Annotated in this window: 32 protein-coding genes; 7 read left to right on the top strand and 25 right to left on the bottom strand. The window is 51.9% G+C overall.

What is annotated here, in order from left to right; genetic code table 11:
• Positions 1–490 precede the first annotated feature (490 nt).
• The 8 genes from NGM66_RS11480 to ykzS form a co-directional block, all read right to left on the bottom strand.
• Complete coding sequence (locus NGM66_RS11480) at positions 491–2,548, bottom strand: LTA synthase family protein (protein ID WP_208909290.1); 2,058 nt, start codon at positions 2,546–2,548, stop codon at positions 491–493.
• Positions 2,549–2,812: 264 nt separating this feature from the next.
• On the bottom strand, positions 2,813–3,049 hold the full coding sequence (locus NGM66_RS11475; protein ID WP_125574787.1) for a YkuJ family protein: 237 nt from the start codon (positions 3,047–3,049) through the stop codon (positions 2,813–2,815).
• 76 nt (positions 3,050–3,125) lie between these two features.
• On the bottom strand, positions 3,126–4,172 hold the full coding sequence (locus tag NGM66_RS11470; RefSeq protein WP_258115686.1) for a lysylphosphatidylglycerol synthase transmembrane domain-containing protein: 1,047 nt from the start codon (positions 4,170–4,172) through the stop codon (positions 3,126–3,128).
• A 3-nt stretch (positions 4,173–4,175) separates the two neighbouring features.
• Complete coding sequence (locus tag NGM66_RS11465) at positions 4,176–5,198, bottom strand: glycosyltransferase family 4 protein (RefSeq protein WP_208909288.1); 1,023 nt, start codon at positions 5,196–5,198, stop codon at positions 4,176–4,178.
• A gap of 12 nt (positions 5,199–5,210) precedes the next feature.
• The gene (locus NGM66_RS11460) at positions 5,211–6,389 is read right to left on the bottom strand and encodes a glycosyltransferase family 4 protein (RefSeq protein ID WP_208909287.1); all 1,179 of its coding nucleotides are present in this window, start codon (positions 6,387–6,389) and stop codon (positions 5,211–5,213) included.
• A gap of 1,127 nt (positions 6,390–7,516) precedes the next feature.
• The gene (gene ptsP, locus NGM66_RS11455; protein ID WP_208909286.1) at positions 7,517–9,250 is read right to left on the bottom strand and encodes a phosphoenolpyruvate--protein phosphotransferase; all 1,734 of its coding nucleotides are present in this window, start codon (positions 9,248–9,250) and stop codon (positions 7,517–7,519) included.
• A complete protein-coding gene (locus NGM66_RS11450) occupies positions 9,250–9,516 on the bottom strand; it encodes a phosphocarrier protein HPr (protein ID WP_125574792.1) in 267 nt (88 codons plus the stop codon). The genes ptsP and NGM66_RS11450 overlap by 1 nt, the downstream gene beginning before the upstream one ends.
• A gap of 165 nt (positions 9,517–9,681) precedes the next feature.
• The gene (ykzS, locus tag NGM66_RS11445; protein ID WP_208909285.1) at positions 9,682–9,885 is read right to left on the bottom strand and encodes a protein YkzS; all 204 of its coding nucleotides are present in this window, start codon (positions 9,883–9,885) and stop codon (positions 9,682–9,684) included.
• 529 nt (positions 9,886–10,414) lie between these two features.
• Here ykzS and NGM66_RS11440 point away from each other — a divergent pair.
• A complete protein-coding gene (locus NGM66_RS11440) occupies positions 10,415–12,661 on the top strand; it encodes an ATP-dependent Clp protease ATP-binding subunit (RefSeq protein WP_258115685.1) in 2,247 nt (748 codons plus the stop codon).
• A gap of 515 nt (positions 12,662–13,176) precedes the next feature.
• Entirely contained in the window at positions 13,177–14,277 is a 1,101-nt protein-coding gene (locus NGM66_RS11435; RefSeq protein ID WP_208909283.1) for a MucBP domain-containing protein, read from the top strand.
• 738 nt (positions 14,278–15,015) lie between these two features.
• On the opposite strand, the gene NGM66_RS11430 is transcribed toward NGM66_RS11435, so the two are convergent.
• Both NGM66_RS11430 and NGM66_RS11425 read right to left on the bottom strand, forming a co-directional pair.
• Positions 15,016–17,622 carry a cation-translocating P-type ATPase gene (locus NGM66_RS11430; protein WP_208909282.1) on the bottom strand — a complete coding sequence of 869 codons (2,607 nt, stop codon included), beginning with the start codon at positions 17,620–17,622 and terminating at the stop codon, positions 15,016–15,018.
• A gap of 821 nt (positions 17,623–18,443) precedes the next feature.
• Positions 18,444–19,877 carry a C69 family dipeptidase gene (locus NGM66_RS11425; RefSeq protein ID WP_208909281.1) on the bottom strand — a complete coding sequence of 478 codons (1,434 nt, stop codon included), beginning with the start codon at positions 19,875–19,877 and terminating at the stop codon, positions 18,444–18,446.
• A gap of 230 nt (positions 19,878–20,107) precedes the next feature.
• Between NGM66_RS11425 and NGM66_RS11420 the strand changes: the two genes are divergently transcribed.
• Positions 20,108–21,463, top strand: coding sequence for an FAD-dependent oxidoreductase (locus NGM66_RS11420; RefSeq protein ID WP_208909280.1), 1,356 nt, complete (start codon positions 20,108–20,110; stop codon positions 21,461–21,463).
• An 82-nt stretch (positions 21,464–21,545) separates the two neighbouring features.
• Here the strand turns inward: NGM66_RS11420 and NGM66_RS11415 are convergent, their stop codons facing one another.
• Both NGM66_RS11415 and NGM66_RS11410 read right to left on the bottom strand, forming a co-directional pair.
• Positions 21,546–23,672 (bottom strand): L-type lectin family protein, encoded by a 2,127-nt coding sequence (locus NGM66_RS11415; protein ID WP_208909279.1) that lies wholly within the window; start codon positions 23,670–23,672, stop codon positions 21,546–21,548.
• 766 nt (positions 23,673–24,438) lie between these two features.
• Positions 24,439–26,016: a peptide chain release factor 3 gene (locus tag NGM66_RS11410; RefSeq protein WP_208909278.1), complete on the bottom strand. Its 1,578-nt coding sequence runs from the start codon at positions 26,014–26,016 to the stop codon at positions 24,439–24,441.
• A gap of 247 nt (positions 26,017–26,263) precedes the next feature.
• On the opposite strand from NGM66_RS11410, the gene NGM66_RS11405 reads away from it, so the two are divergent.
• Positions 26,264–26,845 carry a hypothetical protein gene (locus NGM66_RS11405; protein WP_245155228.1) on the top strand — a complete coding sequence of 194 codons (582 nt, stop codon included), beginning with the start codon at positions 26,264–26,266 and terminating at the stop codon, positions 26,843–26,845.
• Between the two features lie 674 nt (positions 26,846–27,519).
• Here the strand turns inward: NGM66_RS11405 and NGM66_RS11400 are convergent.
• From NGM66_RS11400 to ntdP, 5 genes are all read right to left on the bottom strand, one after another.
• Entirely contained in the window at positions 27,520–29,544 is a 2,025-nt protein-coding gene (locus NGM66_RS11400) for a CDP-glycerol glycerophosphotransferase family protein (protein WP_208909277.1), read from the bottom strand.
• Between the two features lie 14 nt (positions 29,545–29,558).
• Positions 29,559–30,443, bottom strand: coding sequence for a hypothetical protein (locus NGM66_RS11395; protein ID WP_208909276.1), 885 nt, complete (start codon positions 30,441–30,443; stop codon positions 29,559–29,561).
• A gap of 68 nt (positions 30,444–30,511) precedes the next feature.
• Positions 30,512–30,928 (bottom strand): glycerol-3-phosphate cytidylyltransferase, encoded by a 417-nt coding sequence (tagD, locus tag NGM66_RS11390; RefSeq protein ID WP_208909275.1) that lies wholly within the window; start codon positions 30,926–30,928, stop codon positions 30,512–30,514.
• A 152-nt stretch (positions 30,929–31,080) separates the two neighbouring features.
• Positions 31,081–32,193, bottom strand: coding sequence for an AI-2E family transporter (locus NGM66_RS11385; RefSeq protein WP_208909274.1), 1,113 nt, complete (start codon positions 32,191–32,193; stop codon positions 31,081–31,083).
• A 105-nt stretch (positions 32,194–32,298) separates the two neighbouring features.
• Positions 32,299–32,856, bottom strand: a complete 558-nt coding sequence (gene ntdP, locus NGM66_RS11380) for a nucleoside tri-diphosphate phosphatase (protein ID WP_125574805.1) — start codon at positions 32,854–32,856, stop codon at positions 32,299–32,301.
• 606 nt (positions 32,857–33,462) lie between these two features.
• Between ntdP and NGM66_RS11375 the strand changes: the two genes are divergently transcribed.
• The gene (locus NGM66_RS11375; protein WP_208909273.1) at positions 33,463–33,708 is read left to right on the top strand and encodes a YdeI/OmpD-associated family protein; all 246 of its coding nucleotides are present in this window, start codon (positions 33,463–33,465) and stop codon (positions 33,706–33,708) included.
• 736 nt (positions 33,709–34,444) lie between these two features.
• On the opposite strand, the gene NGM66_RS11370 is transcribed toward NGM66_RS11375, so the two are convergent.
• Both NGM66_RS11370 and recX read right to left on the bottom strand, forming a co-directional pair.
• Complete coding sequence (locus NGM66_RS11370; protein WP_208909272.1) at positions 34,445–35,629, bottom strand: serine hydrolase domain-containing protein; 1,185 nt, start codon at positions 35,627–35,629, stop codon at positions 34,445–34,447.
• Between the two features lie 29 nt (positions 35,630–35,658).
• The gene (recX, locus tag NGM66_RS11365; protein WP_208909271.1) at positions 35,659–36,462 is read right to left on the bottom strand and encodes a recombination regulator RecX; all 804 of its coding nucleotides are present in this window, start codon (positions 36,460–36,462) and stop codon (positions 35,659–35,661) included.
• Positions 36,463–36,683: 221 nt separating this feature from the next.
• On the opposite strand from recX, the gene NGM66_RS11360 reads away from it, so the two are divergent.
• Positions 36,684–37,142, top strand: coding sequence for a flavodoxin (locus NGM66_RS11360; protein WP_208909270.1), 459 nt, complete (start codon positions 36,684–36,686; stop codon positions 37,140–37,142).
• A gap of 57 nt (positions 37,143–37,199) precedes the next feature.
• On the opposite strand, the gene NGM66_RS11355 is transcribed toward NGM66_RS11360, so the two are convergent.
• The 3 genes from NGM66_RS11355 to wecB form a co-directional block, all read right to left on the bottom strand.
• The gene (locus tag NGM66_RS11355; protein ID WP_208909269.1) at positions 37,200–38,123 is read right to left on the bottom strand and encodes a YihY/virulence factor BrkB family protein; all 924 of its coding nucleotides are present in this window, start codon (positions 38,121–38,123) and stop codon (positions 37,200–37,202) included.
• Positions 38,124–38,561: 438 nt separating this feature from the next.
• Complete coding sequence (locus NGM66_RS11350) at positions 38,562–39,413, bottom strand: nuclease-related domain-containing protein (RefSeq protein WP_208909268.1); 852 nt, start codon at positions 39,411–39,413, stop codon at positions 38,562–38,564.
• A complete protein-coding gene (wecB, locus tag NGM66_RS11345; protein ID WP_308707570.1) occupies positions 39,406–40,539 on the bottom strand; it encodes a non-hydrolyzing UDP-N-acetylglucosamine 2-epimerase in 1,134 nt (377 codons plus the stop codon). The genes NGM66_RS11350 and wecB overlap by 8 nt, the downstream gene beginning before the upstream one ends.
• Positions 40,540–40,794: 255 nt before the next feature.
• Between wecB and NGM66_RS11340 the strand changes: the two genes are divergently transcribed.
• Positions 40,795–41,736 (top strand): glycosyltransferase family 2 protein, encoded by a 942-nt coding sequence (locus NGM66_RS11340; RefSeq protein WP_208909267.1) that lies wholly within the window; start codon positions 40,795–40,797, stop codon positions 41,734–41,736.
• Between the two features lie 721 nt (positions 41,737–42,457).
• On the opposite strand, the gene NGM66_RS11335 is transcribed toward NGM66_RS11340, so the two are convergent.
• The 3 genes from NGM66_RS11335 to NGM66_RS11325 all read right to left on the bottom strand — a co-directional run bounded on the left by NGM66_RS11335 (position 42,458) and on the right by NGM66_RS11325 (position 45,356).
• Positions 42,458–43,813: a gluconate:H+ symporter gene (locus NGM66_RS11335; RefSeq protein WP_258115683.1), complete on the bottom strand. Its 1,356-nt coding sequence runs from the start codon at positions 43,811–43,813 to the stop codon at positions 42,458–42,460.
• 161 nt (positions 43,814–43,974) lie between these two features.
• On the bottom strand, positions 43,975–44,427 hold the full coding sequence (locus NGM66_RS11330) for a universal stress protein (RefSeq protein ID WP_208909265.1): 453 nt from the start codon (positions 44,425–44,427) through the stop codon (positions 43,975–43,977).
• Between the two features lie 254 nt (positions 44,428–44,681).
• On the bottom strand, positions 44,682–45,356 hold the full coding sequence (locus NGM66_RS11325; RefSeq protein WP_258115682.1) for an Abi family protein: 675 nt from the start codon (positions 45,354–45,356) through the stop codon (positions 44,682–44,684).
• Positions 45,357–45,420: the final 64 nt, after the last annotated feature.

Here is a 45,420-nt window from a genome sequence, read left to right as displayed (position 1 = left end):
TGTTCAGTTTTCAAAGGTCTACCAAGTTATCAGAGAAGCAATTGCTCCGTGACAACTTTTAAAGTATATCATGCTGTCAAAATCATGTCAACTAATTTTTAAACATCTTTTTGAATAAATATTGATGTTTACTGCAACTAATTGAATAAATATTCTCAACAACGATTACTACTATATCAAGAATTGCTAAGACCGTCAAGCCTTTTTTTCAATTACTTGAATCTCGATTCGTCGTTGTCGTCACAACGCTTGTTTGCGTAATTGACAACAAAAAATAGTTTACCAATATCCGCCGCTCTGGTCAAGGGGAAAATGAATATTTACTGAAATTATTTTCAGCCGCCGTCTCTACTGACTGAACCAAATGCAACCCGATCCCGTAAAACCGCCCACTAAGCGGTCTACCTCTGCTCCCCTCCCGCTTGACCCCGCAGACAGCAAAAGACCCCAATCGCACCTTTTACCGGGCGACCGGGGTCTTTGCATTTCATTACTTCAGTTCTGGCGCATCTGTCTTGTACGTCGTCGTCTTGTTATGGTTCTTCACCAAAGCACTGGTCTTTTCTTCCTTTTCGGCCTCAGCGAGTTTTTCCATCGCTGGCTTGTACTTATAGGTAAAGGCAGCCTTGTCGACCTTCTTGAAGCCCTTTGGCTTGTAGAAGCGTAACAAGTCCCCATAAATCACCCGATCGGACAATGACAGTTCAGTCGTCACGTGGTTTTGTAACTGCGCGACGGTCTTCTTTTGGGCCGCCGTCAGTGTTAAGACTTTCCCCGTCTTGGTATCGTAGACGGTTCCGCCAATCTTGGTGTACTTCGGTGAAACAAAATTCCCGTTTCTAAACGCCACCGTCTGATTACGGTTCTTCGCCAGCAGGTCTTGACCAAACTGAACGGTGTCCGTGTTCTTGACCCCTAACAGGTCCAGCAGCGTCGGCAGAACATCGATCTCGCCCCCATAGGTGTGGCTAATGCCCCCCTTGAGTCCCGTGGCGTGAATCATGAATGGGACCTTTTGGAACTGGGCCAGGTCAAAGTTGGTAACCTTGCTCTTACCCAGCAATTGGGCAATCGCTGGTCGGTGGTTATTGGAAATCCCGTAGTGGTCCCCGTAAGCGACGATGACACTGTTCTTGTACAGACCGACCTTCTTCAGGTAAGTCAGGAATTCCGCAAAGGACTGATCCAGGTAATGGGCCGTTTGCACGTATGGATCAACGGTCTTGTCCCCTGTCTTGGTAGCGGGGAAGTCCGTGTTCTTCTTATCTAACTCATAGGGGTAGTGGTTCGTCAACGTAATCAATTTGGCATAGAACGGTTGTGGTAACTGCTCGATGTACTTCGCTGACTGTTCAAAGAAGATTTTGTCTTTCAGCCCATACCCCACACTGTACCCTGGCTTCTCGTGGTAGTAGCTGGAGCTAAAGAAGTACTGGTAACCCCATGACTTATAGGTGTTATCCCGGTTCCAGAAACTCGGCACATCCCCATGAAAGGCCGCCGTGGTGTATCCCGCCTCTTGGCTCAGGATTGCTGGTGCCGCCTGGAAGGTGTTTTGCGTCCCATAGGTGGTCATCGCCGACCCCTGAGGTAAGCCAAACAGTGAGTTTTCGAGCATCATTTCCGCGTCAGACGTCTTCCCTTGCGCAACTTGATTGTAGAAGTTGGCAAACGACAACGTGTTTTGGTTATGGTAGAACTTGTTAAGCGTTGGGGTCACTTCCTTGCCGTCGACCTTATAGTCGATCAGGAACTGCTGGAAGCTTTCCAGGTGAATGATAAAGACGTTCTTACCCTTCTCCTTACCGTAGTAAGACACATTCGGACTCACCCGATTTTGCTTCAGGTATTTCAGCACACTCTTCATATCACTGGCGTTGGCACTGGCCCGTGTCGCACTTTCCTTTTGCGTCTGATACGCGTTGAAGGCCGCATATTCATTCAGCCCCATGTATTTGACGATGTAGTTATTGTCAAATGTCCGCGTCAATAAGCCTGAGCGGTCCGCGTTGGCCATGCCAAACTCGGCAAACATCAGTCCAAACGACAGGACGGTGATGGAAAAGGCGTACCGGCGTTTAAAGGGCCGCGGGTCGATGCGAATCACGTGGGTGACCAACAGGATGATCAAAATCACGATATCGATATAAACAAAAAAATCATAGACGTGGGTGATTTGTGCCAGGCTCTTGCCCAGATTATTGCCCACGTCGCTTGAGCCCTTCATGATCCCGAAGGACAAGAAGTCTGAAAATTCACGATAGTACAAGACGTTCGCGAAGATCCAGGTCGATTCCAAGACGTTGATAATCATCATCAACCAGTAAGCGAGCCGACCACGGAAGTATAGCGCAATCCCAAATATCAGCAGTGCTGCTGGTACCGGGTTGATGAACAGTAGAAACTGCTGCACACTCCCCTTGGCTCCTAAAGTAAATTCAGTTTGATAGGCAATGTAAGTCTTTGCCCAGAAGAGAACAATGGTTAACAGGAAAAAGCCCATGCGGGTGTTGATCCAGTTCATGTTCCGTTTAAAAAAGTTCGCCATGAGACAGCCTCCACAAAATAATTAACATCACTACAGTATAGCGGATATTAGTGGGTAATCAATCTGATTACAGAACCTTTGAAAAAATTCAAGTTTTAATCACACAAACGCCACACCTGACAAACGCCCTTCCGCGGAAGAATCGGTCCAAACGTGGGGTGCCGATCACGGCTCGTCGACCGCAGCGACTGCTCTTAAGCTGCCTGATGTCGCTCACCATTTTTTCTAAAAAAAAACAAAACTATGGCACCCATAGTTTTGTGATTAGTTATCCGTCAGTAAATCAAATAATTCGATAGCCACTAAATCAATGTTATCAAACTCAAAGGTCGTTTCCGGATTGTGTTCAGTTAACGTGTAAGTGTGGGTCAATTGGTTAAATACGACCGTTGCTTGTTCCACGCCTTCTTTTTCAAAACGACGGGGTTGTGGCTCGTCGGTAGCATCCTCTTGCATCGCCTTCAAGCGATTAATGATGCCAATCAGTTGAGATTCTTCCATGGTTGGTCCCCTTTCTAGCTTTCACTATGATTTTACCAAACTTAGGCCTCTATGGCACGCCCTAATCCAGAAAATCTCAATCATTTCTGGAATTCTGTCGTTTGCCCGGGGTCTCGTGGACCTTATCGGGACGAATCACCATGGCAACCAAGCCCGCCAGCATCCCCAAGTAATAGGTCAGCAGCCGCCATAAGATCATGGCCAGCACCAATTTACTATTGGATGAGATGTAGCTCTTAAAGATCATTTCAAAACTGTACTCCGCTCCCCCGGAACCGCCGGGAATGGGAAAGAGTGAAATCACCATCACGATTAAGATGTGGAGACTCGTGACCATGACGATGTTGGCCGTGGTGTATCCCAGTGCCAACATAATAAAGTAGGGGATCAGGTAGTAGAACATCAGCTGGAAGAAGGTAATCACAAAAACCCGCAGCATTAATTTCCACTGACCACTGATCCGCACACTCTCCGCGTAAAAGGAATCGATCTTGCCATTGATATTGGCTTCCATGCGGTTGAACCGTTCCGCCTTCATGAACCACTTCATGGGCGTCATGATGACCCCGACCAGCTTCTTGGTAAAGGCGTGCCAAAACATCACCATTAGGAGACCGATAATCACGGCCAGGTGAATCGTGAAGCCAAACACCACCAGCCAAGCCAACGCGTGCAGCTTGTCCTGAATGCTGTGAAAACCAATCACTAGGGCAAATAAGAAGTTGATGACGATCATGGACTGATAGACCACGAACTTCATCAGCAAGACGGAGCTGGCCTTACCGGCATCGACCCCCGTCTGCATCAACGCAATCAACTGGGCGGGTTGCCCCCCGGAAGAAAATGGCGTGATGCCATTGAATAGCTGTTCAACCATCGGGATACGCAAGGCATCCTTAAACGTAAAGCCTTCGATTCGATCAGAGATGAACACCTTGACGATCCACGCTTCTAGGCCCAGGTAAATGGCCATACACAAAATCGCCACCCCGAACCACCAGAAGTTGATATTCACAAAATCATTGACTAAGACAGAAAATTTAATGTCACGCAGGGAAAACGCAAAGATGGCGATTCCCAACAGAAACATTAAGGCTAAAACCCATTTATTTCGTCGTGACATCCCTTACCCCTCTTTTGCTTGTTGCGTGTAGAACGCCCGCCAAATAGTCGTGAGGTGTTCTTCGGAGTAACGGTCAGCCGCGGCCAGGCTCTTTTGCCGCAAATCGGCCAGTGCAGCGGGATCATGCGGTAAACGCTGCAGTTGCGCGTTCATTTCCGCATAATCCTTCGCCGGTTGGTAGTCGCCCGCGATAATCGCCTGGTACAAGTCGAGGTCCCGTAACAAGACCGGTGTCCCGGTACTGAAGGCCTCAAGCACAGACATGGGGAACAACTCGTTAAATGACGGCAGTAAAAACAGGTCCGCCAGATCATAATAGTCCACCAACTTATCGCGGTCCACGATGCCCGGGAAGCTCAAATTAGCCGGCGGATCATCGACGACCTTCTTGAGCTCAGCATACCCATCCGTCATCCGACCAAAAGAGAAGCCCCCGGCCCAAATAAATTGCAGGTCCGGGTTATTACGGGCTAATTTGATGAAGTCAAACAACCCCTTGCGCTCCTGAATCTGACCGATGCCCAAAATGGTGAAGCGTTGCGGATCGTAGTGATACTGCTGGCGCAACGCTAGTTTTTGGTCGGCATCGACCGGATAGAACTCCTGGCGGCTCACGAAGTTCGGGATATACGTGACCTTGTCTTCCGGAATGCCCGCCGCCACTAATTTGGGAATAAAGGTCGGGTTGACCACCACGATGTGATCCATTCGCTTATAAAAGGCAATGACGTACTTGTAAAAAATAGCCCGGAACGGTTGCGGAATCTTCAGACTCCCCTCCAAGGTCTCCGGTAAAAAGTGGACGTAACCAATCTTGCGGCCACGATGGGGCAAGAACGTTGACAGGTAATAGGAAAAGTTGATCGTATGGTAATGGGTCAAGTCGACCCGGCGATAACTGTTCACGGACACGTCAAATTCTTGGTCCAACCGCGTGGCCAACAGATTCATGAGTTCGTTGTAGGCACTCCCCACGCCCTGACCCTTCACGGAATCAGCCGCAGAAAACATGTTGATTTTTAGCATCCAATAACTCCTCTAATCACTAAAGTCTGGGGTATCCTCGTGCGACTGTTCGTAGCTCGCTTGGGCATCCTGATAAAATTCAATGATGTGCCGGCCAAAGGTATCCGCGGAAATCTCCGCGAGCTTTTGGGCCAGTAAATCAGGATCCTGCTCTTCATCCCCATGGAGCAGGTAGTCCACGACGTTGGTCACCATTTCATCTTGGGTCGTGAACGTGACCCCCAGCGTCCGGCTCGACAGTAATTCGTCGGTATACGGACTGGTCATGACCACGATCTTCGTACCGGCCGCCATCGCTTCGATGTAGGTCAGCCCCTGCGACTCGGAATCCGAAGACGACAGAAAGACGTTGGCCATGTGGTAGTAGCGGAACACGTCATCGTTGTTCACTTCACCGGTAAAGGTAATGTGATCGTTGTACCCCGAAGCCTGGGCTTGCGCTTCCAGGTCTTCTTTGGCCGGCCCATCTCCCACGATCAGCAGTTGGGCGTTCGGCACCTGTTCCAAAATGCGGCCCAGGCCCGTGATGCTGGCCTTGATATTTTTCTCATAAGCCAAGCGACTCAGCGACAAGATGACTGGTGTATCCGGCGCATAACCCAATTGCCGGCGTAAATTAGCCGTGTCGGGCTGCTCGTATTGATGCAGGTTGACCCCGGTCGGAATCACGCGGATCGGCGCCTTGACACCGTAATCCGTCAAGGTCGTCAAGACCCGGTCACTGGGTGCCACGACACCCGTTAGGTGGTAACAAAACGCCAGTGTTCCCTGTTTAACGTGAACGGGCTTCAGAATCTTCCCATTAGCCACGTAATGCAAATAATCTTCATACATCGTGTGGTACGTATGTAGACACGGAATCTCCAGATTGCGCGCCACAAATTTGCCGATCCAGCCCATCGAAAATTCCGTCTGGGTATGGACTACGTCAAGATTCAGTTCCTTTGCAATCTGATAAGCCTGAAACAACCCCCGAACCGCGATTCGACGGTCCGTAAACGATACGAACGGAATACTTGAGAAGCGAAAGACATTGCGCTCGTACACGTTCTTCTCCACGTGTGGATCAGTGGTCGTGAAAATGTAGACTTGGTGCCCCTGTTTTTCCAATTGATCTCGCAACGTCTTAATGGAAGTCGCAACCCCACTCACTTGAGGGAAATAGGTATCCGTAAATATGCCAATGTTCATTGCCAATCCCCCTTGCGTCTTGTGTTTTGGCTAAATAGTTAGGTACTACGCATTTTACAATCATCATAATTATATGGGTTTGCCTAGGTGATTGCAAACGTCAGCGGTAGTTGCTGTCAAATTAATTCTTGCACATTACAGCCACGGTTGATGGTGCTGGCCGCCTTGCCGTTCGCCAAATTTGGACCGTGACGCTGTGGGAAGGACCGGTCGAAGCCAAAGTGCGGTCTTCAACCTCGCTTCGAGCCGAAAGCCACGTCTCGAAGACGCCCGTTTCCAAGTAGATCACTTGAAAACGCCCACGGCTGAGTCCAAATTTAGCTCACTCACGGCTACGTGACAGGTTGTCCACTAATGTGGATGAACGTTGCCATTTCAGCGATTTTTCTGTTAATTTTGTGGTTAACCACCGACGTAACCGGAGGCAGTCAGAGGTGTAGGTTGCTGTGACGCCGGCGAATCGCTCCATAGGCCGCCGACGTTTCCCATAGCTACCGGAATCTCTGACAGCCGCAGGTGGTGGGCGTGGACTAATTTCATGTTCACAATCCTTGTCAGCTGAGTATTATCAAGTGCTTTTGTACTTGCAACCTTTAGTTACGATCCGGCCCGCCTAACGTTTGCCAAATATGGACTGGAATGCGGTGGGCGGACCGGACCGAGCCTGAGAAGCGGTCTCGGCCTCGCTTTGAGCCGAAAAATCACGTCTCAAAGACGCCAGTTCCCTAAACGGTAAAACCCCACCGTTAAGGGAACTCCCACGGCTGAATCCATATTTGACGAACTCTCGGCTACGATGGTGGTTATCAGCAGCAATTGGCCACTCACATCTGCCCACTGTAGTTATGTCAGTTTAACACACTGGCACTGTCCAGACTTTGTTTTGTCACAATCAGCCAAATCGTCGTGCGACTCAAAGACATCCTCCCCTGGAACTATCACATAAACACGATGATTCCTGCATACGCACTGGTTCTCTCGACTAATGGAACCCTAGCTTAACCAGACGTCCCTTTCCTAGCCACTAAAAAATGAGTTTGGGATAAAGCACCCAAACTCATTGGTATTTCCGAACTTATATTGCCGAAACCTGGGCCAAAAGGCACTGGTTCCACTCTTCATTCATCTCAATCTGTTTGATTCAATACATCAGGCACCGCCGCTTGGACCATCGTGACGACCTCCTGGCTGGTGCTGGCTGAGTTTAAGACCGTCTCGACTAAGGATTGGAGCTCCTTGGCGTCCAACTGACTGATCAGCTGGCGCGTCTTTAAGATCGACCCCGCACCCATTGAAAACTCGTCTAGCCCCATCCCCAATAACAGGGGTACCGCAATGGGATCGCCGGCCATCTCGCCACACATCGCCACGGGAATGCCCGCCGCGTGGCCCGCCGTCACGATCCGGTCCACCAACCGCAAAATTGCGGGATGGTATGGCTGGTACAGGTAGGCCACGTCTTGGTTCGTCCGGTCTGCCGCCATGGTGTAGCCGATCAGGTCGTTGGTCCCAATGCTCATGAAGTCGACCTCCTGAGCAAAGCGATCCGCGAGCATGGCCGCTGCCGGAACCTCGACCATCATGCCGACCTGGACCTTGCCCATCGGCACCTTGGCCGTGGTCAGCCGGGAGCGTTCGTCATCATAGATGGCCTTGGCCTGCCGCAACTCGTCTAGCGTGGCAATCATGGGAAACATGATCCGCAAATTACCGTAGGCCGAGGCCCGCAGCAGTGCACGCAACTGGCTCCGAAAGACGTTTTGATGCGCCAAGCTCTGCCGAATCGCCCGTGCCCCTAAGAAGGGGTTGGCTTCTGGCTTTTGCTTCAGATACGGCAACGGCTTGTCGCCACCGATATCGAGCGTCCGAATCACAACCGGCCGCGGGGCCAAGGCCTGGACGACCTGGCGATAGGCCAGAAATTGTTCATCTTCCGTGGGGAGCTGTTCGCTGTCCATGTACAGAAATTCCGTGCGCATGAGCCCGATTGCTTCAGCCCCGTTCTTTAACACGTTCGGGATATCGTTAGCGGTACCGACATTGGCCGCCAGCAGCACGCCGACGCCATCTTGGCTGGTCGTCGTGTGGTGGCGTAACGTCGCGAGTCGTTGCATGTTTGCCGCGCGGTCCTGCATGGCCTGTTTAGCCGTTGCCAGTTCCGGCTTAGTCGGCTCACTAATGACACTGCCCCGCGTCCCATTGACGATGACCATGGTGCCATCCGTCAGATCAGCCGTCGCCGATTGCGTCCCCACGACTGCAGGAATGTTCAGTGACCGCGCCAAGATGGACGAATGCGAGGTACGCCCGCCTAAGTCCGTCACGAAGCCCAGGATGTACTTGGCATCCACTGAGACCGTGTCACTGGGAATCAGATCATGCGTGACCACGACGACGGGTTCCTTGAGCAATGCCAGATCCGGCAACTTCACGCCCAGCAAATGTGCCGTGACCCGCTTGGTAATGTCATGGAGGTCACTGACCCGCTCTTGCATGTACGCGTTTTGTTCCTTCAACCGGCCTTCGTAAATGTTGGCCACGCTCGCCAAGGCAACTTCGGCATTGATCCGCTCGGTTTTGATCTGTGTCTCAACGGCACCAATGAATTCTGGGTCCTGGAGCATCTCAATGTGGGCACTAAAAACCTGGGCACTATCAGCGCCCAGGTTTTTAGTTGCACGAGTTTTAATCGTCTCGACTTCTGAGACGGCTGCTTCAAGGGCCTGATGGAATCGATTTAATTCGTAATCAAGATTAGTGATTGACCGTCTTTTTGTGCGAAGGTCTGGTTCAACAAACCGGTATACCCGGCCGCAAGCCACCCCATCACTGGCGGCAATTCCCTTGAGCATCGCTCTCATTAGTCAGATAAACCCTCTTTTTTCAACGTTTCAGCCACTGCCTTCATGGCATCTGCTTCGTCGTCGCCGTCAGTCGTGATGGTGATGCTGGCGTTTTGGCCAACACCTAAGGACATAACGCCCATGATGGACTTCAAGTTAACGGACTTGTCTTGGTACTGCAAGCTAACTTCTGAGTTGAACTTGCTAGCAGCTTGAACTAATAACGTCGCTGGACGGGCGTGGATACCAGTTTCTGCAGTGACACGAAATTCGCGTTTTTCCATAATTGATCGATCTCCTTTAAGCTTAGGTTGATTTCTTAATCTAACGTGACTCACCCTGACCTTGCGCATGGGCCAAACAACCATTTGGTGAGTTACGCCTACCTTCTAAGAATATCAATCTCGCCTGCAAATTACAAGCATTCATGAACCGCTTACATCAAATAATCATGATTCAGCCTCATTTTGGGCATCGTCGTCATAACGATAGATGAGCTTACCACCCTTGTGGGCCTGACCCACCACCCGTTTCCGTGTTTCAAAGGCCATGAACGCTTTTTGAAACGCTGGAAATTCTTCTGGTGTGACTTCAAATTCATCTAATTTCTTATCTTTCAGCTGATTCATCAGATCAGTAAAATCTTTTGCCAAAGTTTTATTCCTCCTCTTTAAGGTGAGTTGTTTGGGGGGTATCCCAACAGGTGCTCACCAGGCTGAGACTAACAGTATACCCGGAATTGCCGGGACACACCACTTTTTTATCTGTTGCCGAAACGCCGTTAGTAAGGTCGCCAACCCTTAAACCATTCAGCACCAACGCTAATCATTTTCGAATCTTAGCATGGTGCTGAAGGCTTGGTCAGACGCGATTTCCCCCCTACCATTCTAGTCTAGCACGCACTCTACCATCCAGGTAGTCAACGCCTCAGAATATACCCCGTTTTTAAAGATTTGGCCGTTTTCAAGTAGTGATTTTAGCATTCTACCTAGGAGAGTGCTAGAATGAAAATGTTCGCTGGAGATACCCCATTTTGCACCGCTTGTGCCCCGAAACAAATTACTTGCACGGGGACGTGAACGCGGTATAATGTGGTCAATGGTCAAGAAAGGTCAAACCCTTTTGAACGGACCTGCGTGGGTGTTTCCCACGAGAATTCCAGGCAAGAAAGGAGACGACAAGATGCTATGTCAAAATTGCCACCGCAATGAAGCAACGATTCACCTGTACATGAGTGTGAACGGGCAGCGGCAACAAGTTGACCTATGCCAAAATTGTTACCAACTGCTTAAGCAGCAACAAAACGATTCTGGAAATGGAGGTGGCCGTATGGCACAAGATCCATTCGGCTTTGGCAACCTGGATGATATTTTCCGGGCAATGCAAGGCGGCAACAGCAACGATCAAGCTGACTACCGGCAATCCGGTGCCCAATCTGGTCAACCGACCCAACCGACCGGCAACAACGGGGGTAAGGGCAATGGCCTACTCAGTCAGTACGGCTTGAACCTGACCCAGCTGGCGAAGGATGGTAAGGTTGATCCCGTCATTGGTCGGGACAAGGAGACGGCTCAAGTCATCGAAATTCTCAATCGCCGGACCAAGAACAACCCCGTGTTGATCGGGGAAGCCGGTGTTGGGAAGACGGCCGTCATCGAAGGCCTTGCGGAACGCATTGTTGAAGGCAACGTTCCTGAAAAATTAGCCAATAAGCAAATCATTCGGTTGGACGTGGTGTCACTGGTTCAAGGAACCGGGATCCGCGGTCAATTTGAACAACGGATGCAACAATTGATGAAGGAAGTCCAGAGCAATCCGGACATCATCCTCTTTATTGACGAAATCCATGAAATCATGGGTGCCGGCAACGCTGAAGGTGGCATGGACGCGGGTAACGTCTTGAAACCAGCCTTGGCACGGGGAGACTTCCAACTCATCGGGGCTACGACTTTAAATGAATACAGAGATATTGAAAAGGACCAAGCCCTGGCACGGCGGTTCCAACCCGTTACGGTCAACGAACCGAGTGCTGATGAAGCCGTCAAGATTTTACAAGGCATCCAAAAGAAGTATGAAGATTACCACCACGTTCACTACACGGACGATGCCATTGAGGCTGCCGTTCGCCTGTCTGACCGTTACATCCAAGACCGCTTCTTACCCGACAAGGCCATTGACCTGTTGGATGAAGCCGGTTCACGGAAGAACTTAACGATCAACGTGGCTGACCCGAAGGCCATTGACGAAAAGATCAAGGGTGCTGAGGAGCAGAAGCAGGCCGCTTTGAAGCAGGAAGACTACGAAAAAGCCGCCTACTACCGTGATCAGGTCAACAAGTTAGAAAAGTCCAAGGAGACCGCCATGAACGCCGAACAAGATCAATCGGCCACGGTCACCGTTAAGGACATGCAAGACATCGTTGAAGAAAAGACGTCGATTCCAGTTGGCGAGCTGGCAGCTAAGGAACAACATCAGCTGCAAAGCCTCCCCGCTGATTTGGAAAAGCACGTCATCGGCCAAAACGAAGCCGTCGACAAGGTTGCGCGGGCCATTCGCCGGAACCGTATCGGGTTGAACGGCACGGGTCGGCCAATCGGGTCCTTCCTCTTCGTGGGACCAACTGGTGTTGGGAAGACGGAATTAGCCAAGCAATTGGCCAATGAACTCTTCGGCTCCCAAGAGGCCATGATTCGCTTTGACATGTCAGAATACATGGAACCACATTCCATTTCTAAGTTGATCGGGTCACCACCTGGCTACGTCGGCTATGAAGAAGCTGGCCAATTGACGGAACAAGTCCGTCGCCACCCGTACACCTTGATTCTGCTGGACGAAATTGAAAAGGCCCACCCCGACGTCATGAACATGTTCTTACAAATTCTTGACGACGGTCGCTTGACCGATTCTCAAGGCCGGACAGTTTCCTTCAAGGATACCCTGATCATCATGACCAGTAACGCCGGGACCGGTGACGCTGAAGCCAATGTTGGGTTCGGTGCTGCCGCTGAAGGCAAGACCCACTCTGTTCTGGGCAACCTGACCAACTACTTCAAGCCAGAATTTTTGAACCGGTTTGACGATATCATCGAGTTCAATTCCTTGAGCAAGGAAAACTTGATGCACATCGTTGACTTAATGATTGGTGACGTCAACAATATGTTGGCTGGTCAAGGCCTGCACATTCACGTCACTGAACCAGTTGAGGAACAGCTTGTGACTAAAGGGTATAACCCAGCTATGGGTGCTCGTCCATTGCGGCGAGTCATCCAAGAAGAAATTGAAGATCGGATTGCGGACTTCTACCTTGATCACGCGGACGTTAAGAACCTCGTGGCCAAGATTGAAGACGGCAAGATCGTCTTAGCTGCCGACACCGAAGCCAACAAGGCTGACACGGCGGAATCTAAGGCTGATACCGATAAGCAGTAACTTGATTAAACGACAGTTGCCTCCGGGTGGCTGTCGTTTTTTTGGTTTGACCGCAACATTGGACGGTTCTGGCCGCCTTACCGTCCGTTAGATATGAGTCGGAACGCGGTGGGCGGGCGGACGGACCGAGCCAAGGAACGGTCTCGGCCCTCGCCTTTGAGCCGAAGAACGCATCTCAAAGACGCCAGGATTCTAAGTGGCATCAGGTCATGCCGCTTAGAATCCTCCCACGGCTGAACTCATATCTAACGAACTCTCGGCTACGATGGTTTTTACAGACGATACTCGGTCCTACCTATCCAACCATTTCCACTCGCTTAATCTATCGCAATCAGCCGTACTTGACTAACTTACCGGTACGTTTGGTCAAGCGGTGATTAGGCCCCTCACGTCATGTAGAGACCTGTTTTCCGGATTTTTTAACGCGTTATGGAAGCGTTTTGCAATTAGGGTCTGCAATCCAGTCGGAGAATGCGGTATACTGGTTTTAACGAAACTTCTGGAGGTGAACGGACATGGCTTTTTTTGACTGGTTACGGCGGGCAATCGCGCCGACCCGACCGCCTAAACGGCGACCACGACACGCACAACACCGGCTCACCCCCACCCCCGCGGTGCCTGAGCCAGTGACCCCAGCCGTCTCCACACCGGCCACGCCCCTGCCGCCTGCACAACCGGCGCTCCCGTTACCACAGGCTACGACGGCTCAGACTAGTGAAACGCAGCCGACCGCCACGCTAGTCGTTCGGCTGGTCGATACGCAAAATCGGCCGCTTCAGCCCGCCTTGGTGCTGACCGGGCGGTTACATCACTCGGTCAATTTCCGCTTCCCAGAAATTGCGGGCTACGCCTTACAGGACGTTCACGGCTTCACCCAGACGTACCTCAGCGAATACGGTCTGACCACATTGGTCTATGTCCGGCACTGGGGACAGCCCATCATCAGCTATTTGGTCGACTACGATACGGGGCGCCTCTTACAGTTGCCAGGGATTCTACGCGGCCGCTTGGGAACGCCCTTTTCCCTGACGCCCCCGACTGTTCCCAACTACCATATTTTCCAGGCACAGGGTAATCAACGCGGCCGTTTTGCCGAACAACCCGGGCAAGTGGTCTACTACTACCGGCGTGATTCCTGGCAAACGGTTCAGCGGGTTCATCAATTTGTCTTCTTACAGGCCGATCATCAGGTCTACGATGAGCCCAACGGTCAGGCTTACGGCTACCAATTTCCAACAGACTCGCTGTGGCGGCTCTTCATGATCATCACTTTGACCAGCGGTGAAGTCTGGTACAATCTCGGTGGCGAACAGTGGCTTCGCGCCCAGGATACCGTCCGTCGCGACCACCAGTTCATCGACCTTCATCTGCCTGCGCCGGACAAATGGCACCCGCAGAAATTTGAACGCATGGGGACCGTTGATTACGTGCCGGGTGAGGCCGTATCCATTTACCACGAGCCATACGGTGAAACGGCCGGTCAACTCCGGCACGGTGAGGCGCTGGACATTCGCGGTCGCGTGGTCGATGATCAACAGCTGGTCTGGTACCAAATCGGCCCAGACGCCTATATCAACGCGCGCTACGTCCGGCTTGCTAAAATTGAGTATGCTTAGGTGAAAATCGGTTAGAACCTGTTAAGATTAGTCGTTTACAGCTTCATAGTGGGAAATGGCCGCCTACCGTCCACCAAATATGGGTTGGAACGCTGTGGGCGGACCGGACCGAGCCTGAGAAGCGGTCTCGGCCTCGCTTTGAGCCGAAAAACACGTCTCAAAGACGCCAGTTTCCTAAGCGGCATGAACCGCGCCGCTAAGGAAACTCCCACGGCTGAACCCATATTTGACGGACTCTCGGCTACATGAGTGATTAACTACCAATTGCCAACTTAGCCCCTGGCAGCAGTTAACCTATCGACTAACTCCCAGCCAATACAATGTCATTGACAGACGTCAACTTGCCGGAGGCAGCCAGGGTGGAGCCAGCTGTGTCGACGGTGTTGGCTGAGGTTTTTTCTCAGCCTACAGCGTGGGACGACTTGGAAGACTGGTGGGCTTGGCCAGACTTCCAAGCGAACCGGAAGACCGCTTCTCAGGCTGGAGGTGTTCCCCAGAGCAGGCGGAACCCTGGCTGCCGCAGGCTCCTATTTTCACCAATCTCATGGACAAAACATTGTCGGTCCGGGAATCAACTCGCTAAATCTACTTTCAAACTTTATTTATGCCCAAGCAAAACCGGGTATCAGCAACGAATCAGTCGCTGATACCCGGTTTTTTCGTGGTTATTTGCTGGCGGTACTACTGTCATCATGCATGAATTTCGCCAGCTTCATTTTTTCCGTACAGGTCGCTGCCCTAGTCAATTTCAGCTACCCAAGTTGTCTTGCCTCGCCGTTGCCAGCGTTTGGCAATTTCCAAGACCAGCGTTGGCACGAACATCGCTGGAATCACGATCAGCCAAGCCACAAGTGGCAGGCTCACGAGGCCGAACATCCCCTGCAGGCCAGGAACCGTCGCGATGGCGATCACCAAGGCAATAGCCAAGAGCATGGCCCCGTTTAACACCGGATTGCGGCGTAGGCTCTGGCGCGTCACCGGCTGGCGGTCCTTGATGGCGTAGATGTCGATCATCGACCCCACTGCTAGAACCAAGAAGACCATCGTCATCCCCAGCGTTGCTTGTCCAGCGGATAGGCCAAAGCGACTAATCGCGTAGATGCCCAGCGTAAGGAAGGTAAACGTCACGGCTCGCGTCGCCATTCGGCTACCCAGCCCCCGGGCAAACAGACTCTCGTCGTTGGCCACCGGTGGCTGTTCCATCGCTTCCTTTTCGCCCGGCTCACGGGAAATGTAGAAGCCAGGAATCCCATCGGCCAATACGTTGATCAACAGGAGCTGCTCCGCCAGTAACGGGGCGCCCCAGCCCATCAGAACGGCGCCAACCATCAGGAAGATCTGGGCGAAGTTGACCCCCACCAGAAATTCCACGGCCTTCAGGATGTTTTGGTACACGGTCCGGCCTTCTCTGACTGCCGCGATGATCGTCGCAAAATTGTCATCCGTCAAGACCATGTCCGCCGCACCTTTGGAGACCTCCGTCCCCGTGATTCCCATCGCGATGCCGACGTCGGCCGCTTTCAGCGCGGGGGCATCATTGACCCCATCACCCGTCATGGCCACCGTCTTGCCAGCCCGTTGCCAGGCCTGAACGATGCGAATCTTATCGGTCGGTGAGACCCGCGCGTAAACGGCAATGTCGGCGATCTGTGCGTCCAGCTCGGCGTCCGTTAGCGTTTGGAGTTCGTTACCGGACATCACCAGTTGCCCAGGCGTCAGTAACCCAATTTCTTTGGCAATGGCCTCGGCCGTCACCATGTGGTCCCCCGTGATCATCACGGGTTTGATACCGGCCCGCTTCGCTTCACGAATCGCCGGAATCACTTCTGGCCGCGGTGGATCGATAATACCGACCAGCCCGGCAAACGTCAGACCCTGCGTCAGTTCTGCCCAGTCATGCGTCTGTGTCGCCGGCATTACCCGGTATCCCACGGACAAGACCCGTAGCGCCTGCTGCCCAAAACTGTCATGCATGGCCTGCGCCTGAGCCAGTTGGCCAGGTTGCCAGGCAATCGGTAGGCGGTCAAAGGCCCCCTTGACGATGACCAACTGCTGGCCATCCGCCAAACGATGAATCGTTGCCATCGTTTTCTTCGTGGAGTCAAATGGGTCTTCGGCGAGTCGGGGCGCGCGTTTTTCAAATTGTTGCCGGCTCCGGTCATGCCGTGCTAACCAGCGAACGATAGCCAGTTCCGTAGGGTCGCCCATCGTTTCTTCTTGCCCGTTGACCGTCTGGATCTCTGCGTTCGTGGCCAAGCCCAGGTACCGCATCAATTTTTCACCAGCCGGCGACAGGTCTTCTGCCGCCAGCGCGTTTTGCGTGTTGGGCGTCCAGTAGCGGGTAATGGTCATCTGATTTTGCGTCAGCGTCCCCGTCTTGTCGGAGGCGATCACGTCGACGCCACCAATCGTTTCGACGGCGTTGACCCGCCGCATGATGGCGTTGCGTTTGGCCATACGCTTGACTCCGTGCGCCAGGCTGATCGTCACGATAATCGGTAACGTTTCCGGCACGGCCGCCACCGCCAGGGAAATCCCAATCATCAAGCTATCCGCCAAGCCTTGATTTTGCATCCAAATGCTGAGGGCAAAGATCACCAGGCCGCCTAGTACGGCAAAGGCTGTCAACCAGCCCGATAGCCGGTTCAGCCGGCCTTGAAGTGGCGTGGCCCGTTTCTTAGTCTTGTTCAACAAGCCCGCAATCTGGCCCAGCTCCGTCGCCATCCCGGTCGTGACGACCTGAACGATGGCCGTCCCCGCCGTGACCGCTGTCCCGGAGAAGACTTGTTGGGCTTCTGTCGCCGCAGTGGGATCCGTCAATTTCTCCTTAGCAACGGGCACACTTTCTCCCGTCAATACGGCTTCGTCGACGGCTAAATTGGTGCTCTGGAGCACGACACCATCGGCCGGTACTTGGTCCCCAGCTTTTAAGAGCACCAGGTCCCCCGGCACCACATCTTTGGCCTGTAGGGTCTGGGCGATGTCGTCACGGCGCACGGTCGTGGTCGGTAGACTCATGGACTGCAGGGCCGCCAACGCCTTTTCCGCGGAGGCTTCTTGGTACAACCCAATTAGGACATTGATAATCAAAATGGACCCGATCACGATTGTCTTGGTCCAACCGCCACCTTGGAACAGGGCCATGTAACTGGCCAGTCCCACCGCAAATAGTAAGACCAATGAGGACACATCACTCAAGTGGCGAGCAACTTGTCGCCACAATGCGGGTTTCTTCGCGGCCACCAGTTGGTTCGGGCCAGTCTGTGCCAGCCGTTCTTGTGCCTGAGCCGCTGTCAGCCCCTGTTGGGCCGTTAACTGAATTTTCGTCATCTCTTTTCTCTTCATAATTTAATCCTCCGTTATATAAATGAATCATCGTGTTGATTACTATAATCTTATTATTACGAAAAGTTTTGTGCAGACTTAGGCCAATTTGTGAAGATTTCTGGAGACTTCAGGTTGCCCTAAATCTGTCCAAACTGAAGATTGCAAGACAAAAGCCGGCCAGAGTCGTCGTCACCATGCAGTTCATGACGTTAAAATTAGTCATTTACAGCTTCGTAGTAGAAACTGGCCGCCTACCGTCCGCCAAATATGGGTCGGAACGCGGTGGGCGGACCGACAGACCTCTTCCCAAGCTGGCAATATTCCTCAGAACAGTTGGAACCTTGGCTGACGCAGGCTCCTGATTTCACTAATTTTAGTGGACAGAACACTGTCGTTCTGGGAATCAACGCGTTAAGTCTACTTTCAATCTTTAGCTGACCAAATCAAAAAGCGCTACCGATCAGCCTTGCTGGCTACGGTAGCGCTAAATCTTTATTTACGACTGATTGTGCTGGCCACCTTACCGTTACGAGTTTCAGGTTGCTAACATATACAAGAGTATCCCAATAGCAGTCCCAGCAGCACGACTGACTTCATCATGGGGCCAACATGTTGTCTGGCCAACCACCACCGTAGCCGTGAGTTCGCTAGATATGAGTTCAGCCGTGGGAGTTTTCTTAGCGGTGGGCTTTACCGGTTAGAAAACTGACAACTCGGAGACGCGGGTTACCGGCTCCGAGTTGAGGGGCGAGACCGCTTTTTGGCTCGACCCGGCGCCCACAGCGTTCCGACTCATATCTAGCGAACGGTAAGGCGGACAGCCCCTCACCAGTTTAAGACTACAGGTTCTTATCCATGTTGAAGGTCAGGTGCGACAGCGTCAGGCCCTTTTCAATCAGGTCGTTGGTCAGCTGCGTGGTGACCTTGCGCATGTCAGCGGCGACCTGGTGGTTTTGCGCCGTCAAGAAGGCCGTCAGTTCATCGCCTGACAATGACTTAGCTTGTTCCAAGGTCGTTGCCACGTGCGCGCGCAGACTCTGCTTAGCGGCCGTGATGTAGTCCGTATCCTGTTCAATGAACTGAACGTAGTGAGATTCCACGATCATCGACAGCTTGCGGTACATCCAGTAAGCACTGACGTCGTCCAAATGAACCGGCGTTTGGCTGTACGATGGGTCCGTATCCGTGGCGTTGGCAAAGAATGGCACGTAAGGACTGAAGGCCGGGACCCCGAAGTTCAACCAGAAAATGGCAGAACTTTCGGCGGGCACGTCGTTGCGTAATTGCAGGACGTGAGAATTTTGCGTCCGGTTCATGGCAATCGGCCGGAATTTAAACTTATCTTCGTCATCCCCAGGGCCCAGCGGATCGTACTTGGTCTCGTTATAGTGGGAACTCAAAATATATTCGACGTCTTCCACGCTGATCTTGTGACTGGTCCGGCAAATGAATGGCAGGTCGCTGGATTGCGGGTCCTGTTCGATTTCCGGGTTGAGCACGTGCTGACCAAACCAGACCCGTGGCGTGTTGTAGTGCCGGTCTTTTTCGTTGTCGGTCCCAAAGATGTGGCGGAAGTTCCAGCCGTCTTGGTCAGGGTTCAAATGGTTATCGGCCACGAAGGCTTGAATCCCCTCGGAATACATGAAGTTGTCGGGATCATCGAAGCTGACCTGTTGGATGGCCACTTGGTTAGCGGTCACCGCGTAGGCGTCATCGGGAATGCGCTGTGCGACCCAGTGATGGCCGGTCACGATTTCCATGTACCAGACCTCATCGTGATCGGAGAAGAGCACGCCGTTACCTTCTGGTGAACCGTATTGCTTGATCAAATTGCCCAGGTAGCGCACGCCATCACGAGCCGAGTTGATGTACGGTAAAACCATGGTCTGCAGTGAATCTTCCGCTAACCCATTTTCAACCAACGGGTCCAAGGCCAGTGGTGCGGGGTTACCGTAAACACTTTCGGTGGCACTCATTGCCACGTTCTTTTCGTTAAAGCCGCTTTCGGCGTAGACCCCTTCCTTGTCGACTTCCACGTTAGGCGTTGCTAAGTAGCGGTAGCCATCGCTCGGAATTGGCGCCGTGAAGCCGTTTTGGTTGGAGACCCAAGTACGCTTAGGTTGATCATGCTCAGCTGGGTGCACGTAAAAGCGTTGCGGAGTCAGCGGTAAGAAGGTGTCATCGTTTCTGGCGATGAGCGTGGAGCCATCGACCGTGGCGTCCTTGCCGACTAAAACGGACGTACAAGCCGAGAGATGCTTTGCGAATTTCATAATTAGTGGTCACTCCTTATTTTTTCTACGAATCATATTTTACCGCTTTTCCCAGCGCAAGACTAGCTTCGGCCTTAACCCGTGATAATGACAAAATGGTAACACTTTCAAAAAAGTGTTGACATTTAGAACAGATTGTCTAAAATAGAGTTGTATTCAATTGATAGGGATTTCACATAGACTAGCTTGTGAAGTACCCTTCAAAAAATCTTGTTTTGGGAGGCACCATCATGAAAGTCACAGTTGTTGGTTGTACACACGCAGGCACCTTTGCCATTAAGCAGATCTTAGCAGAACATCCAGACGCAGAAGTCACCGTTTACGAGAAGAACGATAACATCTCCTTCCTGTCATGTGGAATTGCTTTGTACCTCGGTGGAAAGGTTGCGGACCCCCAAGGTTTATTCTATTCCAGTCCTGAAGAACTCAAGAGTCTCGGCGCCAATGTTCAAATGAACCACAACGTGTTGAATATCGACCCTGACCAAAAGACAGTGACCGTTGAGAATATGAACACCCATGAACAAACAACGGCCGACTACGACAAGCTGGTCATGACCTCTGGTTCTTGGCCAATCGTACCCAAGATTCCGGGCATTGACGGCGACCACGTCAAGCTTTGCAAGAACTGGAACCACGCGCAAACGTTGATTGAAGACGCCAAATCAGCTAAGCACATCACCGTTATTGGTGCTGGCTATATTGGTGCCGAACTGGCTGAAGCCTACTCCACGACCGGCCATGATGTCACGCTGATCGACGCCATGGACCGCGTGATGCCCAAGTACTTTGATTCAGAATTCACGGACGTGATCGAACAAGACTACCGCGACAACAATGTCCAATTGGCCTTGGGCGAAACGGTTCAAAGCTTTACTGACACCGGTGATGGCGTAACCATCAAGACGGACAAGGGTAGTTACGACACGAATCTGGCCATCTTGTGCATTGGCTTCCGGCCAAACACGGGTCTCTTAAAGGGCAAGGTCGATATGGCCAAGAACGGCGCCATCATTACCGATGACTACATGCGTTCTTCTAACCCAGACATCTTCGCTGCCGGCGATAGTGCTGCGGTTCACTACAACCCAACGCACCAAAACGCCTACATTCCTTTGGCCACTAACGCGGTTCGCCAAGGCATCCTGGTCGGCAAGAACCTGGTCAAGCCAACCGTTAAGTACATGGGGACACAATCTTCTTCTGGCTTAGCCCTGTACGACCGGACCATCGTTTCCACCGGGTTGACGTTAGCTGCTGCCAAACAACAAGGCATCAACGCCGAACAAGTTATCGTCAAGGACAACTACCGGCCAGAATTCATGCCAACGACGGAACCCGTCTTGATGTCTCTGGTCTTTGACCCAGACAGTCGGCGGATCTTGGGTGGCGCCTTGATGAGTCGCTACGACGTCTCCCAATCAGCCAACACCCTTTCCGTTTGCATCCAAAACGAAAACACCATCGATGACTTGGCAATGGTCGACATGCTCTTCCAGCCAAACTTCGACCGGCCATTCAACTACCTGAACATCTTGGCACAAGCCGCTCAAGAAAAAGTGGCTAAGTTCCAACCCGCTGAGTAAGCCAATCATCAGTTAACTTAATCAACACCAAAAAGGTTGTGCGCATTCATTTGAGAACGCTGCACAACCTTTTTATCTGCACTCACGGGACATCGTTCAACAGCCACGTCACCGTACTGGCATACTTGCCGGACAGGGCCGCACTATTGACTTCGAGCAGTAAGCCGCTCTCTTCATCCCAGTCATCGACCACATTGGTGACCACGTCGGCGTCCGCGGCCTCCCCCTGGCTGATGGTGATGGGCGTGGTGCCAATCGGCGTGCGGTCGTCACCGTCATAATAACTCAGTGTCCCCGCCAGCGCCTGACCGTCTTGATTGATAAACGGCGTGCTGGTGACCTGCAGCGACCATTTGGCCCCGGCCTCACGGGTATCCAAAATGTCGACCTGCCAGTCCAGCGTGCGTTTGACCCGCTGGTGCGTGCCGGTCAGGGTCGTATCCGCAAAGGAGCTCTTATCCGCAACCGTCTGGAACACCAGTTGCCGGCTGACCGTAATGGTAAATTTCACCGTGTTAGACACGTTGCCGTACGGGTCTGAGACGGTGGTCAGCAATGTGTTCTGGCCGCTCTGCAAGTCACCCGCCGCCACGGTCACGTTGAAGCGACCACTGGACGGGTCATCGCCGGCGGTCATTTGTACGTCCGGACGCTTTTTTCCGTTCAGCGTGGTGTGGACCGTCATGTCCGGGTTGGTCAGGTCAACGCCCTCGGGCACCACGACCAGACCCTTCATGACCGCGTCTTCGTTGGCTTCAATCTGAACGCTACTCCCCGACAAGGAGGCCGCGTACAATTCCAGCGTCGGGTTCAGGGTGAACGCCGGCGTATCCGTTGTCACGACCCCGTTGACGGCACTGAAGGTACTGGCTACCGAGGCCACGGTGACCGGCGCCTTCAAATTGTTCGCCGTCCCCGTCAGACTGATGGTCGCGGTAGCATTGTCAGCGGACAGCGCCTGCGCGAGCTTGATTGTCACCTGGTTGTTCGTCAGCCCAGTCAGGTCGACGGTCGTCGTGGTGCCATCCGCAGCGGTAATCTTTCCCGCGTCAATCGTCAGCTGATCCGGAATCTGTAACTGGGCCTGCACCTCTTGCCAGTCTTGCTTGCCACTCAAGTATGCCAGGTCGTAATCCAATTGAATCGCATCCTGTCCCTTGATGCTGTCGCCATCGTGCACAACTTTGCCCATGGTGGTATCGGTCAGCGTCGCGGTCGCCTGCGCATCGACTAATCCTGGCACCTCTTCGACGACGACCAGGTTATTTTCGTAGCTGTCCCCGGTCGCTCCCGTGAAGCCCCATCGAACCTGACCCGTATGCTGCGGATCAATCTCGTCGAGGTCGAGCTTGGCCGTTTCTCGCAGACCCGTCTGCGCAGTCCCGGAAACCGGGTCCTTGTCATCAAAGGTGTACGTCATCTCCCGGGTATCCGCGTGCCAATCCAGGCTTAAATGGTGCCACGCCCCGTTGGCCAGCAACGTGTAGTCACCCTTCAACAGGCCAGCATGGGTCTGCGTCGCGTAGTAGCCAACACTGTAGAGCGGTAGCAGCGTGGTCGTCTTCACCATTTGGTAGCTACTCACCGCGGCCGGATAATTGTTGGCAATGTGTGGCCCAGCAATGCCGACGTCGAAGGAATCCGCGTCCCCAGCGTTGCCGTAGTTCGTCGAGGTGTTCAAATGCGTGTCAAATTCCAGCGCCCAACTATTTTGAATCGCCGTCGTCGCTAGCTTGTCGGGCGTTGTTTGCTTCTTATCCGTATCGACGCCCCAGACACCCAAGGTCTCGCCGGACACGTTCTTACCAAATTTTGGTGTGGCTGCTAAACCGCTTTCATCATTGTGCATCACAAATGCCATGCCGTCCGCGGCCTTCTTACCGGTGTTGCCGAAATACAACCACATTGAGGCCGACTGATCTTTCGTCAAATCAAAGACGTTATCTTCCGTCGACCACAGCGCACCGAATTGCTTCTTGCCGTTGTTCACCTTGGCCGCCTGCGTTCCCGTAATGGCGGGATTCGTGGTGCCGACCACCGCTGCCTGATTATTACTCGTGGTTCCCGGCACAAAAATGTTATCAAGGGAAATACCCTGCGGCGCTGTCTTCAACGCTTGATCATAATCCGCATCCGCCTGCCCCACGGCGCTGCCAGTAAGCAACAGTCCCAGACCAATCAACCACCCTAACCAATTCTTTTGCTTCATCGCAACCGCTCCTCTCCGTCCCCAAACGGTTGTGGGACTTAATCTCTGTCTGCCATAGTCATTTCGTTTACAGTGTAACAGAAATCTTTTTTTGCCGATTGCCCGACGCAAATTTCGAAGCCTTCCCTTCGAAATCTGACTTCACGGGTTGTGTCTTGGAGGTTAGATGGCGTATCCTGGCCGCCTTACCGTCCACTCCCATTACTTTTGCCAAACCAGTGCCTACGGCTGCCAGGGGTTCCACCTGCTATGGGGGACGGCTCCAGCCCAGGCGCGGGCTTCCACCTCGCTTTGAAGCCTTGCACAACCCGCAAGTCTCCAAAGGCGCCCCACGCTGTAGGCTGAGAAAAGACCTCAGCCAACACCGTCGACACAGCTGGCTACACCCCTGGCCTCCTCCGGCAGTATTGATCACTCAGTTGTCATTGGTATAACCGGGGCCAATACCCGCGGTAACACACCGCGTGGGCTGGATCAGTGGACTTGACCAGCATCACCGTAGCCGAGAGTCCGCTAGATATGAGTTCAGCCGTGGGAGTTCCCTTAGCGGCACGGGTCACGCCGGTTAGGGAACTGGTAACTCGGAGACGCGGGCTGCCGGCTCCGAGTTAAGGGGCGAGACCGCTTCTTGGCTCGCCTCGGCACCCACCGCGTTCCAACTCATATCTAGTGGACGGTAAGGCGGCCAAGTTGGCACAATACCCACGACAAAAAACCGCCGCAACGGCTGTCTCTGGAGAGGCGCGTTGCGGCGGTTGGGTTGCGATTAAAGTTTAGCGGTCAGTTCAACATCAGGGTACTTGTCCTTGAACCAGCGTTCGGCGAAGTGGTTTTCAAACAAGAACAGTGGCTCGCCATGGTTGTCTTTGACCAGTAGGTTCCGGGATGAGGACATCCGTTCGTCCAGTTGGTCCGGGTTGATCCAGCGAGCAGTCTTCTTGCCCATAGGTTCCATGACAACTTCTGAGTTGTATTCGTTTTGCATCCGGAATTGGAAGACTTCGAACTGCAACTGACCCACAGCTCCTAAGATGTAGTCCCCCGTCGAATACGACGTGTACAGCTGAACGGCCCCTTCTTGGACCAGCTGATTGATGCCCTTGTGGAAGGACTTTTGCTTCATCACGTTTTTCGCCGAAACCCGGACAAAGAGTTCTGGCGTAAATTGTGGGAGCTTTTCAAATTTAATCTTGTTCTTTCCGGTATAAATGGCATCCCCGATTTGGAAATTCCCCGTATCATAGAGCCCGATAATGTCACCGGCCACGGCCGTTTCGACATTTTCTCGGGTATCGGCCATGAACTCCGTCACGTTGGACAGCCGCAGCTTCTTGCCCGTCCGTTCCTGCGTGACATCCATGCCCCGGTCAAATTCACCCGAACAGATTCGCACAAACGCGATCCGGTCCCGGTGATGTGGGTTCATGTTGGCTTGAATCTTGAAGACAAAACCAGAGAATTCTGGATCGGTCGGTGCCACGTCCGTATCTTCTTCGGTGTGGTGACTGGCTGGCTTCGGCGCGTACTCCAGGTACGTTTCCAAGAACGTTTTAACCCCAAAGTCGGCCAAGGCAGAGCCGAAGAAGACCGGCGTTTGATCCCCGCTGGCAATCTTGGCCTCGTCAAATTGGTTACCGGCTTCACCGATCAATTCCATGTTGTCCTTGGCGTCTTGGTACCAGCTATCCTCTTCCAAGGCATTGGGTTCGGCTAATTCACCATCTGCTTTTAATGGCAGGTATTGGTGTTTTTCGTCATCGGGCCGGAACAACGCCACACGTTGGTGGTAGCGGTCGTACAGGCCCTTCAATTCCTTACCCATCCCGATCGGCCAGTTCATTGGGTAGCCTTCGATGCCCAAGACATCTTCCAGCTCAGCAATCAGGTCCATTGGGTCGCGGCCATCCCGGTCCAACTTGTTCATGAAGGTAAAGATCGGAATGCCCCGCATCTTACAGATCTGGAATAGCTTCTTGGTCTGCGGTTCGATCCCTTTGGCAGAGTCGATGACCATGACCGCGGAGTCCACAGCCATCAGTGTCCGGTACGTATCTTCAGAGAAATCTTCGTGCCCAGGGGTATCCAAAATGTTGATGCGCTTGCCTTGGTAGTCAAATTGCATCACGGAACTGGTCACGGAGATGCCCCGCTTTTGTTCAATTTCCATCCAGTCAGACTTGGCAAAGTTGCCACTCTTCCGGGCCTTAACGGTACCGGCCTCGCGGACCACGCCCCCAAACAACAGCAGCTGTTCGGTAATCGTCGTCTTCCCGGCATCGGGGTGAGAGATGATGGCAAACGTCCGGCGTTTATCCACCGCTGACGCTAAAGTTTTTTCACTCATATTTTTTCCTCACAAAATTTTTTTAGTATTTAGAGTCTCATTTAAGTTTAAAGGTCACAGCTAGTAATTTTAACACATTTAGCAGGGAGTTGAAAGCTATCGGCCGGTGACAGACCGGGGGTACCTGGCCTCGACGTCCTTCCGCCAACCGCTCGTAACACCCACGCCAACTAGACAGTTCCGCCACCCCGTCATTGTTTCTAGACCTGGTTCGCTAGTCAACTGGATTTCGTGGTATGATTAGAGAATGAAGTTTATTTTAGAAACGGGTGAAATTATGTCGGCGTCTACAGAAGCCTTACTCATTGAAATCGTCTTTGGTGTCGGGGCCCTGGTGGTCCTGGGTGGCCTGGCTGGGCTGCTCATCGCGCGGACCAAGCACCAACCGTTGCGCCCCACTATGTCCGTGATTCTCTGCGGCGCGGGGCTAGCGGTGATTGCGCTCTTGCTCAACAATCTCTTGTTCAGGAGCTACGACCACGTCCAATTAAAAAAGAATCAATATTACGAGGTCACGAGTCTGACCACTAACATGAAACAATCCCTGGCCAGCAGCCGAACGGCCAATCAACCGATCAGTCCCCAGTCGAAAAAGGCTAGCAAGAATGTGACCTATCTGGTCAAAAACCTCAAGCAACCGTCCCGTGCACTGCGCTTGGCCAAGGACGCCCAGCACCAGCTCACCACGGTCAAGCGGCCAGATGTCAATTTGGTTCGTCACAATTACCGGCTGATCTTGCGCACCTACTTCAAGCAGGCCGGCATCACGACTGACCAGGTCGACCAGCTGACCACCCACGCTTACCGACAAGCCACCAGCTACCGTTAGTTCCGTCAGTGGTCTCCGGCGACATCATCGGACCTGGCCGCCTACCGTTACGTGAAACTCTAGGCTGGAACGCTGGGGGAGGACGGGCCGAGCCAAGGTCTCGACCCTTGCTTTGAGCCGAAAATCACGTCTCAAAGTCACCAATTTGCCAGCAAAAGCGCTGGTAAATTCCCCGGCTGAGCCTAGATTTCACTTCACTCACGGCTAAAATGGATTGACTCACCAACAACAGGCTGCACTCATGGCGATAGCCAATCACACACTACGATAAAATAAAACTGCAGGTATCCACGTCAGCGTGGTTGCCTGCAGTTTTGTTTACATTAATTTTTGACCGTTACCATCCGGCAAAGCTGGCAACCAGCGTGGTGACTGTCCGAAGCCACAGTCTGCGAGGCATCAACCATCACGGACTTAACATACATGACAGACAATTCACCACCGTAGCCGAGAGTTCGCTAAAGATGGGCTCAGCCGTGGGAGTTTTCTCAGAGGCATGGGACCCATGCTTCTGAGATAAACTGGCGTCTTTGAGACGCGAACTTCGGCTCAAAGGCGAGGTGTCGAGACCGCACTGTGGCTCGACCCGTCCGCCCACAGCGTACCGGCCCATCTTTAGCGAACGGTAAGGCGGTCAGCCCACACACATCGTCAGCCCTGCTGCCCCAAAGGCATTAAACGTTCTTTTCAATCTGTTGGACCACGTAGTTGACGATCTTCAGGGAGCTCAGCCCGTCGTCGATGGCACAGAAGCGGCGGTAGAAGTCCATGAACTTCTGGTTGCCGCTCATGTCTGGCGTCTGGAGCTTCTCGCCGATCATGTCGAGCAATTGCGTTTCGTTATGGGCAATCTCACCCGGCAAGTCCTTTTCGTAATCGAGGTAGAAGCCCCGCAGTTCATCCTTGTACATGTGATAATCATACGGGTAGAACAGGATTGGCCGCTTCAGGTAAGCGAAGTCGAAGAAGACGGAAGAGTAATCCGTGATCAGCATGTCTGAGATCAGGTACAGCTCAGAGATATCGGGATGGTTAGATAGGTCGAAAACGACCCCTTCGTACCCACTGATATCCAAGGCGTTAGAAATCAGATAGTGCATCCGCAGAACTAAGACCGCGTCTTGCCCAAATTTCTCCCGGAAATCATCCAGTGAGAATGGCAATTCGAAGGTGTACTTTCCCTTCTCAGCGAACTGGTTATCCCGGTAAGTTGGTGCGTACAAGACGACCTTCTTATCCAACGGAATCCCCAGCCGTTGCTTCAAAGCGACCACGTCTTCTGGCGTACTGTTGATGAGTTCGTCATTTCGTGGATAACCGACCTTTAAGATCTGGTTGTTAAACCCAAAGGCTGACCGGAAAATCCGCGTCGAGTAATCGTTGGGCGAAACCAAGGCATCCCAGCGGTTGGCTTCCTTCACGAAGTTGGCGTGATACTTGGCCGTCGTGGTGCCGGGCATTGACACGTTTTCAATGTCCAAGCCCAACTTCTTGAGCGGCGTCCCGTGCCAGGTCTGGATGTAAGTCACATAGTTGGGCTTACGAACCCAGGCTGGGAAGCGAGCGTTACTGATCCAGAAGCTGGCCTTTTCCAGCGTCCGGACCCACTTGGCCGTCCGTCGCACGACAAACGGGATTTGGTTTTCCCGACAGAACTTCTTCTGTGACTTGTCGATCGACCAAACAAAGTTGAAGCCCGGATACAACTGGACGAACAGCCGGTAAATAGCGTATGGTGAATCACTGACTTGCCGACCCCCGAAACTTTCAAAGATCAAAGTTGGTTGCTCAAATGGCCGGTGGCCCCGCTTGAACAGGCGCCGCATGTAGGCCAAGTTGACCTTGTCCATTAACAGTGACAACAGCTTAGTCGCACCGCCGACCTTGCCAGGTACGTTTGCCAAACGTTGCGGCAGCGTTGGGGCCGCCATTTCCTGAATGCGAATCCCGTTGTCAAAGCGCTTTTGCACTAAGATCAGCCGGTGGCCCGCCGTAATCGCTTGCGTCACTTGACCAGCCAAAGACTTGGCCAAGATGACCCGTTGTTCCAGGTCTTCACCCGCTACGGTCGAGCGAATGAATAGCTGTTGGGTGCTGTCTCGTGGCAGATCAGACAACGGAATAGCCCCCGTAAACAAGCCGTGTAGGCTCATATGCGTGATTGGCCATTCTGCGGAACTGGCTTGCTTTTCATTTTTCAAGACCAACCGCTGATTTTCAATCGCCTGGCCGTTGAGACGGCTGCGACCGATGACCTGTAGCTGATCATCTTGCAAGTTGATCGCGCTGATGGTGAATTCCGTTTCTGCTTGTTGCGTGTGCAGATTGAACAGCGCCATCCCCTCGGCATCGCTGTTGACCTGATAGAAGCTGGTCAACGTTAATTGGTGCCGGTCACTGAGGTATTCACTTTCGACTTGAATCAAGCCGCGAGTGTTTTGTTGCCGAATATTTAAGTATAGTTCCCAACTGAACTCACTTTGTTCTGAGCCCGGGATCTGCAGGTCTGCGGCGTCGAGACGAATCCGTACCACTTCCGCACTGACGACCTTGCTGATGGGAACGGTGATCGACGCCTTGGTGTTTTTTTCCAAGAAGGTGACCGCTAAATCATCAAACGGTTCCGGCACGTCGATCAGTTCAAGTTCGAGTTCCTGTAAATTCTTTTTATGATGTAATCCAGATAAAATCGCACGCACGATGGAAAAACTCCTTAGTAATTAAAAATCAGCTGGTTCGGCATTTGCGGTGAAATGGCGGCGTTGATCGCCAAGTCCACGTAAAGTCGGGTCTCTGCGGTCAACAAGTGGCTCAAAACCGCTTGGTAGAAGGTATACAGGTCATCAAAACGCCGGTAGTTCGAGTAAGCCAAGACCCCATAGTAGGTCTCCGTGGCCGATACGATCGAGGTGTGGTCCACGGTGGCGGCTTCGGCCTTGTTCCGTTGACGCTGGGTCATGTTGGCCATAGCCGCATTTTGTTTGGCATCCGCAAATTCTGTGGCCATCATGGCGGACGCGTTACTCAAATTAAAGACGTGATTGATTGGCCGTTCGTGCCGGACGAAGCGCAAGACGGCTTCTCCCTTGGCGTTCAACACGTAACTGGTCTGGGCAACTTCGTCCGTGATCTTTTCGATTCCCACGACTTGACCGTCCAAGCCATACGTATCGATCTGAGACAACTGATCGGCACGGTATTGCCGCAAGACTGTGGGCGTCTCGTCGTCGATCTGCCGCAGCTCTGCGACCAAGTGCCCCGCATCCAGGTAACGCTTGACCTGTTCTTGATTGTCAGCGAACAAGCGCTCATCGTAGTTGGTCAGGGTTGGCGTATTGCGTTCACCACTGGTCAGCTTTAGGCCTTGTTCTTCTTGATACAGGTCGGCTAAGGTTACCAGGTTCACGTCACTGACGCCCGGGTTCTTTTTGGCCAACCGGTTCAAGAAGGTCCGCACTTTCCAGGTTGCTTCAAAGTCGACCAGTGCGACTAACACGCTAACTGCCACACCCTGCTTGACCGCCTGCAATAATTGCTGCGTGAAATTGGGCTTATGCATCCCATTTAACGACGTCACTAAAAAAATAATCTGTTGCATTCCTCTGCCTCCGTCTGCGCTCTAATAAGAAAAAATCCCTAGTCAACGACTAAGGATTCTCACCAACACTACTCTTTTTCCTTCCAGTCTTCCTCGTCTGATAGGCCTAAGTCGTGCTTGATTTTAGTCGTGGAAATGCCTTCTGTCCGTGGTAAGTAAACCACTTCACAGTAGTCCTTCAAGAAGTCAAACTTGCCTTTCCAGTCGTCACCCATGACGAAGATATCAATATCATTATCTTGGACGTCGCGAATCTTCTGGTCCCAAGTGGTTTCTGGGATCACGTGGTCCACGTACTTAATGGCTTCGAGGATGTACTTACGGTCTTCATAAGACGTGTAAGCCCGCTTGCCCTTCTCGGCGTTGAATTCATCAGAAGACACGCACACTGTCAAATCATCACCCAAGGCTTTCGCCCGCTTCAATAACCGAATGTGACCCTTATGTAACAGATCAAACGTCCCGTACGTAATTACTTTTTTCATGTAGACTCTCCTACTTTATCTGGTTAATTTTCCCCACCACAGTCTGCAGGGGGCGCAAAAAAATTCCAATAACAATCTAAATAGTAGCATATTCAGCGGTCACGTCAACTTCAAACCGCAAACGTTACGCAATTCTTGAGAAATTTGACCGCTCACAGCGCGGATTTCTTCGTGTGATCCAACTGCCAAATACTGTAAAGATACTGAACAATCGTCTTCACCACGGCATACAACGGAATCGCTAAGATCATCCCCAGTAGCCCGGCAATATTTCCCGCCGCTAATAAAATAATAATAATCGTCAGCGGATGAATCTGTAAGCTTTTGCCAATGATGTTGGGGTACACCAAGTTGCCGTCGATCTGTTGGACCACCACGACCACGATGATCACGTAGAGCACCAGGCTGGTACTGCTAGCAAACGCGACGATCAGTGCTGGTAAGATACCGATGTAAGGCCCAACGTAGGGAATCAGGTTACAGATGCCGGCGAATAAGCCCAGCAACAACGCATATTTCTCGCCGACCAGGAAGTAACCGATGGCCGTAAAGCTCCCGACGAACAGGCACTCAATGATTTGTCCCCCCACGTAGCGGGCAATCGTCTTGTTCATCCGGCCAAGTAGCTCGGCAATCTGGTCGCCGTGTCTTTCGGGCAACCAGCTGCGAATGGCTGGCATGAACTTGTCGCCATCCTTGAGCATGTAGAACAGCATGACAGGCACTGTAACGGCCGTGACGGTCACCGTGGTCACTGTTCCAATGATCGAGCCAATGCCGCTGGTAAGGCCATTCATGAAGCTCTGAGCGTACTTGGCGAAGGCTGACTGGAGTTGACTGAGGTATTTGGTGAAATCAATATCCTTGAACGCCGGTTGACTGATGAATTTACTCAAGACGGTCTCGGTGGACTTGGCAAAGCCTGGAATATTGCCGATCAAGTTGGTAATCTGCGTGGCCAGCCGGGGAATCAGCCACATCCCACCAGCGACTAATATCAACACCAGCAGTAGGAACACCAGAGCCACGGCACCGGTCCGATTGATGTGAAATTTCCGCCAACGTACCTTCTCCAACAGCTTGACTAAGGGATTCAACAGGTAGAACAACACCCCGGATAACAGGAGCGGTGCGAAAATCGTCGACAGAAAGACCCCAATTGGGGAGAACAGAAAACTGATTTGCGTACAGACCCAGATCAACGCGGCCACGATCAACAATTCCAGTGACCAAAACATGATCCGCGAGTTGGCAACCCATTTCATAGCGGGCGCTCCCTTCGTTTTACCAGCCCAGAAGGCCGGCCTCATTTTTAGAAAAAAGGAGCGAGCCACGAATGGACTTGCTCCTGGTGGTACGGAAGACAACTCTTACTGATCATTCGAGCGTCGAAGTAACTCCTGATAACGTTGGTACCAGAGATCGACGTAGGCTTGGGAAAAAGGCCCCTTATGATGATTGATCCAATCGACCAAGGTCAACACGTTGGCCTTCAAGATACGATCGGTCGCCTCACCATACTGCCACCGCTGACTGAAATCTTCATACTCGTCAACGTCGAGCAGGCGCTTTTCACCATCCGGAAACACCTTCACGTCGAGATCATAATCAATGTATTTGAGCGCTTCTTTATCCAAAACGTACGGGGATGCCAAGTTACAGTAATACGATACCCCGTTATCCCGAATCATCGCAACAATGTTGAACCAATAATGCTTATGAAAATAAACGATAGCGGGCTCACGTGTCACCCACCGCCGCCCATCGTCTTCGGTGACCAGTGTGTGGTCATTGACGCCGATGAGGGCATTTTCGCTTGTTTTGAGTACCATAGTGTCGCGCCAAGTTCGATGCAAACTTCCGTCGTGCTTGTAGCTTTTGATCGTAATGAAGTCGCCTTCCTTAGGTCCTCTAGCTTCGCGCGTCATGTCTAAACCCTACTTTCTAAGTAACGGGTAACTATAAAAATTCACTCAATATTATACCAGATTAAGGCTCCCTTGAATAGGTTCAGACCGATTCTCCTGAACAAATTCTTATGGCTACCTTAAACTGACGTGGTAAAACGAATCATTTGTGGTGAGACTGTTCGTACTGGCTGCCTGCCGTCCGTCAAATGTGGGGCGGGACGCTGTGGGCGGACGGGGCGAGCCAAAATGCGGTCTCGCCGCCTTGCCTTTGAGCCGAAACCCACGTCTCAAAGACACCAGTTACCTCACCAGCCAAGACCGCTGGCAAGGCAACTCCCACGGCTGACCCGTATTTGACAGACTCTCTGCTACTGGAGTGGTTGCTAGTCAACAATTTGCTTAGCCTGGCGTGTCACCTTACTATTGCGCCGGGGGTAACACGCAGTTCCAATAAGTACCAATCTGCCAGAGACCTTCTGGCTTCACTAATTTTAGTAGTCAGACTGCTATCCAATCAGAACCTAATAGCTTAATCAGCCCCTTAGCTTTCGAACAGTCACTTGCCAAACGACGTCATCAAGTGCAGTATTAACTTAAAATCTAAAAAAAGCGAGGTAAAACACTATGGCACAAGCACCTCTAAGCTCCTTCGAACCCATGATTCCCCAAGTCGCTGAACTCTTGGCCGATGACCCCAAGTTAACAGCCTTCTTTAACGACCTGACCGTCGGCTACCAACGCGAATGGGCCCGCTACATCTTCGGCGCCAAGGCCGATGCCACCAAGCAACGGCACATCGCCGACATGCGCCAGATTCTGGCCGCGGGCTACAAGTCCAAGCGCGCTTACGGCAGTCGGCCCAAGGCTTAGGCCGACTGCTGACTGATGAAATTGGTGAAACCAGTTGCCTACGGCTGCCAGGGGTTCCGCCTGCTCTGGGGGACGCCTCCAGCCTGAGAAGCGGGCTTCCACCTCGCTTGAAAGCCTCGCCAGAATCGCGAGTCTCCCAAGTCGCCCCACGCTGTAGGCTGAGACAAAACCTCAGCCAACACCGTCGACACAGCTGGCTACACCCCTGGCCTCCTCCGGCATGATAGCGGGACTCAGCAACACGGCGCAATCGTCGTCCAGTCTAACAACTCCTTCGAGAAACTAGCGTTGTGGACACACGATTGTCAGGGTAAGCACAACCGTAGCCGAGAGTTCGCCAAATATGAGCTCAGCCGTGGGGTTCCCTTAGCAGCGCTTTTCGCTGGTTAGGGAACGGCGACTTTGAGACGTGTTCTTCGGCTCAAAGCGAGAGTCGAGACCGAACTTTGGCTCGACCGTCCGCCCACAGCGTTCCAGTCTCATATTTGGCGAACGGTAGGCGGACAACACAAACCGTTTCACCTATCACGCTCACCAGCGTTCAGATATCATACAGCAAACACCCCTAGTTACTGGCATTTTGCCTGTAACTAGGGGTGCTTTTTTACCTTTCAAATTGGCTAACCCACACTAAATACCAGAACCCTAGGTTGCCTTAGCAACAAGCGGCCATTCTCCCCCACCGTAGCCCAGATTGGACGAACGGTAAGGCGACCAGCATGCGCAAGTCTGACTGCTAATTCTTAAGCTGGCCGGATTCGAGGAGGTTCCAGATCTGGATGGCCGGCGTCTGTGCCAGTTGATTGGCCCGGTAGTAGTTGGTCAACAGGACCACGGCGTCTTGGCCGTCCTTGCTGACGAGTGCCGTGGCCTCATAGCCATACGCCAAGCCGTGCACCCGGATGTAGCCCGGGTAAACGTAGGCCCCGCCGCCATACATCGACGACGATCCCGGTGTCAGTAAGACGTTGACGTCACTTTGCGGGTACAATTTACCCAGCAACATGTTCCGCTCGCCCACGTACAGGTCGTGCGCGGACATGTAGACTTGCCCGGTCCCAAACTGGTAGAGCATCGAGGCCCGCGACTCTGGATACTCTGAATCGTAATTGGTGCCCACGTCGCTCGCATTATTATTTTGATACCCCTGTGAGAAGGCCTTGCGGTGTGCCATGTTGAAGACGAAGCCCGTGTGCTGTAAGTGCCACGGTTCGATGATGTTTTCCGTGAAGTATTGCCGGTAACTTTCCCCGGTGACCTGCTGGATGATACCTGCCAGCAGCATGAAGTTGACCGGTGCGTAGTTCCACTTGCCAATATTTTGGGGCTGACTAATAATGTGGTGCAAAATGAACTTGATCATGCCGTCTTCTGAATTCAGTGAATTCGGAAAGGCTTCCAGTGACAGCCCACTCTTCATGTCCAACATGTCCCGCAAGGTAATGCGCGGCGCCCCATTGATCTGGGGATAGTACTTCGATAATGGATCGCTCAGTGACAATTTCTGTTCCGCAGCCAGTTTCATGATCAAGCCAGCCGTAAAGGACTTCTGCACGGAGGCCAACTGATAAATGCTGTTGATGCCATTTTTCTTTTGCTCACTGGCCCGGGCATAGCCGAATCCTTGCTCATACATGGTCTGGCCCGAATGCACGACCAATGCCGTTCCCACGAACCGGTTGGCCCGTAAAATGGCGTCGATCTGCCGGGTGGCCGCCGTCACCTTTGGCTTGACGGTCTTTTTCTTGGCCGGCTTTTTGGCCTTAGGCTTCGGTTTGGGCTTGGGTTTGACGACTGAACTACTCGTCGCTGCCGGTTCCGCGTGACTCTGCGTTTGCCCGTTGAACCACCAAGCCAAGCCGCCCCCAATGCCTAAAATCATCCCCAAAGATACCAGGATGCCCAACGTTCTCTTCCGCATGACAACTCCCCCTTACTCTTTGTTGCTGCCTACTCCGCCGATTCCCCTAAATCAGCCAACCACTGACTAATATCGTCCAGCTGAAAGCCTTTGCGATACAACGTCTGTTTGGTCTTATATTTGCGTTCTGACGGACTCAACGCCCGATACCGCCGCCAGATCTTTTCACCTTGCTTGACCAGTAGCTCGTGTTGCTGATCAAGGTCGGGAGTCAGGTCCAGGCTGGCAATCATTTGACCGGCCTCATCGTTATTGAAGCCGCGGGTGATCAGCCCCTGGCGAATCTTCTGTTGCTGGGTACCAAAGGCCTGGCGATGGTAACGCTTGGCCAGCTTCTCCGCCGCAGCCGTCCCCACGGCTAAGCGGTCTTCTGGCGTGTACAAGACCAACGCATCATCGATTAATTTCTCGCCCACACCCTTCTGCCGCAAATGCTGACGGATCACCCGCGGACCTTTATCGCCCGTGTGCATCATGGTCCGCACGTAACTGGCGGCGTAATGGGCATCGTCCACCAGATTTAGTTCCCGTAATTTCTGAAACGTTAACGTGATTGTCTCTTCTGGAATCTCCAGTTCGACTAATTTATCATGAATTTCCTTTTCCGTTCGCAACTGATTGGACAGGTAATCCAACGCACGATTGTACGCCTTGGAAACGTTGTCCGCATCCACCAGCTGCGTTTCCAAGTCCTTGGTGATCTCCATGCCCTTGTACAGGCGAAAATCAATCAGGACACTTTCGCTGACCGGAAACGCGTAAGCGCCGTCAACGTATACGTTATAACGGCCGCTATTTTTCTTCTGGGCCTCAATCATGGTAATGACGGCCATTAAAGTCACATCCTTCGTTAAAAATCGACTCACTCTTTCACTTGTTCTGGCACCATTTTACCAGTTCTACCGGGGGTGTGGGAAGCAGAGTGCCAGATTTGTTAGTCAATCATCTTTTCGCGGGACACACGGTCATTTCCCCCAACCGTTCCTAGTCACCGCCACGGCAACCTGTTATAATTAACGGCAAACACGGGTTTAACCGCTAAGGAGTGAAGCGTATGGTATCAGCACAAGTAGTCTTTGCCACCATCACTGGCAACAATGAAGACGTGGCCGACATTGTCACGGAAAAGTTAGAGGACCTCGGCTGTCAGGTCAAGGAAACGGAAATCTCACAGACCGACGCCGCCGAATTTGAAAACGTGGACATCTGTGTGGTCTGCGCCTACACCTACGACGAAGGGTCACTCCCCGATGAAGGGATGGACTTCTACGAGGATTTGCAAGACCTCGACCTCACAGGAAAGGTTTACGGCGTGGCCGGGTCCGGCGACACCTTCTACGGCGAGTACTACAACACCACCGTTGACCACTTCGAAAACACCTTCCAAAAGACGGGCGCTACCCGCGGTGCGGCACCAGTCAAAATCAACCTGGCTCCCGACCAAGCGGCCATCGACCAGTTGGACGCCATGGCCCAACAGCTGGTTGACACCTACCATCAGACACAACACTAAGTTAATGACAAAATAGACCAGACGAATTGCCGTCTGGTCTATTTTGCGTTCACCCGCTTACTTGGATGATTTATTTTTCAAATGATATTTGCGATACTTCAGGAGATTGGGAATCGCTAGGGCCTGCTGTTCTTCGATGGCACCGACGATCAATTCCTGGATGGCGGCGTTTAGAACCGCCCCAAACATCAGGATCAAGCCGGTGAAGTCCAACCAGAACATTAAGAAGATGAAGGTCCCAATGGTTTTGTAGCTGTCAATATTGTGGGCAAAATACTTCACGTAGATCGAGAAGACTTGCGACAACAGCAACCAGCCCACCGTTGCGACCAGCGCACCTGGCCACACGAAGCGCCATTTTAATTTGGCGTTGGGCACGAAGTAAAACAGAATCATCAAGACGATGAAGACCACGAAAAATGTCAGTGGCCATTTCAAGGCGTTGACGTAGGCCAAGATAGCACTGGGCAAATGCAGTAACGGCGTTAATTTTTCCAAAACGATTTGGCCGAAACTAAAGAAGATCATCAGTGCAAACAGGAGCGCAATCAGCGCCACCATCCAAATGAAGGCCACGATTCGGTTGACCAGTGCATTTTGATTCTTCGCCACCCCATAGGCCCGGTTCACCGTGCGTTGAAACGCCGCAACCGCCCGGGATGATGACCAGATGGAGACGATGACCCCAATGGACAAGACGCCCCCGCTCCGGTTATTGAGAAACGAGTGGATGATTGGCTCCAGCATATCGAAAATGCTCTCCGGTACCATGGGCTCAATGCTGGCCAGCACCGTGCTGGTTTGAATGTTCAGATAAGGTAAAAGACTAGCTAGCACCAGCAGCGCGGGAAACATCGACAGCAACGTATAGTAAGCCAGGACCACGGCCGAGTCTGAGACGTTGGCCATGGTGTAGTGCTTGGTGATGGTCATGTAGATGCGTTTGAGTTGCGCACCTCGCTTACGCCACTGAGTGGTCACGGTCGGATGGCTCCCTTCTTGGTTTAATTTGATTGGATTCAGCTTGGATTGTAGCAGTGTCCTCGCTGACCGCCTACCGTCCGCCAAATATGGGTCGGAACGCGGTGGGCGGACCGGACCGAGCCTGAGAAACGGTCTCGGCCTCGCTTTGAGCCGAAGACCGCGTCTCAAAGACGCCAGTTACCTAAGCGGCATGAATCGCGCCACTAAGGCAACTCCCACGGCTGAGCCCATATTTGGCAGACTCCCAGCTACAAGAGTACTTGCCAGTAACAATTAGTGTAGCCCCAGCTAGCTCTACTAAGCCCAACACAGGGCTACACTGATAAGCACTAACTGGCCGGCGTAAACTCCTGGTCTCACTAATTTTAGCGGACAGAACACTGTCGTTCTGGAAATCAACGCGTTAAGTCTACTTTTAATCTTTTGTCTGTAGCCTTAAAACGACCCATAGTCCTCAGCGAACTTGAGCGTACCAATCATCTTTTCCAGTGTCTTACGGCTGAAGCGCACCCGTTTGGCCTGACGGAATGACTCGATGAACGTCTTCAAGTCTTCGTAGTTCGCCACCGCTGTACAGTTGTAGGCGTCGTGGGCGTTGAGCTTGGTCTTGTTCCCCACGACTAATGAATTGCTCCGGTCATAACGGTCGTAATAATTATAATAAACTAACGGCTTCACGAAGTCGATGATCCGATCGTTTTTATTTTCCAATTGCTTGTGCATCGTGATTTCACTATTGATGTAGCGCACCAGCAATTTGGAAGACAATTCCGCTTGGGTCGCCGGGTTACTGATGCCCGTGTGCAGCGTGATGGACCGTTGGCCACGGCCTTCTTGTTCCAGACTCATGGTGTAGCCCTGCGTCAGTGATTCATTTTCTTCCGACAGATTCGGCAAGAAGAACCGGTCGAGCCGGTTGGTCAGAGCCTTAGCCGTATCCTTTTCTCGGCTCCCTAGGTTGACGCCAGAAAAGTCGTCCAGGCTGGAAGAAAAGATTTCTTCGGACAGATCATGGAAGATCATCCCCCGCCAGTACTTGCTTTCCACGTTGATGACGCCAAACGATGTCACTAGTAAGTTGTCGATCTGCATGACGCGCCAGGAATCGCCGTCGTTCATTTCCTGGGTCACGGGATTCTTGACTTTGTTGGCGAAATGCACGTTGCGCAAGATCTTATAGTCAAAGCGCTCGTTGTGCTTCTTCGCGGCCAAATGAATGTCACGCATGATTTCTGATAATTGTTCTGTGGTCTTAATCTCGGCCCGGTCATATGCCGTCTCAGCCATTCGCATTGCCCCCATTAATCGCCGCTTCGATGGCAGCTAAAATTCGTTCTGACGCATGACCATCCCCGTAAGGATTCTTGGCCTGCGCCATTTGGTCGTACGCCGCCTGATCAGTGAGCAGTGTTTCCATGGCTGCCGTGACCTTGGCAGGATCGGTGCCGACCAACTTCAACGTCCCGTTCGTGACCCCTTCCGGCCGCTCCGTGGTGTCACGCAAGACCAGAACGGGTTTGTTCAGGGACGGGGCTTCTTCCTGGACCCCACCGGAATCCGTCATGATGAAGTAACTCCGCGCGGCCAGGTTATGGAAATCAACCACATCCAGCGGGTCGATCAGGTGAATCCGGTCCATGCCGTCTAATTCTTCATGAGCCGCAGCCTGAACCACAGGGCTCAAATGCACGGGATAAACCAGCTCGATATCCGGATGGTTCGTCACGACCTGCCGCACAGCCTTGAAGACCGCGTGCATTGGTGCGCCTTGGTTCTCCCGCCGGTGCATGGTCATCAAGATCATGTGGTGCCCGGCCTGGACCTGATCCAAGACGGCGTGGTGATAGTTGGGGTCGACCGTTTGCTTCAAGGCATCGATTGCGGTGTTCCCAGTGACGGAAATATGGTCGTCCGGATGGGCCTGTTTCAACAGGTTTTGCCGCGACAATTCCGTTGGCGCAAAGTACAGGTCGCTCAAAATATCCGTCAGTTGCCGATTCATTTCTTCTGGGAACGGCGAGTACTTGTCCCAGGTCCGCAAGCCAGCTTCCACGTGGCCCAGCATGGTTTGGTGGTAAAAGGCGCTGATGCTAGCCGCAAAGGTCGTGGTCGTGTCGCCGTGGACCAGTACGATGTCTGGCTTAGCGTCATCGATGACCGTATCTAACTTGGTCAGGACCCGCGTCGTGATGTCACTCAGCGTCTGCTTGGGCCGCATGATATTCAGATCATAATCTGGGGTAATCTTGAAAATGTCCAGCACTTGGTCCAGCATCTCTCTGTGTTGCGCCGTTACCACCGTGATTGGGGTAAATTCGGCTGGTCGTTGCTGCATGGCCAAGATGATTGGGGCCATTTTAATCGCTTCGGGACGTGTCCCAAAGACCGTCATTACTTTAATTGGTTTTGTCACAATCTCTCCTCCAAGTGGTGTTGATTAGGTCAATTATAGCAGATGCCACTCGCCCATGTTATTAATTCCCGTATTTTACCAGAAATGCTACACTGGTCTCGAAGTCTTTGCCGCAGACGTCTGCGTGGCTATCCCGTGGTCCTCCGCTTTTCACCCACTAATCAGTCATTGTCGCGAACTTTTAAGGGAAATGTCATGGTCAGCCCCTAACATTTGAGGTAAGATAGTATCGTTGTGTGAAAGGAATGTCTAAGCATGAAAAAAATCAGTCTGGTCGTTCCTTGCTATAATGAGGAGGAGTCAATTCCATTATTTTACCGAACTGTTAGCAAGGTGATCGACTCAATGAACACCCCTACCCCGACGGTAACGCCGGAATACATTTTCGTGGATGATGGGTCTAGTGACCACACCCTGAAGGAAATGAAAGAGTTACACCAAAATCATCCGGAGACCGTCCACTACCGGTCGTTCTCCCGGAACTTTGGCAAGGAATCGGCGCTTGCTGCGGGATTACAAGCCACGACCGGGGAAATGGTCGCAGTCATGGACGTCGATTTGCAGGATCCACCGGAGTTATTGCCGAAAATGTTCGCGCTCATCGAAAACGAGGGCTACGACTGTGTCGGCACGATTCAAAAGGAGCGGCGCGGCCAAAGCAAGCTGCGGGCTTTCTTGTCCAGCAGCTTCTACCGGGTCATCAATAAGATCTCAGATGTCCGGATCGAACCCAACGCGCGGGACTATCGGTTAATGACCCGCCAATTTGTGGACACCGTTATTTCATTGCCGGAATTCAACCGCTTCTCCAAGGGTATCTTCAGTTGGGTCGGTTTTAAAGCCACCTACCTGACCTACGAGAGCCAACCACGGGCGGCCGGGACCACGCACTGGAACTTGCGGCAGTTGTTTGCCTACTCCATTGAAGGCATCATCGACTTCTCTAACGCACCATTGCGACTCGCCACCTGGGTCGGCAGTATTTCCTTTATCCTGTCGATCTTCGGGTTGCTGTTCGTCATTATCCGGGCCTTGACCGTTGGTGGTGCCGTGGCTGGCTGGCCTTCACTGGTTGCCATTCTGCTCTTCATCGGCGGCATTCAGTTGTTCTGTCTGGGGATTCTCGGGCAGTATATCAACAAGATTTACTTGGAAACGAAACACCGGCCAAAGTACATCGTCCGGGAAGAAAAATAACTGCTTATTGGAGTTTGGACAAAATCGTCCGAACTCCTTTTTTGTGCCTGACATTGTATTAACTGACCGCCTCCTGTCCGCCAAATATGAGCCGGAACGCGGTGGGCGGCGGGACGAGCCAAAGTACGGTCTCGTCTCCTCGACTTTGAGCCGAAAGACCACGTCTCAAAATCGCCAGTTTCCTAACCGGCATGGAACGTGCCGCTAAGGAAACTCCCACGGCTGAGCACATATTTGGCGGACTTCCGGCTACGAAGATGTTTCACTGCCAATAGGTTAGTCCTTGGCAACAGGTAAACTACAATCAGATCTGACTCAACTCGAGGTTATTGACGAGCATCAAACAGTATTCGTGTCGATTCAGTTTGCGAACCATCGCTTCCTGAGCTGGCCGTCTGCCGTCCGTCAATAACAATTGGCTTAGTCCCAGGTAGTAACTACTTTATCAACTAACTCCAGGTCCAACATAGTGTGACTGACACGTACTACCCTGGCTGACGCAGGCTCCTGGTTTCACTAATTTTAGTGGACAGAGCAGGCACAAAGTCAGCAGAATCATTGCTGGAATGGCAGCGTTCAGCTACATTAGTAGTTGATCCGTCATGTAGCCGAGAGTGAGCTAAATTTGGACGCAGCCGTGGGTGTTCGTAAGTGACCTGGCATTTAAAGGCTAACAAAAAGCCTGCATCCTCGAAGGACACAGGCCAAAAAACATTTTAAATTAGTGAATAATTGCATTCATCAGTAAGACCATCAACAGCCCGACCACGGAGATGACCGTTTCCAATGTCGTCCAGACCTGGAACGTTTGCTTAACGCTCAAGTCGAAGTACTCGGAGAACATCCAGAAACCAGCATCGTTCACGTGAGAAGTGGCTAAGGAACCGGCCCCAATTGCCAAGGCAATCATGACGGGATCAGCACCCAGTGAGTGCATCAATGGCGTGATCAGCCCGGAGGCCGTCATCCCGGAAACCGTGGCGGAACCCAAGGAGATCCGTAAGATAACCGTAATCAGCCAAGCCAACAAAATTGGTGAGAACGTAGAGTTCATCATCAACTGTTGCACGGCCTTACCAACCCCACCGTCGATCAGGACTTGCTTAAAGGCAGAGCCCCCAGCAATAACCATCAGTAACATGGCGATCGACTTGATAGCGTCTTCCAGTGTCCCACTGATTTCTTTCATCGAGCGACCCCGATGGAAACCCATGGACCAGATGGCAAATAGCAAGGCCACGACCATGGCGATAACGGGATTCCCCAGCATGGTGATGACCGCATCTAAACCGTGCGGATTCTTCGGCGCAGTCCCCCCATTGACCACCATTTGGTAAACGGTTGCCAAAATCATGAAGACTACTGGGAACAATGACGTGAAGACGGACAGACCGAAGCCTGGCGTTTCCTTCAGGTCAAATTCCTTCACTTCCCCGAATGCGGGCAAGGAACGTTTGACGACGAATAAATCTGGATTAAACCGGCGGATCACTCGGGTCCAAATTGGACCAGCGACGATCACACAGGGAATGGCCACAATGATACCGACCATTAACATTTCCCCCACATTTGCCCCTAAAGCCGTCGCAACGGCGGTTGGGGATGGTTGTGGTGGTAAGAACCCTTGGGTCGCAGACAGGGCCGCGGCCATCGAGATTCCCAGGTAGAGGAATGGCACTTCGGCTTCCAGCGCAACCGCAAAGACGATTGGCGTAACCAAGACCAGTCCCACTTCAAACAACAGAGAAATCCCAATCAAGAAGGACGCAACCACGATGGCAACCTGGAGGCGTTTCTTCCCAAAAATCTTAATCAACGTCCGGGCAATTCGGTAAGAACCCCCAGCATCAGACACTAACCGACCAATCATGGCACCGAATCCAAAAACGATAATCAGTTCGCCCATCGAGCTCCCGATACCATTTTTGATGGAATCCGCAATATTTGCCGGGTTCATGCCTAAACCAAGCGCTACCAAAATAGACGTAGCGATCAGTGAAACGAAGGTGTTTAACTTTACCCGAATGATCAAGAAGAGTAAAAGTAAAATACCCAATAACAAAATCACGAACTGCATATTTCTCTCTCTTTTCTTATGCTCGATTCTGATAAAATCGGCCTGCCGTAGCCAGATTCTATCTTGTCGCATAAGAATCATTGTATGAAAAAAGTTTTCAACTTGCAAGGGGGTAACTGAATGTTATTTACAGTTCGTTTGTGAAAACAGCCGTGAAAACGCTATCTGACAATCATTACAGAAATTGGAGAATATTTTGCCATGTAGGCCGCTTGGCTCCCGAAATATTTCCGGACACCATTCTTAGACAACGACCCGACCACCAACAAATCTGGCTCCACTTCGGGAATGATCTGCTTCACAATGGTCTCGCCGGGGTCGCCCTCACCGATAATAATTTTCACCTTAGTGATGCCGAAGCGCCGCGCTAAGTTCTCGTAAGCCTCCAAGTGTTTTTGCAAATCAGCCCGTTGACCGTGAACGTAATCCTTGCTGAGAGCTTGGTAGATATTCATGTTATCAGATTCCAGTACAGAACAAATAACCAACTCAGCGTCATCAAACTTAGCTCGGTTCATCGCGTAACGGAAAGCCAATTGGGCATCGGGTGAATCATCCACCCCAACCAATATCCGGGTAAACTTCTTTGGGTTCATTGATCCTGCATTGTCCATTGAAACTCCTCCTCACTTTTTTCAGCACTACGTTCATTATAGCCGAAAACGGTTCCATTGGGGAGGTGAACGCATTAAAAATGTACATCGGTTAGCAGGTTAGCAGTTGAGCAAACGGTAAATAGGTGCCTTATACCGAAAAATGTGGCCCCCCAACAGTTGACCTGTTAGTTGTGCCACATACATTCGTAGTTGATAGTTTCAATAAAAACGGAAATAAGAAAAGTCACACACTTTACCCATAGTTTTGCGATTTAAGAACTCTTTTTCCGCTTCTTGTAGGGTTTGAAAACATTGATGCTACGAACAGATGCAAAACCAATCGATGTTGCACGAATCCCTTCATGATCAATAATCTTATATAGCGAATCATAGATATTTCCAAACTTGTATTTCGAGTTTACGATATTCATCAATGACTTAATTATCAATAAAACGATTGCTAACCCATTGGAATAGCCACTTTCTGTCTCCAAAATTTTAGATTTATATCTACGTGGAACCATTGGCTGAGTCCGTAAATTCAAATCAATCAAGTTAGAATTATGCGCACAAGTATTTCGAACAAACAGCAGACACCTTAGCCATGACATGAGTTCATCCGGTGTGCACCCATATATCTTCGCCAGCGCGCGCTTGTTATTAAGAGACATAATACTAATTAAGTTAATGATATTTCCAAACATCAGTACATTACTCAATAACCACACCGTCGGGAAGCCCTCATCATTCTTATTTGCTGAGACGTTTACATAATGATTTCGGGATTTTTTCACAGCCTTTAACAAGTCCTTTTTGAAATAAAATTGCTTTTCTTCAACCTGAAATCTCTTGATTCCCCTATCACACCAGTTGCTGAAGTTTAGATAGCCAAAAGCACCATATTTCTTTCCAAGAATTGTGGCAACACTATTTCCTGGTAGCGTCAAGAATCTTGTGTAAACGAAATGCCTTCGTACATATAATATGTATCTAACTTAAATAAATGATGCT

The organism is Levilactobacillus yiduensis (genome assembly GCF_024718525.1).
Classification (GTDB): Bacteria; Bacillota; Bacilli; order Lactobacillales; family Lactobacillaceae; genus Levilactobacillus; species Levilactobacillus yiduensis.
This window is presented reverse-complemented; position numbering and strand designations above follow the sequence as displayed.

What these genes read in the sequence shown, in the direction of transcription:
- NGM66_RS11480 (WP_208909290.1), bottom strand. Translation starts at nt 2,548, where the DNA reads ATGGCGAACTTTTTTAAACGGAACATGAACTGGATCAACACCCGCATG.
- NGM66_RS11475 (WP_125574787.1), bottom strand. Translation starts at nt 3,049, where the DNA reads ATGGAAGAATCTCAACTGATTGGCATCATTAATCGCTTGAAGGCGATG.
- NGM66_RS11470 (WP_258115686.1), bottom strand. Translation starts at nt 4,172, where the DNA reads ATGTCACGACGAAATAAATGGGTTTTAGCCTTAATGTTTCTGTTGGGA.
- NGM66_RS11465 (WP_208909288.1), bottom strand. Translation starts at nt 5,198, where the DNA reads ATGCTAAAAATCAACATGTTTTCTGCGGCTGATTCCGTGAAGGGTCAG.
- NGM66_RS11460 (WP_208909287.1), bottom strand. Translation starts at nt 6,389, where the DNA reads ATGAACATTGGCATATTTACGGATACCTATTTCCCTCAAGTGAGTGGG.
- ptsP (WP_208909286.1), bottom strand. Translation starts at nt 9,250, where the DNA reads ATGAGAGCGATGCTCAAGGGAATTGCCGCCAGTGATGGGGTGGCTTGC.
- NGM66_RS11450 (WP_125574792.1), bottom strand. Translation starts at nt 9,516, where the DNA reads ATGGAAAAACGCGAATTTCGTGTCACTGCAGAAACTGGTATCCACGCC.
- NGM66_RS11440 (WP_258115685.1), top strand. Translation starts at nt 10,415, where the DNA reads ATGCTATGTCAAAATTGCCACCGCAATGAAGCAACGATTCACCTGTAC.
- NGM66_RS11435 (WP_208909283.1), top strand. Translation starts at nt 13,177, where the DNA reads ATGGCTTTTTTTGACTGGTTACGGCGGGCAATCGCGCCGACCCGACCG.
- NGM66_RS11430 (WP_208909282.1), bottom strand. Translation starts at nt 17,622, where the DNA reads ATGAAGAGAAAAGAGATGACGAAAATTCAGTTAACGGCCCAACAGGGG.
- NGM66_RS11425 (WP_208909281.1), bottom strand. Translation starts at nt 19,877, where the DNA reads ATGAAATTCGCAAAGCATCTCTCGGCTTGTACGTCCGTTTTAGTCGGC.
- NGM66_RS11420 (WP_208909280.1), top strand. Translation starts at nt 20,108, where the DNA reads ATGAAAGTCACAGTTGTTGGTTGTACACACGCAGGCACCTTTGCCATT.
- NGM66_RS11415 (WP_208909279.1), bottom strand. Translation starts at nt 23,672, where the DNA reads ATGAAGCAAAAGAATTGGTTAGGGTGGTTGATTGGTCTGGGACTGTTG.
- NGM66_RS11410 (WP_208909278.1), bottom strand. Translation starts at nt 26,016, where the DNA reads ATGAGTGAAAAAACTTTAGCGTCAGCGGTGGATAAACGCCGGACGTTT.
- NGM66_RS11405 (WP_245155228.1), top strand. Translation starts at nt 26,264, where the DNA reads ATGAAGTTTATTTTAGAAACGGGTGAAATTATGTCGGCGTCTACAGAA.
- NGM66_RS11395 (WP_208909276.1), bottom strand. Translation starts at nt 30,443, where the DNA reads ATGCAACAGATTATTTTTTTAGTGACGTCGTTAAATGGGATGCATAAG.
- tagD (WP_208909275.1), bottom strand. Translation starts at nt 30,928, where the DNA reads ATGAAAAAAGTAATTACGTACGGGACGTTTGATCTGTTACATAAGGGT.
- NGM66_RS11385 (WP_208909274.1), bottom strand. Translation starts at nt 32,193, where the DNA reads ATGAAATGGGTTGCCAACTCGCGGATCATGTTTTGGTCACTGGAATTG.
- ntdP (WP_125574805.1), bottom strand. Translation starts at nt 32,856, where the DNA reads ATGACGCGCGAAGCTAGAGGACCTAAGGAAGGCGACTTCATTACGATC.
- NGM66_RS11375 (WP_208909273.1), top strand. Translation starts at nt 33,463, where the DNA reads ATGGCACAAGCACCTCTAAGCTCCTTCGAACCCATGATTCCCCAAGTC.
- NGM66_RS11370 (WP_208909272.1), bottom strand. Translation starts at nt 35,629, where the DNA reads ATGCGGAAGAGAACGTTGGGCATCCTGGTATCTTTGGGGATGATTTTA.
- recX (WP_208909271.1), bottom strand. Translation starts at nt 36,462, where the DNA reads ATGGCCGTCATTACCATGATTGAGGCCCAGAAGAAAAATAGCGGCCGT.
- NGM66_RS11360 (WP_208909270.1), top strand. Translation starts at nt 36,684, where the DNA reads ATGGTATCAGCACAAGTAGTCTTTGCCACCATCACTGGCAACAATGAA.
- NGM66_RS11350 (WP_208909268.1), bottom strand. Translation starts at nt 39,413, where the DNA reads ATGGCTGAGACGGCATATGACCGGGCCGAGATTAAGACCACAGAACAA.
- NGM66_RS11340 (WP_208909267.1), top strand. Translation starts at nt 40,795, where the DNA reads ATGAAAAAAATCAGTCTGGTCGTTCCTTGCTATAATGAGGAGGAGTCA.
- NGM66_RS11335 (WP_258115683.1), bottom strand. Translation starts at nt 43,813, where the DNA reads ATGCAGTTCGTGATTTTGTTATTGGGTATTTTACTTTTACTCTTCTTG.
- NGM66_RS11330 (WP_208909265.1), bottom strand. Translation starts at nt 44,427, where the DNA reads ATGGACAATGCAGGATCAATGAACCCAAAGAAGTTTACCCGGATATTG.